This window comes from Nonomuraea harbinensis (assembly GCF_019396385.1).
GTDB lineage: Bacteria > Actinomycetota > Actinomycetes > Streptosporangiales > Streptosporangiaceae > Nonomuraea > Nonomuraea ferruginea.
On sequence record NZ_JAHKRN010000048.1, the window covers coordinates 1 to 57,671 of the forward strand.

Here is a 57,671-nt window from a genome sequence, read left to right on the forward strand (position 1 = left end):
CCGCAGCGTGGACCGCCCGGCCTACGACACGCTGATGACCAGCCAGCTGGAAGAGGCCGTGGCGCAGAAGGGCCAGGGTGATCTGGCCGATCTGCTGATGGGCGGCGACACCTGGCGCATCGGCTGAGTCCGCCTGGGATGTAGGGCGAGCCCCACGGTCCACGCGGAGTCAGCCGGGCCGCTGCCCCGGCTTGTCGACGACAGCCGCCGCGATGAGGGCGTCCCAGTCATGGATCTCGCCCTTCTTCATGGTCCCGAAAGGCCTGTCCTCGTGGTCCTCGACCACGAGGGTGCGGTAGCCCAGATACTCGCAGGTCTTCGGATCGATGAAGATCTCGTCGCGCAGGTAGCCGTCCAGGACGTGGTACAGGGTGACGCCTCGGCGCTTGAGCAGGTCGGAGGCCTCGGCTTCGTAGCGGACGCCCGGGATCTTCGCCAGCGCGCCGTACATGGCGGCGCGGAGCCTGGGCGGCAGCGCGGTCTCCCTCATGCCCATCGCGATCAGCTGGAACGCCCACCGGTCGCGGTCCTGGGAGGTGAACGCGGGCAGTGACTCCTCGGCCAGCCGCTTCGCCTCCTCGGGGGTCTTGCCCCTGTTCTCCGCACGTTCCCGGGCCGAGCGCAGGAAGGAGGCGCGATTCCTGGCGTTCTCGGTGTCGACGGTCTGGTAGACGCGGGCCAGCAGGGGGCCGGCGTCGGCCGGCAGGGAGAGCAGATAGGGGTAGGTCACCTCGAACTGCGACCCCCTGGAGACCTTGAGCCTGCCCTTCTCGACGGTGGCGAACGCCTTGTCGTCGAGCCGCCGCCACTGCTCGTGGGTGCTCGTCACCTCCGGCCTGCCGATCAGCCGGCGCCCGCCGTCCAGCCGTGTCCGGGCCCGCAGGCTCTTCACGTAGCCCCACTGCTCGGGGCCGGCACTCCATCCGGGCTCGCCGGAGGCCAGCACCGCCGCGTTGTCGGCCAGATCCTGGGCGTTCGCCACCGGTCGCAGCCGGAGCTCGGTGACGGCGGGGGAGTGCCGCGCCCCGGCGACCTCGCCGCCCTTCTCCTGGGTGACGCCAGGAACCATGGTCGTGGCCACGGCGAGCAGCGCGGCCGCCCCGGCCAGGCCCAGCCCCCACACCGGCCGGAGGCGGCGGGCCCGCGGACGCCTTCGCGCGTGATCCGCCAGGCGGGACCGGGCCGCGCCGATGGTCTCCGCGGAGGTCTCCGGCAGCGCGTCGTGATAGCGGCGCAGTTCCTGCAGCTCGTCCATGATTCAGACCTCCTTCGCCACGTGACCCAGTGCCTCGCGCAGCTTGGCCCTGGCCCGGTTCACCCGGGAGCTGACGGTGCCGATCGGGATGTCCAGGGCCGAGGCGGTCTCCGCGTAGCTGAGGCCGGCGCAGGCCACGAGCATCAGCGCGTCGCGGTCGCCCCGGGACAGGCCCTGCAGGCCGCGCGCCAGCCGAGGGCTGAGCTGCTCGGCGGTCACCCGGTCGGTGACGCGGTCGGCGTGGCCTTCCACGTCGTCGCGGGCGGCCGAGCGGCTGAGTGCGCGGTAGAGGCGGAGCTCGCCGCGGCGATGGCGGCCGATGAGGTTGGTGGCGATGCCGTACAGCCAGGCCCTGGCCTCCGGGCGGGTCAGGTCGTAGCGGTCGCGCTGGTCGAACGCGGCCAGGAACGTCTCCGCTGCCACGTCGTCGGCGGCGCCGGACCCGAGCCGGGCGGCGGCGTAGCGGTGGATCGCGGTGAAGTACCGGTCGAAGATCACCGAGAACCACTCCGGCTCGTGCCGGGAGTTCGCGATGACCGACGCGTCGTCCGGCTCCGCGGCCAGCCGTGTGGCGGGGTACGAAGGGTCATGCATCCGGCGCCTTTCTCGAGAAGAGGGTCGGCGCTGATTGCCCGATGCGGGCGTTCTTGTTCGCGGTGCCCTCCGGACGGTGACGACGATCGGCGTCCCGTCGCGCCCCCGGCCACGGCAGGTCACTGTATCCGCGGGGCGGGCGGAGTACCGGCCGCCCCGGCCGTCCGGGTGCCGAAGATCACACTTCCGGGGCACCCTCCGCGATACTGGGAAGCCGGACGATCGCGGAGGTCAGGTTGGTTCAGGAGGAGATCCGCCGGAACAACGTCGGCACCCTGCTCCGACACGTGCACCTGGGCGGTTCGGTCTCCCGTACGGCGCTGAGCGAGCGGATGCGGCTCAACCGCAGCACCATCATGGCGCTGATAGCGGAGCTCACCAGGGCCGGCCTGGTGCGCGAGGAGCTTCCCCAGGGCACCGGGCGGGCGGGGCGGCCGTCGCTCGTGGTCCGGCCCGAGTCGGGCCGGGCGTACGTGCTGGCCTTCGACGTGGCGGTGGACAGGCTGGTCGCCGCCAGGGTCGCGCTGGGCGGGATCGTGCTCGACCGCAGGGAGGCGGTCCGCCCGCGCGCCGGGGCGGACCTCGACCGCGTGGTCGAGGTGCTCGCCGAGTTCGGTCGCCGGCTGCACGGGGAGGCTCCTCCCGACGCGCTGTGCGTCGGGGCCGGCGCGTCCTACTGCGGGATGATCCGGCCCGGCGACGGCATGGTGCGCTTCGGGCCCGACCTGGGCTGGGTCGACCAGGCGTTCGGCGCCGAGCTCGGGCGCCGCCTCGGGCTCGGCCTGCCGGTGTCGGTGGGGAACGAGGCGCACCTCGGCGCGCTCGCCGAACAGCAGCGCGGAGCCGGCGCGAACTTGCAGAACCTGATCTACCTCCACGGTGACGTCGGCGTGGGCGGCGGCATCATCGTCGGCGGCAAGCTGCTCGACGGCGACAGCGGATACGGCTGCGAGCTGGGGCACATGGTGGTCAACCCGTACGACGGGCGCCCGTGCGGCTGCGGCTCGCACGGCTGCCTGGAGGCGGAGGTCGGCGAGCGGGCCCTGCTCGACGCCGCCGGGCGACCGGCCGAGCTGTTCGGCCGCGACGCCGTGCGGGCGGTGGCGGACGATGCCGACCGCGGCGATCCGGCGGCCCAGGAGGCGCTGCACCGGATCGGCGACTGGCTCGGCATCGGGGTGGCGAACCTGTGCAACCTCTTCAACCCCGGCATGGTCATCTTCGGCGGCACGTTGCGCGAGATCTATCCGGGCATGGCGGCTCAGGTGCGCGCCCGCATCGCCGCCAACGCGCTGCCCGTCGCCCGGGAGAGGGTACGGCTGCGCACGTCGGCCCTGGGCTACGACGCCACGCTGGCCGGCGCCGCCGAACTCGGCTTCTCCGGCCTGCTGGCCGACCCGCTGGGCGTGCTCGCCCGTACCGCGCCGTGTTCAGCCCGCCGGTGAGGTGCTGGCCCGCACCATGAGCCGGGTGGGCAGGACCTCCACCGCGCCCGGCGCGACGGCGCCGGTGAGGAGGTCGGCGAGCATCCGCGCCGCCCGGCGGCCCATCTCGCGCGGCGCGATGTCGATCGCGGTGATGGGGGTGGCCAGGCCGCGCAGGGAGGGGCTGTCGACGTACGAGGCCACCCGCAGGTCACCGGGCACGTGGCGGCCCTGCTGGAAGGCGGCCTGCACGGCGCTGTTCGCGCCGCCGTCGGGGACGGAGACGATCGCTTCGACGCCGCCGGGCGCCCGCAGGGCCTCGGCCACGGCGCGGCTGACGTCCTGCGGCTCGCAGACCAGCGGCACGTCGTAGACCAGCGGCGTCCGGCCGGTCTCGGCGCACCACCCCTGGTAGGCGGTGCGGATGTCCAGGCCGAACGCGGTCTCCTCGCCGGGGCAGAGCATCGCGATCTGGCCGCCGTGACGGGACAGGTGGCCGAGCAGCGTGCGGGTCGCCGCGGCGTGGTCGGACTCGACCCGGCCCGCGTGCCGGGCGCCCGGCGTCAGGTCGCGCTCGCAGGTGACGATCGGCACGCGCAGGCCGGTCAGCGTCTCCAGCATCGGGTCGCCGAGCACGGGGTCGGAGACCACCACGCCGTCGAGGTGGAGGGACGGCGCGCGCCCCGGATCCTTCGTCGCCGGGATGAGCGTGAGCGCCAGATCGTGGGCCAGGGCCTCCTCGGCGGCGCCGATGGCGAGGTGCATGTAGTACTCGAGACCGATCGTGCGGCCGGGGAAGTAGAGGCCGATGGCCCCGGTGCGGCCCCTGCGCAGGTTGCGGGCGCTCCGGTTGGCGACGTAGCCCAGGTCGCGGGCGACCGCGGCCACCCGCTCGCGCGTCGCGGCGGGCAGCCGGCCCCGGCCGCTCAGGGCGTCGGACACGGTCGTCGTCGACACCCCCGCCGCGCGGGCCACGTCCTGCAGGGTGATCGGTCGAGGCGCGTTCATCAAGGGCAACCGTACTCCCGCGCGACGGCGGTCGCGGCCGTGGTTCCCGCGCCTGTGCAGGAACGTTTCTCCGGACCATTGCAGGAACGTTCCTGTACGTGTTCTAATCATGCCCACCTCGGCGGATTCCCTACAGGTCATGGAGGCGGTCGTCGTGCATCTCACTCCTGCGGAACGCGACCGGCTGCTGCTGTTCACCGCGGCGGAGCTGGCACGGGCGCGGCGGGCCAGGGGCCTGCGGCTGAACGTGCCCGAGGCCACCGCGCTGATCGCGGACACGGTCTGCGAGGCGGCGCGTGACGGCCGGCGGCTCAGCGAGGCGATCGCCGCCGGGCGCTCCGTGCTGACCCACGAGGACGTGCTGCCCGGCGTCACCAACGTGGTCACCGAGGTGAAGGTCGAGGCGGTCTTCGACGACGGGACCCGGCTGGCCGTGGTCACCGCCCCGTTCGGCCCTGCGGTTCCCGACCCGGCCGGGCCGGGCGCCCTGCTGCCCGGGGCGGACCGTCCCGAGCCGTACGGCGACGAGGTTGTGACGGTCCTGGTCACCAACACGGCGGCGGTGCCGATCAGCGTCACCTCGCACTTCCACTTCTTCGAGGTGAACCCGCGGCTGCGGTTCGACCGGGCCGCCGCCTACGGGCGCCACCTGGCCGTGCCGGCGGGCACGGCGACGCGGTTCGACCCCGGCCAGACCACCGGGGTGCGGCTGGCGCCGATCGGCGGCGCGCGCGTGGTGGTCGGCTTCGCCGGCCTCGTGGACGGGCCGCTGGACGCCCCGGGCGCCCGGGAGGCGGCGCTGGAACGCGCTCGGGCCTGCGGCTACCTGGGATCGGAGTGACCGTGAACGGCGGCGACTACGCGGCGGTGTACGGGCCGACCACCGGGGACAGGGTGGTGCTCGGCGACACCGGGCTGGTGGTGGAGGTCGAGGCGGACGCGCAGCGGCGCGGGGACGAGTTCCTGGCCGGCTTCGGCAAGACCGCCCGCGACGGCCTGCACCTGAAGGCCACCTCGACCCACGACACGTGCGACCTCATCGTGTCCAACGTGCTGATCCTCGACCCGCTGCTCGGGGTGCGCAAGGCCTCCATCGGTATCCGGGAGGGCCGCATCTCCGCGATCGGGCGGGCGGGGAACCCCGACACCCTCGACGGCGTCGAGGTGGTGGCCGGCACCGGCACCACGATCATCAGCGGCGAAGGCCTGATCGCCACCGCGGGAGTGATCGACACGCACGTGCACCTGCTGTCGCCGCGGGTGATGGAGGCCTCGCTCGCCTCCGGGGTGACCACCATCCTCGGCCAGGAGTTCGGCCCGGTGTGGGGCGTCGGGGTGAACTCGCCGTGGGCGCTGCGCACCGCCTTCGCCGCGTTCGACGCCTGGCCGGTCAACGTCGGGTTCCTCGCCCGCGGCTCCTCGTCGCGGCCCGAGCCGCTGGTCGAGGCGCTGGCCGAGGGCGGCGCCTGCGGGTTCAAGGTGCACGAGGACATGGGCGCGCACGCCCGCGCGCTGGACACCGCGCTCCGGGTGGCCGAGGAGCACGACGTGCAGGTCGCGCTGCACACCGACGGGCTGAACGAGAGCCTGTCTGTACGCGACACGCTGGCGGTGCTGGACGGGCGCACCATCCACGCCTTCCACATCGAGGGCTGCGGCGGCGGTCACGTGCCCGACGTGCTCAGCCTGGCCGGGCAGCCGCACGTCATCGGCTCCTCCACCAACCCGACGCTGCCGTTCGGCCGGGACGCCGTCGCCGAGCACTACGACATGATCGTCTCCTGCCACGGGCTCTCTCCGGACCTGCCCTGCGACGAGGCGATGGCCCGCGACCGGATCCGCGAGCAGACCATGGGGGCCGAGGACGTGCTGCACGACCTCGGCGTCATACCCATCACCTCCTCCGACGCCCAGGGCATGGGCCGGGCCGGCGAGACGGTCCGGCGGACCTTCGCCCTGGCCGCGAAGATGAAGGCCGAGCGGGGGGCCGAGCACGACCGCCACGACAACGCCCGGGTCCTGCGCTACCTGGCCAAGCTCACCGTCAACCCGGCGCTCGCGCACGGGCTCGGCCACGAGATCGGCTCGCTGCGGCCCGGCCTGCTCGCCGACCTCGTGCTCTGGGAGCCGGCCAGGTTCGCCGCCACCCCGCGACTGGTGCTCAAGGCCGGGTTCCCCGCCTGGGGCGTGACCGGCGACCCGAACGCGGCGGTGGACGAGGCGCAGCCGCTCGTCCTCGGCCCGCAGTTCGGCGGGTACGGGGCCGCCCCCGCCGAGCTGGCCGTCGCCTTCGTCAGCCGGGCCGCCGCCGAGGCGGGGTCGGATCTGCTGCCCACCCGCCGCCGCCGCGTCCCCGTACGCGGCACGCGCGGCATCGGCCTGCCCGACATGGTGCGCAACGCCCGCACCGGCCACGTCCACGTCGACCCGCGCACCGGCGCCGTCCGGCTGGACGGCGAGCCCATCAGTTCCGCACCGGCCGAACAGGTGTCCCTGTCCCGCCTGTACTTCCTCTGACCCCGAAGAAGGTGCACCGAGTGACCCCACACGCCGATCTCGTGATCGTCGGAGCCGACGTCTACACCGTCGACGCCGCACGGAGCTGGTCCGACGCGGTGGCCGTGCGCGGGGACCGGATCGTCGCGCTGGGCGAGCCCGCCGTCCGCGAGCTCGTCGGCCCGCGCACCCGGGTGATCGAGGCGCGCGGCGGGATGGTGCTGCCCGGCTTCCAGGACGCGCACGTCCACGCGCCGTTCGCCGGCCGCAACCGGCTGAACGTGGACCTCAACGGGCTGGTGGGCCGGCAGGCCTACCTCGACCGCGTCGCCGCCTACGCGGCGGGGGAGCCGGACCGGCCCTGGATCGTCGGCGGCGGCTGGGCGATGGAGTACTTCCCCGGCGGCACCCCGCGCAAGGAGGACCTCGACGCGATCGTGCCGGACCGCCCGGTGTTCCTGTTCAACCGGGACGTGCACGGCGCGTGGGTGAACTCCGCCGCGCTCGCGCTGGCCGGGATCACCGCAGCCACCCCCGACCCGCCCGACGGCCGGATCGAACGCGACCCGCGCACCGGCGAGCCCACCGGCACCCTGCACGAGGGCGCGGCCTACTCCTTCAACGACCGGTACGTCCCGCTGCCCTCCCGCGAGGAGTGGGAGGACGCCATCCTCGACGCGCAGGCGCACCTGCACTCCCTCGGCATCACCGGCTGGCAGGACGCCTGGGTCACCCCGGCCACCCTGGACGCCTACCGCTCCCTGGACTCCGCCGGCCGGCTCACCGCGCGCGTCGTGGGCGCGCTGTGGTGGGACCGGCATCGCGGGCTGGACCAGATCCCGGAGTTCCTCGGCCAGAGGGAGTCGGGCACCGCCCGGTTCCGCCCCACCACCGTGAAGATCATGACCGACGGGGTGATGGAGAACTACACGGGCGCGCTGCTGGAGCCCTACTGCGACGGCTGCGGCGGGCACACCGCCAACCACGGCCTGACCTACGTCGAACCCGACCTGCTGGCCGCCGCGGTCACCGAGCTCGACCGGCTCGGCTTCCAGACGCACCTGCACGCGATCGGCGACCGCGCCGTGCGCAACGCGCTCGACGCCGTGCAGGCCGCCAGGACCGCCAACGGCCCCGGCGACCGCCGGCACCACATCGCGCACCTGCAGCTCGTGCACCCCGACGACGTCCCCCGCTTCCGCGCCCTCGGCGTCACGGCCAACTGCCAGGCGTACTGGGCGCAGATGGAGCCGCAGATGGAGGAGCTGACGCTGCCGTTCCTCGGCCGCGACCGCGCCGACCTGCAGTATCCCTTCGGCGACCTGCTGCGCTCCGGCGTGACCCTGGCGATGGGCAGCGACTGGTCGGTGACCACCGCCAACCCGCTGGAGGAGATCGAGGTCGCCGTCACCCGCGTCGACCCGGAGAACCGGGACAACGCGCCGTTCCTGCCCGAACAGGCGCTGCCGTTGCCCGTCGCGCTGGCCGCGTTCACCGCCGGCTCCGCGTACGTCAACCACGACGCCGACGCCGGCACCATCGCCGTCGGCAACCGCGCCGACCTCGCCGTCCTCGACCGCAACCTGTTCGCCCGCGCCGCCGGCCCGGCCGCCGACGCCCGCGTCGACTACACCATCACCGAGGGGTCCGTCGTCTACGAACGCCCCTGAGGAGGAACCCTTGTCCAGCCAACCCCCCACCCCACACCTGCGGCGGGTGCTCGGTCTGCCCTCGCTTGTCCTGTTCGGCCTGGCGTACATGGTGCCGCTCACGGTGTTCACCACGTACGGGATCGTCACCGAGATGACCGAGGGGCACCTGCCCGGCGCGTACGTCGTCACCCTCGTCGCGATGCTGTTCACCGCCTACAGCTACGGGCGGATGGTCCGGGCGCATCCGTATGCCGGCTCGGCCTACACCTACACCCAGAAGTCGTTCGGCCCGCACCTGGGCTTCATGGCGGGCTGGGCCCTGCTGCTGGACTACGTGTTCCTGCCGATGATCAACTACCTGGTGATCGGCATCTACCTGAACGCGGCCTTCGAGGCGATCCCGGCCTGGGTCTGGGTCGTCGGCGCGATCGCCCTGGTCACCGGGCTGAACGTGCTGGGCATCCGGATGGTCAGCCGGATGAACGTCGTGCTCATCGGGATCCAGGTCGTGTTCGTCGTGGTGTTCCTGGCCGGAGCCCTGCGCGCCATCGCCGGTGAACCGATGCCGTCGATCACCGAGCCGTTCTTCGGCGACGGCACCGACCTGTCCATGATCCTCGGCGGCGCCGCGATCCTGTGCCTGTCCTTCCTGGGCTTCGACGCGGTCTCCACGCTGTCGGAGGAGACGCACGACCCCCGGCGGCGGGTGCCCCGGGCGATCATGCTGACGACCCTGGCCGGCGGCGTCTTCTTCATCGTCATCTCCTACGTCGGCCACCTGGCCTTCCCTGACTGGCAGTCGTTCACCGACCCGGACTCGGCGGCCCTGGACGTCATGCGGCACGTCGGCGGGACGCTGCTGGCCGCCTTCTTCACCGCCTCCTACATCTCCGGCGCGTTCGCCTCGGCGATGACCTCGCAGGCGAGCGTCTCGCGCATCCTGTACGCGATGGGCCGCGACGGCGTGCTGCCGCGGCGGTTCTTCGGCTATGTGCACCCCAGGTTCCGCAACCCCGTGCTCGCCACGCTCGCGGTCGGCGCGCTGTCGCTGGTGGCGCTGGTCATCGACCTGGAGCTGGCGTCCGCCATGGTCAGCTTCGGCGCGCTCGTGGCCTTCTCCTTCGTCAACCTCTCGGTGATCAAGCACTACGTCGTGAACGAGGGCAGGCGGACTCCGGCGGACCTGGTCAAGTACGGCGTGGCGCCCGCCGTCGGCGTGCTGCTCTGCCTCTGGCTGTGGACCAGCCTGTCCGGCCTCACGTTCGTCGTCGGGCTGTCCTGGGTCGGCGCCGGATTCGTCTACCTGCTCGGCCTGACCCGGATGTTCACCCGCCGCCCGCCGGAGCTGCGCCTCGGCGAGGTCGAACGGGACGACGTCACCGTGCCGACCCCGTAGGTCACCCCCGCCGACGCGTTTCCACCGGGGAAAACATCCTTTACGTACGAATGTACATATAATGTGTACACTCGTCCTTATGGCGCATGATTCGGACGGCCGCTCGATGCGTGAGCGGATGCTCGCCGGCGACCTGTACATCGCCGACGACCCGGAGCTGGCCGAGCACATGCGGCGGGCCGCGGACCTGATGGACGCGTACAACGCCACGTCGGCCCGCGACCCGCAGGTGCGGCGGCGGCTGCTCGCCCAGCTGCTCGGCGAGGTCGGCGAGGGCACGGAGATCCGGCCGCCGCTGCGGGTCGACTACGGCAGCCACATCCGCGTCGGCGCCCGGTCGTTCGCCAACTTCGGCCTCGTCGCCCTGGACGTCGCGCCGATCACCATCGGCGACGACGTGCAGATCGGGACGAACGTGCAGCTGATGACCCCGACCCACCCGGTGGACCCGGACCTCCGCCGGGCGAAGTGGGAGTCCGCCGCGCCGATCACCATCGGCGACAACGTCTGGCTGGGCAGCGGCGTGATCGTCCTGGCCGGGGTCACGATCGGGGAGAACACGGTCGTCGGCGCCGGCACGGTGGTCACCCGCGACCTCCCGCCCAACGTGGTCGCGGCCGGCAACCCGGCCCGGGTGATCCGCACCATCGAGCACACCGGCCCGGCCGCGGGACCGAGCGCAGGGACGGACGCTGGTCCGGTCGCTGGTCCGGGCTCCGGACCGGGCGCGGGGTGAGTCGTGTGTCCGCCGGGGACGGCGGGGCCGTGCCCCGGCGCGCCCGCCGCCACGACCCCGGCCGGCGGGACCGGCTGATCGACGCCGCGCTCACCGTCATCGCCGAGCGCGGCCTCGCCGGGACGACCCACCGGGAGATCGCCAGGGTGGCGGACGTGCCGCTGGGCTCGACGACCTACCACTTCACCTCTCTTGAGGAACTGCTCGCCGAGGCGTTCAACCGGTACGCCGCCACGGTGGCCCGGGTGTTCGACGAGCGGATGGCGGCCGCCCGTGACCGGGACGCGGCGGTCGAGGCCGTCATCACGCTGGTCTCGGACGACCTGCTCGGCTCCCAGCGCGACCTCGTGCTCACGGTGGAGCTGTACGTGGCCGCGGCCCGCAACCCGGTCCTGAGAGCCGTCACCCAGGAATGGATGGCCCGCAGCCGCCAGGCGCTGGAACGCCACTTCGACGCCGACACCGCCCGGGGCCTCGACGCGCTCATCGAGGGCCTCACGCTGCACAACGCGCTGTCGACCGAGCCGATGACGCCCGCGCAGATCCGCGACGCCATCCGGCGCTACCTGCGCTGACCCCCACCCCCTCTACCCCGATCGGAAAGCCGATGTCCGTCACCGCGCCCGCCCGCCGGGCCCGCGTCGCCGTCGCGGCGCTGTTCCTCACCAACGGCGCCGTGTTCTTCAACATCGTCCCCCGCTACCCGCAGATCAAGGCCGACCTCGGAGTGACCAACGCCGTCTTCGGCACCGCGCTGGCGGGATACCCGCTGGGCGCGCTGCTGGCCGGGCTGCTCGCCGGCGCCGCCATCCGCCGCTTCCGCTCCGCGCGGGTGGCGGCGTTCGGGATCGTCCTGACGACGATCGCGACGCTGGTCCTGCCCTTCGTGCCGAACTGGGTCGCGTTCGGCGGCGTGCTGTTCGTCGTGGGCGCTCTCGACGCGATCGTCGACGTCGCCCAGAACGCCCACGGCCTGCGCGTCCAGCGGCTCTACCGGCGCTCCATCGTCAACTCGCTGCACGGCCTGTGGAGCGTCGGCGCGGTGCTGGGCGGCCTGATGGGCGCGGCCGCCGCCGGTCTCCGGCTGCCCCTGGCGATCCATCTGGCCATCTCCGCCGCGCTGTTCAGCGTCGCCGCCGTGGTCGCCTACCGCTTCCTGCTGTCCGGCCCGGAGGACGCCGAGCGCGCCGCCGAGGCCCAGGACCCGGCCGCCGCAGACGGCCATCCAGCCGCCCCGGCCGCCGCAGACGGCCATCCGGCCGCCCCGCCCGTCCGCGGCGGGCGGCGCTCGTTCGCCGGCCCCGCCGTGCGGATGCTGGCCGCGCTCGGCGTGCTGGCCGCCTGCGGCGCGCTCGTCGAGGACGCCGGCGCGTCCTGGGGCGCCCTCTACCTCAGCGGCCTGCACGCCGACGCCGCCACCGCCGGCCTGGCCGTGGTGGCCTTCCAGGCCGCCATGACCGTCGGCCGCCTCACCGGCGACCGCGTGGTGGACCGCTTCGGCCGGCGCGCCGTCGCGCGGGCGGGAGGGGTGCTGGCCGCCGCCGGCATGGGCGGCGCGCTCGCCGTGCCGTCGATCGCGACCGCGCTGATCGGCTTCGCCCTGGCGGGGCTCGGCTTCGCGACGCTCGTCCCCGCCGCCATGCACACCGCCGACGAGCTGCCGGGGCTGCCCCCCGGCACCGGCCTGACCGTCGTCAGCTGGCTGCTGCGCGGGGGACTCCTGCTGTCCCCGCTCCTCGTCGGGCTCGTCGCCGACCTCGTCAGCCTCCGCGCCGGGCTGCTCTCCGTCGTGCTGGCGGGCCTCGTCACGGTCGTCTTCGCCCGTGCCCTGGTCGACCGGGAACACGTCCGGTCGCGCTGACCTACCTCGGCGGCATGTCCTTGACGTACACGATGCCGTCGCTCTGAGCCAGGTGGGCCGGATCGAGGGGGAAGTAGCCGAACCAGGAGGACTCGCGGGGCACCGGCGGCGCATCGGCGAGGACGGCGGCCAGCCGGCGGGCGTCGACGACGCAGCGGTCCTCCGGGAGCGCGTACAGGAGCCCTTCGACGGTGTCCGGGGGCGGGGTGTCCACCCCCTGGTGCCGGATCGTGCCGAGAGCCCCGGCCACGAAGGCGTACTCCTCGCCCAGGTGGGCGCTCACCAGCGCGCCGGCGCCCCACCAGTCCAGCGGCAGGTCGCCCATCCGCATCGCGGCCTCGTGCCGCTGCAGGTGGAGGTTGTGGGCGTGGACCAGCACCGGACCCCGCCGTGCGGCCGCGAGGAGGTTGTCGGCCATGATCGAATCCCGTACGCCCAGCAGCCGCGCCATGCGGCCCGGCGAGTCGTCGGCCATCCAGAAGTGGTAGCGCATCAGGCCGGTGGCGGCCCGCGCGTACTGGCGCGCGCGTTCCCAGGCGTCCCGTGAGGTCGCCGCGATCAGGTGCGGCGTCCGCTCGTCGAGCAGCGCCGCCAGGTCGTCGGCGAGCAGCCGCAGCTCGCGGGCCTCGGCCGACCGTCCCACGGACCGGGACGGATCCATCATCGCGGCCTGGTCGGTCCACCGCTCGTCGGCGCCCAGCAGGCGGTCGAGCGTCTCCGCGGTGCAGGGGAGCAGGCTCTCGTGCACCAGGGCCGCGAGGTAGCCGTGGAGCGCGGTGAGCGACTCCCGGGGGCTCGCCGGGCCGGTGATCTCCATGGGGCCGTCGACACCGGCGAAGCGCAGCCGCTCCGGCGCGGGCCGCCCCTCGTTGCAGGCGCGCATCCAGCGCACGAGCTCGCGGTTGCCCGCGAACGCGCCCCAGCCGTGGCTGATGCCGTGCTCCATGACCTCGTCGAGGGTGCCCTCGCCCGTGGTGACGTAGTCGTCCACGACCAGGCCCATCACGCAGTCGCTCTCGATGGCGATCGTCGTGTAGCCCTCCTGCTCGACGAGCTGCCGGAAGAGCTCGTTGCGGACGTCGAGCAGGAGCTCCTCGCCGTGGGTCGGCTCGCCCAGCGCGAGCACCCGCGGCCGAGCCGGGAGCAGCCGCATGACGGCGGCGGCCTCGACGGCATGGGCGGTGTCCTTGATGCCACTAGTCATGCCCTCAACGGTATCGTTGGACATATGGTTGAGACTTTGCTCGCCTCCATGCCTGGTTGAGGAGCACAACCCTCAAAAAGGGGTCAGCTGTCCGACCTAGCGGCCACGGGCGCGGCGGCACGGACGCGCGACGGTCGCGAGCGGTGAAACTTTCAGCGCGCCGTGCCGGGCGACCGGAGCCGCGCGGGGCGATCTTCCGTGGGGATCACGGGCAGGTGGCGGGCGGCGGCGGGCACCGCGGGCGGCGGCGGGCGCCGTTCCCGCGGTACGGCGGGGCTGCGCGCGGTTCCTTGACCAGCCGGGTGTTCGCGCTAACACTGGGCGCACAACCAGGATGACCAGCACCGCGGACGTCGGCCCTCGGTGGTGTAGTTCTCGATCGACCTTCCTTTCTCGACAGCCCCGCCATCTGTTAGCGCTAACATCGAGAGGCGCTCCATGAACAGACCCGCCCCCTCACGACCGAGACCCCGCCGCGCCGTCGCGGCAGCCGTCGTGGCGCTGCTGGCCATGTGCCAGACCCTCGTGGCCGCCGGGCAGGCGGCCGCCGCGACGATCGACACCAGCGCCTGGTACGTGCTGGTCAACCGGCACAGCGGCAAGGTCATGGACGTCTACGAGCGCGCCACGGCCGACGGCGCGCCCATCGTCCAGTGGGCCCGCAACGACGGCGCCTGGCAGCAGTGGCAGTTCGTCGACTCCGGAGGCGGCCACTACCGCCTGCGCTCCCGCCACAGCGACAAGGTCCTCGACGTCCGCGACAACTCCACCGCCGACGGCGCGAACATCGTCCAGTGGAGCGACCGCAACGGCGCCAACCAGCAGTTCCGCGTCGCCGACACCGACAACGGCTTCGTCAAGCTGATCAACCGCAACAGCGGCAAGGCCCTGGAGGTCTGGGAGTGGTCGACCGCCGACGGCGGACGGCTGTCGCAGTACGCCGACCTGAACGGCGCCAACCAGCAGTGGCAGCTCGTCAAGCTGGGCGACTCGTCCACGCCGCCGCCCTCCTACCCCGACCCCGGCACCGTCACCGGCTCCGTCAACGTGCACGATCCCGAGGTGGCCAAGACTCCCGCCGGCGGCTACCTGCTGGCCCACACCGGCGAGGGCATCCAGCTGAAGACCTCGGCCGACCGGACGGCCTGGCGCAACGCCGGGTCCGCCTTCCCCGGCGGCGTGCCGTGGGCGCATCCGTACACGAACGGCGGCAACACGCTCTGGGCGCCGGACATCACCTACACCGGCGGCCGCTACGTCATGTACTACTCGGCCTCCACCTTCGGCTCCAACCGCTCGGCGATCTTCCTCGCCACCAGCACGAGCGGGGCGTCGGGGTCGTGGACCAACCAGGGCCTGGTCATCGAGTCGCGGACCTCGGACGACTTCAACGCCATCGACCCCAACCTCGTCGTCGACGACCAGGGCCGCTGGTGGCTGAGCTTCGGCTCGTTCTGGTCCGGCATCAAGATGATCCAGCTCGACCCGGCCACCGGCAGGCGGCTCGGCTCGGCCTTCCACTCGATCGCCGGCCGCAACGGCGGCGCGATCGAGGCGCCGACCGTCTACCGGCACGGCGCCTACTACTACCTGCTGGTCTCCTTCGACGCGTGCTGCCGGGGCGCCGCCAGCACCTACCGCGTCATGGCCGGCCGCTCCACCTCGGTGACCGGCCCGTACGTGGACCGCAACGGGGTGGCGCTGACCGCCGGCGGCGGCACGCAGATCCTGGCCGGCCACGGCGACATCCACGGCCCCGGCCATCAGGCGGTCCTCGCCGACACCGACGGCGACGTCCTCTTCTACCACTGGTACGCGGCGGACAACTCGTCCCGGCTGGGCATCAACAAGATCGGCTATGACGCGGCCGGCTGGCCGTACGTCTACTGACGCGGCAGGGCGGCCGGCACGCGCCGCGCCCGGCCGCCCTCTACCCGCCCCCGGCGTTCCCGTGCACCCCGGTCGCCCGCAGCAGGTGCGGGCGCAGGAGTTCGGCCCGCTGCAGGGGCAGCCCGCCGGCCCGGGCGGCGCCGGTGAGCGCGTCGGCGATCCAGCCGGGCTCCACCTGACCGCCGTCCGGCCGCCTGATCAGCGGCTCGTCGGCGCCCCGTCCGGCGGACTCGGCCTCCAGCAGGCGGCGGATCTGCGGTGAGATCGGGTACGCGACCGGGTCCCGCTCGTCGCGCACGACGAGCACGACGGGCGGGCCGTCGCCGGGCAGCGCGTGCAGGTCGCGGGCCGACAGCGAGGCGAGCGCGTCCGCGGACGTGCCGGTGGCCTCCAGCAGGGCGACGGCGAGCGCCTCGGCGCGCCGGCCGTCACCGGCCAGCCGCGCGATCCCCCGGCGCAGCAGGCGTCGTTCGTCCCGGGTGAGGCGGGACGTGCCGTTCAGGATGCGCTGCGCCCGTACGGCGCCGGTCCGCTCGGCGTGCGCGTAGAAGGAGGCCACGACGGCGCGCCTGCCGGCCACCGTCGCCTGGGCCAGCGGCCTGGCGGTGACGCCGTCGCCGGTGGTGAGGGCGGCGTAGCAGTAGGCGTCGAGATGGGTGGCGGAGGCGGCCAGCGGTTCGAGGCCCTGTTCGGCCGCGTACAGCCAGCGCAGCCATGAGGCCAGGACCCGCAGGCAGGTCCGCCGCCGGGCCGTGGAGGGCCTGCCCGCGAGCCAGGTCATGGCCGCGCGCCAGGTCAGCGGGTCCAGCGCGTCGACCAGGGCCACGTCGGCGTCGCCCCGGCCGCGGTGGGGCGGGCCAAGCCCTCCGAGCTGACCGACGCTGGTCAGGCCGGAATCGTCCAGGCGGCTCATGCGGTGACCATGACCCCCGAAGTGGTGCCGTATGTCGCGGAGGCGGCGACGTGCCGAATATAGCGGACCATGCATGACAGACCGATCACGAATAGATCATTCCACGATCTGCCATGCCGTCAGCAGCGTCCGGCCGAGGACGGGCGTTCAATGACAGATGATCTCGCTGATCCTCAGCTCACCGTGCGCGGGGACCACGCGGGCGCCGCCGGCGTCCCGGACCAGGGTTCCCCAGCCCGTCGGGAGCAGCAGCGGCCATCGGCCGTGCCCGCGCGGCGCCAGGGTGAGGCGCCCGCTGGTGGCGTCATAGGAGGCTCCCGCCAGGGCGTCGAGCACCGACCAGCCGGCCATGGCGCGCACGTAGTGGTCGCCGCACTCGATCTCGTTGTAGGGGTTGCGCCGGCCGCCGTCGTAGCGGCGCCAGAGCCCGGCGAGGATCGCCTGCGCCTCCTCCTCCAGCCCTTCCCACAGGCAGTGCGCCGCGACCTGGTACTCGCTGCCGGTCCACACCTCGTCGCAGTAGCGGGTGGGCACCGCCGGGCGGCCGCCGAGCGGCCAGGTGCACATGAGCAGCCCGGTGTCGTCCTCGTCGGCGAAGACCCGGTAGGGGTGGTCGAAGTCGCGGAAACCGGTGCGCAGGTTGTGCCCGACTATCGCGCGGAGGGCGGAGACGACGTGCTCGCGAGGCAGCAGGTGGCCGAGGCCGAGCTGGTGCGCCCACCACTGCCCGATGAGCTGGTCGGCCAGGCAGCCTTCGAGCCACTGGAACTCGGCCGAGTCGCCCTCCTCCAGGACCTGCACGTAGTACGAGCCGTTGAACAGCGCCTCGTCGTAGCGGGCGCTGCCGCGGTCGAACAGCTCGCGCAGCTCCGCGGCCAGGCCCGGCTCCCCGGCCGGCACCGCCATCTCCTCGGCGGCCCGCAACGCCGCCAGCCAGAGCGTGCCCATGAACGGGTTGAGCCCGCACAGGTCGATGTCGTGGGTGGACGGCTGCACGCCGTGCAGCACCCCGCTGCCCTCGGGGTCCCAGGTCGCCCGGACGTGCCCCAGCAGCCGCTTCACCCCGGGCCACCAGGGCTCCAGCGGGGCGCCGTGCCGTACCTCGCGGTAGGTCTTCAGCACGGCCCCGAGCATGCCGTCGAGCGCGGGCTCGACCGGCCCCCCGATGGGCACGTCCCAGAGCTGGCGCAGGTAGGTCGGCGCGATCACCCGGTGCGGCAGGTAACCCTCCGGCGCCTGCATGACCTCGTACTCGGTGGCGCGCATGCTCCGCTCCAGCGACGGGAAGAGCCTGGCCACCGCCTGCGCGTAGTTCCAGACATGGGTGCAGTTGAGCGGGCAGGAGCCCCCCACGTCGCCCGACCACATCACGGTCGAGGCGCCCAGCACCCCCTCGAAGCCGAAGAACGCCCCGTCGGCCGTCCGGAAGCACGACGGGCTGCGCGGGATCGACGCCTGCGCGGCCAGGTGTTCGGCCGCCTGGGCGGGCAGGCTGCTGTCCGCCAGGACGTCCACCCACCGCAGCGAGGTCTCGCGGAGCGGCGTCCACCGCTCGCGCACATGGGCCGCCACGTCGAGGGCGTCGGCGAAGCGGGTGGCGTAGGCGTTGCCGAGCCAGAACCTGGTCGGCCCCCACCGCGGGTTCGGCGGACCGAACTGTACGAAGTTCGCGTAGCGGTTCGGGAAGTACCACGCCAGGCACAACCGGACGGCACGGGTCTCACCGGGAGCCAGCACCATCGGAGCGACCACGCCGCCGTTCCACGTCAGGCCCGCCGGGCTCGGCCCGAACCCCTGCCGCGGCCCGCTCGCCTGGTAGTCGGCCTGCCAGGACGCGTGCCGCGCCCGTTCCGCGTCACCGTAGACCGCGCGCCCGGCCACGAAGGCGAGGAACTCGTCGGGATGCGTCCACTGCGGGAGCACCGCCGCGTCGGGCGCGTCCACGGTCAGCACCATCTGCCCGGCGCCGGGCGACGCCGGGTCGATCCCCGGGTTCTCCATGACCAGCGAGGTCCAGCCGCCCGCGCGGCGCACGCTGTTGACGTTGCCGCCGTAGCCGAGCCCGCGCACGCCGTCGATCGGCGTGGTCCCGTCGTGCCCGACCGGGTCCTGCGCGGCCGCCGCCAGCCACACCTGCGCCGGCAGCGGCCCCGGATTGGCGATCGTGAAGGTGAACAGCGCGACCGGCAGCGAGCTGTCGTCCACGTCGAGCGGGACCAGCGGGTTGAACGCCTCCAGCCCGACCTCGACGGGCAGCCCGTGGTACTCCAGATGGGCGAAGGGATAGAGGCCGCGGAAGGTCGTCCCGCTCACCCCCCGGCGCGTGCGCAGCAGATCGCGCTGCCAGGCGGGCACGTGGTCGTCGTTCACCAGCGGCGTGGCCGGAGCGTCCGGTGACCGCGCCTGCAGGACGAACAGCTCGTTCGCGGGCGGCTCCCACGTGCTGACGCGCAGCGCGAAGAACGTGTACGGCAGGACGCCGCGATGGTTGCCGCAGTTCTGCAGCTGCCACTGGCGCAGCCCGCCGTCCGCGCCGATCGCGAGGTTGCCGGTGCCGATCCCGCCGAGCGGCATGGCCACGTGCCTGCCCTGCCCGTGCGGGATGGGCCGGGCCGCGCCGTTCACTTGAGCCCCGAGAGGCGCACGCCGCGGATGATGTGCCGCTGGAAGATCAGGAACAGCACGATGACAGGCAGGGCGGCCAGCGTCGAACCGGCCATCAGCAGGCCGTGCTCGCTCGTCCGCTCGGAGCGGAAGGTCGCCAGGTACTGCTGGATCGGGAAGAGCTCAGGATCGGTGATGGTCAGCACCGGCCAGATGTAGGAGTTCCAGAACATCAGGAACGACGTCGCCCCGACCACCACGAACGCGCCCTTCGAGAGCGGGACGAAGATGTGGCGGAAGATCCGCCACGGCCCCGCCCCGTCGAGCTGGGCGGCCTCCTCCAGCACCGCCGGCACCGACAGGAAGAACTGGCGCAGGAAGAAGACCTGCACGCCCGCCGCCGCGCCGGGGATCACCAGCACCGCCAGGCTGTCGAGCATGCCCAGCTCGGTCACCACGATGAAGGAGGTCAGCATGATCGCGATCCCGGGGATGAACATCGTGGTGAGCACGATGACCCAGATCGTCCGTTTGAAGGCGAACTCCAGCCGGGCGAAGGCATAGGCGCCCAGCGCGTTGACCACCAGGCTGAGCGCCGCGAACAGGGCGGCGCCGGCGAACGTCACGCCCAGCGAGCGCAGGAACGCCTCGTCGGCCAGGAGCCGCGCGTAGTTGTCCCAGCGCCACATCTCGGGGAAGAACTGGAACGGGGTCGCCACGACCTCGGTCTTGGCCTTGAACCCCGCCATCGCCAGCCACGCCAGCGGGAACAACGCGGCGACGACGAAGACCGCGGCCAGGCCGTACCGCAGGATCGCGCCGGGTGCGCCTCTCATGCGTCCATCGCCTTCTCTGATCTGACCAGCCGGAAGATGATCGCCGACACCGTGCCGAGCACGGCGAACAGCAGCAGCGCGGCGGCGATCGAGTAACCGACGTACAGGTCGGTGGTGAAATGCTGAAGGATGAACAGGTTCGGCAGGTTGGTGGAGTTCACCGGGCCGCCCTGGGTCATCAGCAACGGCAGGATGAGGAACTGCAGCGACGCCGCGAAGCCGGTGATCAGCAGGAACAGGATGACGTTCTTCATGAGCGGCAGCGTGATCCTGAACATCTTCGTCCACGGGCCGGCGCCGTCGAGCGAGGCGCACTCGTAGTAGGTCTCCGGGATGTCGAGCAGCCCGGCCAGCATGATCAGGGAGGCCACGCCCATGCCGATCCAGATCGCCGGGACCGCGATGGCCGGCAGCGCGGTGACGGTGTCGCCGAGCCAGGGGATCGCCTCGATGCCGAAGAAGTCGAGGAACCAGTTGAGCAGCCCGCCGCGGTGGGTGTAGATGAGCGCGAAGACGATGGCCGCGATCACCTCGGAGATCACCGCGGGCACGTAGATCGTCACCTTCATGACGGTCGCCATCCGCCGGCTGACCGACTTGACCAGGTTGGCGAAGACGAACGCGATCGTGACCTGCGCGGGCACCACGATGGCGGAGAAGAGCAGGCCGCGCGTCACCGAGTTGACGAACTCCACGTCGGTGAGCACGTTGAGGTAGTTGCGCAGCCCGACGAAGACGGCCGGGTCGTAGAAGCTCCAGGTGAAGAAGCTGATGTAGACCGCGTGCAGCAGCGGCCAGACGACGAAGACGCCGAGCAGGGCCAGCAGCGGGGCCAGCATGACGAAGGCGACCCGGTTCTCCCGCCTCGGCCGGGGGCGGGCGCCGGCGCGCGGCCGGGCGCGCGTGGCCCGCAGTGACGTGACAGCCACCGGCACTCCTTTCTCCGCCGCCGGTCCGGCGCGGACCGGCGACGGGCTGTGCGGGATCAGGATCCCTGTCCGGCCAGGTCGTTCTTGGCGATCAGCTCTTTGATCTCCGCGTCGGCCGCTCGCAGGGCCTCGTCGATGTCCTTGCCCTGCAGCGCCTTCTCGACGGCCTTGCCGAAGGCCAGGCTGACGGCCCAGTCATAGGCCGGCTCCGCCTTGGCGTACCGGACGACCCGCTCCTCGATCGTCTTGGCCCACGGGTTCTCGGCCGCCGCCGGGTCCTTGGCGATCGCCTCGGCGACGGCGGCGCGCGGCGAGTACTTGGAGAACTTGGTGTTCTTGAAGAACTCGACCAGCAGCGTGGTGTCCTCGGCCAGCAGCCAGGAGACGAAGCCGGCGGAGGCGCGGGCGTCGCGGGACTTGGCGTCGACGACCAGCGTCCAGCCGCCGAGCGTCGCGGTCGGCTTGGTGGCGTCGCCGTCGAAGGAGGGCAGGGCCGCCGCGCCGATCTGGCCGACCAGCTTCGGATAGTCCTGCAGCAGCACGCTGGCCGCCCACGAGCCGCACACCATCATCGCGGTCTTGCCCTGGCCCAGCGGGTTGGCGTCGGCGTACGGCGCGAGCGGCTGCTTGGGCATGATCCCCTGCTGGTAGAGCGTCTGGTAGACCTGCAGCAGCTGCTTGTAGGCGGGGTCGGCGGCGCGCGGCGCGGACCAGTCGTCGCTGATCGGCAGGTGCCCGGCGGCGTTCCACTGCAGGCCCCACGTCGACCAGGCCAGGTCGATCTGGTTGGCGGCGGTGACGACGCCCGCGACGTCCTTGGTGGTCAGCTTCCTGCCGTAGTCGATGAGCTCCTGCCAGGTGGCCGGCGGCCGCTCGGGGTCGAGCCCGGCCTGGGCGAACAGGTCCTTGCGGTAGAAGAGCACGGCCGACGGCTCCACCAGCATCGGGTACCCGTACTTCTTGCCGTCGTGCTCCACCGAGGCGAGCACCGGCTCCTGCAGCCCGGCCCACTTGTCGGCCGGGATGAGCGGGTCGAGCGCCTGGATCACGCCGGTGCGGGCGAAGCCGGGCACCTTGCTGTAGTTGACCGTGTAGACGTCGGGCGCCTTGCCCGCGGCCTGGGCGGACCTCATCTTCTGGTCCCAGGTGTCCGCCGGGACGATCACGTGCTTGAGCACGACCTTGTCCTGGGACCTGTTGAAGGCCGCGACGGCCTTCTTGTACCAGGCGTCCTCCTGGTCGGTGAACTTCTGCTGCCAGAGCGTGATCTCTGACTTGCCGGGCGCCGACGGGCCGGCGCCCGATCCGCAGCCGGCGGCCAGCACGGTCGCGCCGGCCACGGCCGCGACCAGCCGGATGAGTGGTGTGCGCACGTCGTCTCCTTTCGCGTCACAGGATGGGCAGCCGGGCGCTGACGGGCGGGAGCGTGAACGGCCGGTGCGGGAGCTCTTGGTACCAGTACGCGACCGAGGACAGGTCGTCCTGGCGGCGGTTGGCGTGACCGTGCTCGATGGTCACCTTGATGGAGGTGGTGAAGGGCACCGGGTCCTCGACGTGGAAGCGGTACATCGAGATCTGCCCCGACCAGTTCTCCCCGCCGGGCAGCGTCAGGCCGTGGTACGGGGCGTGGTAGGACTGGCTCGGGCACCAGGCGGTGTTGAAGTAGTCCTCGGTCCCGGTGCCGTGCAGGCTGGGCGGGAAGGCCTCGCCGTCGATGAAGATCATGTCGTCGCCCTCGCCGTACCAGTTCCAGTCGGAGGTGCGGCGCAGGTTGGTGACGTTCAGGACGCAGCCCACGTAGTGGCCGCGGCCCTCGGCCTCCAGGATGAGGTAGTTGCCCGCCCCGTCCTGATTGGTGCCGCCGAACAGGTACTCGGCGTTCGTCATGGACCCCTGGTCGACGCCGTCGGCGGGGTTCTCCCGCCGCCACTGTGCGTGGAAGCGGCCCAGTCCGTCACCCAGCTCGTCGAACTCGTCGTAGTCGATGTAGTAGTAGAACCAGAGCACCTCCTCCTCGCACTCGCTGGTCAGCTCGAACCTCGCCCGGCTGCCGAACGGCATGTGGAACCAGCAGTTGAAGGCCTTGCCGTCCTGCGGGCTCATCTGCAGCGGCGCCGAGACGAAGTTCGCGGTGCGGGCGTGGCCCATGCCGAAGAAGTCGCCCAGCGGCACGAGCACGCTGGGGTGCTCGTTGTCGTCCCAGAAGACGCGCAGCACGAGCTTGCGGAGGAAGTCGCGGTCGTGCGTCTCCGGCGTGCCGGGGTCGCGCGGCGCCACGGTCATCCAGATGTGGTTGACCGAGCCGGCGCCGCGGATGTCGGCGAGGGTCACGGTCTCGCCCGGCGCCACCGTGACGCGGTCGTCGTTGCCACCCGAACGGTCCCAGCTCGACACCCTCCTGCGGCGGTGCGAGCGCAGCCGCGGCAGGTCGCGCAGGCTGCTGCCGTAATGGCCATACGTCACGGTTCCTCCTGGATATGAGAAATCGATTGCCGCTTCCTATCGCCCCGCGGGTGACAGGTCAATGAGCGTTACGCGATCGATGTACGGGTCCCGCACATCGATCAGGACTTCACCAGGGCGAAGTCGTCCATCTGCAGCCACATGTCGCCGTTGTCCGTCCAGATCCCCGCGAAGACCTCGATCGAGCCGCGGTTCCCGCTGTTGAAGGTGACGGTGCGCTTGGTCCAGCCGCCGAGCGCGCGGAAGTTGAGCTCCGCGAACGGGGCGCCACCGGGGGCGCGGACGCCGAAGAAGCCGTTGTCGTTGTCGGGCGAGGTGCGCAGCCAGCCGGTCAGCGTGTAGTTCGTGTGGGGCGTGACCTGGACGGTCTGGTAGATGTCATGCCAGCCGCGGTTGTAGCGGACGAAGGCGTTGCGGTCGGCGGTGAAGGCCCAGGTGCCCTGGTCGACGCCGCCGTTGCCGCGCACCTTCCAGGGCGCCGCGACCGCGTTCGTGGTCTGGCGTTCGAAGCTCGGGTCGCGGACGAGGTTCGGGTTGGCGATGGTCCCGTCCGGGTTCAGCTGTACGCGGATCAGGTAGACGTTGTAGGGCGTCCACTGCGACAGCGCCAGATAGAGGTCCGGCCCCGACGACCAGGGATGCATGTAGCCGCCGTAGAGCCCGGGGAAGTCGGCGAAGCTCGCCACCACCGCCGGGCCGCTCCACGGGCCGGTGGGCGTGCTCGCGCTCCTCAGCACGACGTCGCTGCCCTTCAGATACGTCATCAGCCACTTGCCGGTGTGGGCGTTGAACTGGACCGACAGCTCCGACACCGGCGCCGCGACGATCGGGGCGGCGAGCGTGTCGGCGCCGGACTGCCAGGAGCTGCCCGTCCAGTACTGGTAGGCGGACTTGGTCAGGACCGCGGTCTCGGGCACCCGGGCCAGGTAGGCGGCGCCCTGGCGGCCGTTCGGCGTGCCGAACATGTAGACGTGGCCGTCGCGGCGGACGAAGGCCGCCATCTGGAAGTGGTCGGTGCCACCGGGGTTGTCCCAGCGGGGGCCGCCGCTGGTCACCCAGGTCTGGCCGTTGTCGTCGGAGTAGGCGATGGCGGAGTAGTTGGTGTCCCAGTAGCCGGGTTCGCCCCAGTGCCGCACCGACATGTAGGCGAGGTACTGCCGCGTCCCCACCGACACCCCGGCCGTGGGGATCACGGTGATCTCGTCGCCGTCGGCCTTCCTGCTCGGGATGAGCTCCTTGGCGTGGCCGGGCCGGTCGGTGGCCGCGCTGCTGAAGGACATGCCGTCGGCCAGGTTCCGGTCGGTGCTGCGCAGCAGCACCTGGCTGCGCCAGTCGTCGCCGTTGGCGCCCGGCGGCTGCCAGGAAGCGCCGAACGTGTCGCCGAACGCGGCCAGGATCTCCCCGCGGCCGTTGTCCCACATGACGCCGAGGTCGGTCGCCTTGACCTGCCAGGCGGTGTCGGTGGCGCTGACCGAGCCGGGACCGGTCATCTTGCTCACCACGACGGCGGGGGAGTGGGTCGTCGAGGCCTGGGCCGGCCCGGTCAGCGCCAGGCCCAGGAGCGGGATCAGTGCGATGCGTAAGGGCTTCACAGGGCCCCTCCTTCTAAGGAGATTCCGCACAGGTGCACGTGCACGCCGAGTTCGGCGAAGGCCGCTGCCTTGGCGGCGAGGGCGCGGTCCGCGCCGTCGGCGTCGCCCGCGTAGGCCACGTTGAGGTGGTTGGCCCGGTGGCGGGCCATGAACTGGTCGCGGGTGACGCCGTGCAGCACGGCGTGCATGATCGGCCACTGCGGGGTCGTGGCGTCGAGCCTGCGCCTGGTCTCCTCCTCGGGCAGCTCGACGACGGTCGCCCGGCCGAGGTCGGCGTGCAGCTCGCCGTCCATGATGAACACGCGCGACCAGACGATCTCGCCCGGCTTGGAGACGCCGCTGAGCGTGCCGCCGCCGAGCGGGAAGTACATCGGGGGCTGGCGCATGCTCCACGAGGCGCGGTAGCCGCCGTTGTGCGAGGCGGGGACGGAGCCCGAGATCTCGAAGACCCAGACGAACCGGCCGTCGTACTCCTCGCCCCAGCGGATGTCGTGCAGCGTGGTGGCCGGGTCGAGGCCCATCGCGGTCCAGACGCGGTTGGTGATCAGCGAGTCCACGGCGACGCCCTCGTCGACCTCGTTGAAGTGCGGCAGCGGCCGTCCCGCGTACAGCTCACGGGAACCGTCGCGGCTGAGCACCGGCGGGCGGGAGACGTTGTTGAGCAGGCCCTCCGCCAGGTCGCTGGCCGGGACCACGTCCTTCAGGCCCTGCTGGTACTGGATGCCGACCGCGTCGAGGCCGAAGTCGTCGGCGATCCGCAGCGCGGCGACGTACATCTTGAACTGGCTGGTCAGCTGGGCCTCGGTCAGCTCGGTGGCCTCGTCCGTGCCGAGGTGGAAGGTCAGGCCCTCCCGGTCGAGCCAGGCGCGGACCCGCCCGGCCTCCTCGTCGCTCACCCTCTGCATCTCGGCGACGAGCGCGCTCTGCGACAGGCGCTCCTTGTAGATCCCGAGGGGGTTGAGCAGCTCGTCGTCGATGATGGCGTTGTACATGCCCATGCAGCCCTCGTCGAAGACGCCGATGATGGCCTTCTCGGTGGCGAGCTGCCGGGCGACGGCCTTGCCGAGGGCGATCTCCAGACTGTCCCCTTCCGGCTGATATTTCGTGACGTGGCTGGTGTCGTGGGTGATCTCTCCGGTCTCCAGCCAGGTCTTGAGCCCGTGCCGCGACCACTCGTCGGTGAACTCCTCGCTCCACAGCACCGAGTACGGGCGACCCGCCTTGGTCAGGCTCCCGGCCAGGTTCAGCAGGCCGACCAGGCCGGGCCACTGCCCGCTCCAGTTGGCCACGATCAGAACCGGGCCGCGATGGCCGCGCAGCCCCGCCAGCACGTGGTGGCTGTACTGCCAGACCGCCTCGACGACGATGAGCGGCGCGTCCGGCGGCAGGGTCCTGAAGACGTCGATGCCGGCGCGCTGGCTGTCGATGAAACCGTGACCCTTGACGGGGTCGGCCTCGTGTCCGCGCCGCACCGACCAGCCGAGCTCGCCGAGCGCCCGGGCGAGATCGGCTTCCAGCCTCTCCTGGACCGGCCAGCAGGTCTGGTTGGCGCTCTGGCGCAGGTCGCCGCTCGCGACGGTGTAGACCACGCCGGGCTCCGCCGCGGGCGGCTCGATGAGCTGGGGGAATGCGTACATGTCTGCCCTTCAACGATGCTGACGGTCGGCGAGCTCGTGCGCGAGGCTCGCCGTGCTGGGGTAGAGCCGCAGGTAGAGGCGGTAGAGCTCGTCGTACGCGGCCGACGCCTCCGGCCGCGGGGTGACCACGTGGCGCACGGGGTTCCAGGCGTCGGCGCCGCCCTCGCCGACGAGCCCGGCGGCGAGCAGCGCGCTGCCGTACGAGGCGCCGATGGAGGTGACCCGGACCTCCTGCGGCAGGCCGGTGATGTCGGAGACGATCTGCGTCCACAGGGCGCCCCGGGTGCCGCCGCCGACGGCGACGGCGCGGCGGACGTCGCCGCCGGCCGCCCGGATGGTCTCGATGTTGTGGCGTACGGCGAAGCCGGTCGCTTCAAGGGCGGCCCGGTAGAGGTCGCCGCGGGTGTGCGAGAGGGTCAGGCCGGCGATCACGCCCCTGGCGCGCGGGTCCATGACCGGGGTGCGCTCGCCGGCGAAGTAGGGCAGCATGAGCAGGCCGTTGGCGCCGGCGCCCGACTCTCCGGCCTCCGCCAGGAGCTCCTCGTAGCCGGCGCCGGACAGGTCGCGCAGCCACGTGGTGATCGCGCCCGAGGTCGCCATGCCGCCGGCCAGGTTGTAGGTGCCGGGCACCGCGCCGACCGTCCCCCAGAGGCCGGGCCAGGTCAGGTGCTCGGCGGTGGTGTGGACGAGGAACATGGTCGTGCCGTACATGAGCATGAGGTCGCCCGCGCCGTGGGCGCCGACGCTGAGCGCCTCGGCCCAGGCGTCGATCGTCCCGGTGGTCACCGGGATGCCCGCCGGCAGGCCGGTCTCCCGGGCGGCCTCGCGGGTGACCGTGCCCGCCTGCTCGCCCGGCCAGCGCAGCGGGGGCAGCTCGATGCCCGGCGCGACCGCGTCGGCCCAGGGCCGGTGCCAGCCGAGGCCGCCGACGTCGTAGAGCGGCGTGCACTGGCTGGCCGAGTGGTGGTCGAGCACGTACGCGCCGGTGAGCCTGCGCACCAGCCAGGAGCTCGGCATGTACAGCCGCCGCGCCCTCGCGTACCGTCCGGGCTCCTCGTCGGCGATCCACGCGATCTTCGCGCCGGCCGCCTGGCTCGACAGGTCCGAGCCGCCCCTCCGCCGGATCTCGTCCTTCCCCAGCTCGCGTTCGAGCCGGTCGATCTGCGCGGTGGCGCGGGTGTCGACGCCGTAGAGGATCGCGGGCCGCACCGGCTCGTCGCCGGCGTCGGCGAGCAGGACGCACGGCCCCATGCCGCTCACCCCGACCGCGCCGACCGTCACGTCCCGCGCCAGCTCACGGGCCAGCTCGGCGAACTCCCGCCACCAGTGGCGGCCGTCCATCTCGAACCGTCCCGGCCCCGGCCGGTCCACCGTGTGCTCGCGTGCCGCCGACCGCCGCACCGTGCCGTCGGGGCCGACCAGCACGCCCTTGCTGCTGGAGGTCCCGATGTCGACGCCGAGCACGTACACGAGCAACCCCTGGGAAATCGATTGCTGACTTCGCCGACGCTAATGAACCCCGCCGACGGAGTCAACAGCTCAGCGGCGCGAGCTCTCCCGTACGTGCAACTGGGTGTGCAGGGTGACGCTGCTCGCCGGGCGGGTCGGCTCGGTGATCCGCTCGGCGAGCAGCAGGGCGGCGGTACGGCCCAGCTCGTAGGTGGGCTGGTCCACGGTCGTCAGCGTGGGCCGGACCAGGTGGGCCCACGGGATGTTGTCGAACCCGGCCACGCCGACCTCCTGCGGGATGCGCACCCCCTGGTCGACCAGGCATTCGACGGCGCCGACCGTCATCAGGTTGTTGGCCGCGAAGACGGCGTCGGGCCGGGGATCCTGCCGCAGCAGGTCCGCCATCGCCGCGTAACCGCCCTCCTCGCGGAAGTCGGCGAACCTGATCAGCTCCGTCCTGACCTTGCGGCCGGCGGCGCGCAGCGCCCGCTGGTAGCCGCGCAGGCGCTGGGCCGCCGTCGACAACCGGCGCGGGCCGGTGACGCAGGCGATGCGCTCGTACCCCGCCTCGATGAGGTGCCCGGTGGCCAGCTGCGCGCCGTGCTCGTTGTCCACCATCACGGTGTCGACGGCGACGCCGCGGGGCAGCCGGTCGATGACGACCACCGGGACCCCGGCCTCCACCAGCCGGTTCACGTGCGTGCCCCGGCCCGAAGGAGAGATGATCACCCCGGCCATCTGGTCGTTGAGCGCCGCGGTGACGTACTTGCCCTCCTTGGCGGGATCCTCGTCGCTGTTGCACAGGACGACCGAGAAGCCGGCCTTCTGCGCGACGTCCTCCACGCCGCGGACCATCGCGGTGAAGAACGGGTTGCCGATGTCGGAGATGATGACGGCCCACAGCGTGGTCTGGCTCCTGCGCAGGTTGCGCGCCACGGCGTTGGGCCGGTACTTGAGCTCGCCCATGGCCTGCCGGACCCGCTCGGCCAGCGCCGGATCCACGCTCGACCGCCCGTTGACCACCCGCGAAACCGTCGCCGCGGACACCCCCGCGTGGCGCGCCACGTCGTAGATCGTCGTCATCCCGTCCTCGTTTCGGATCGTCTGGGGGAAGACTAACGGCAATCGATTCCCCCGTCGGGAGGCGCTGTCCCGATCCGGCCAGACTCCGGGTGGACGCCCGCCGGCGGGGTGGCCGGGACCACCCTGCCTGCGGGCCCGCCGCTACTGGGCGTCGACGATGAAGTAGCCGCCGGTGTTCTCCAGCGGAGCCAGCGGGGTCAGCTTCTTGGCGGCGGCGTCGTACGTCACGACACCGGCGCAGGCGGCGGCGAGCACCCGTCCGGCGGGCCAGGACTGCGAGCAGGTGACGCCCTGGATCGCCTCATAGCCGAACGAGCCGCCGTTGAGCACGTTGGCCAGCTTCTCCGCGGTGGGCTCACCCTCGATCTCGGCGAACGCCTGCAGGAACAGGTCGGCCGCCCAGTACGTCGTCACCGTGCCGATGCCGTCGGCCGGGGCGTCCGACCCGATCGCCTTGAGGTCCTCGCTGACCTGGGCGAAGCTGTCCCCGCCGAACGCCATGGCGCCCTGGGCCGTGGTGCCGATCATGCCGTCGACCGTCTGCGCCGTGCCGGGGTTGTCGAGCAGCGCCTGCGCGGCCTGCCCGTAGATCATGTCGCCGGTCCAGCCCAGCGACTTCAGCGCGCCGAGCACGCCCAGGAGCGCCGGCGCGGTGACGTTGGCCGCCACCACGTTCGCGCCCGACGCCATGATGCGCGAGGCGATCGGGGTGTAGTCGGACAGCGGCGGCTCGGTGGCGCTGGGCAGGTCCGCCTCGGCGTAGACGACGCTGAGGCCGAGGTTCTCGGCGGTCGCCCGGGACGAGATGACGCCCGCCTTGCCGTAGGGGTCGGAGGAGGCGAAGACGCCGAACTTGATGGAGGCGGCGTCCTTGCCGGTCGCCTTGAGATACTGCTCCAGCGAGGCGGAGGAGCCCACCGCCTTGCCGGGCAGCACCTCCGGACACGAGGTCTGCCCCTGGTTGCTGTACATCCACGGGTTCTCGTCCCAGGTGCAGAAGTCCTGCCCCAGCCAGCCGAACGTCGGGACCTTGTGCTTGGCGATGTAGTCGCCGTTCACCCCGGACGCCGGCACGTACGGCACCAGGGCGAAGACCTGCTTGGACTCGACGAGGTTCTGGGTGGCGTGCTGCGAGGCGGCCGGCTGGCCGTTGTCGTCCTGGAACCCGGCGTACTCGAAGGTGTAGCCGTTCACGCCGCCCTCGCGGTTGGCCCGCTCGAAGCGGGCCCGCGCGCCCACGTCGAGGCCGGGCAGGGTGTGCTGGCCCGCCTTCGTGTTGGTCCCGGTCCCGCCCACGGTGATGACCTTGCCGTTGACGCCGCGCACCGTCTCGCCGGTGAGCTCCGGCAGGTCGCCGAGGAGCTTGGCGATCTCCTCGCCGGCCTGCTGCGCGGTCAGCGGCTCGGTCGCGGCCGCCTTGGCCGGGCCCGTGCCCGACGAACCGGAGGAGGCGGTGCCGGAGCCCCCGCCGCATGCCGTGGTGAAGGAGAAGAGGGCGGTCACGGCCACCGCTGACGTGACCCGCCGGAACCGGCGGGGACGAGGAATGGTCATGGTGTTGCCTTTCTGGTTCGGTCACCCATGGGGGCGTCAGTGCACGACGGCCGACATGCCGAGATAGGCGGCGGCGACCTGCTGCTCGTCGACCTCCGACCGGTCGTTCACCCAGCGGAGGTGGCCGGTCTGGAGCGCGCCGACCTGGTCGGCGACGGTGAGGACGTCCCGCGCCTTCTCCTCGACGAGCACCACGGTGGTGCCCTCCCGCTGGAGGCGCTGGAAGGCGGCCATGATCTCCGCCGTGACGAGCTGCGCCAGCCCGAGCGACGGCTCGTCGCTGATGAGCAGGCGCGGCCGGCGCACGAGGAAGGGGGCCAGGCTGAGCATCTGCTGCTCGCCGCCGGACAGGTTGCCCGCCGGCTGCCCGGCCCGGCGGGCCAGCGATTCGAACTGCTCGTAGACCTGGGCCCGGTCGGCCTTGGACGGGAGCCAGATGCTCAGGTTCTCGTCGACGGTGATCGAGGGGAAGACGCCCCGGGACTCGGGCACGAGCACGAGACCGCGCTCCACGCGCTCCAGCGCGCCCAGCGCCGTGATGTCCTCGCCGTCGAAGACGATCCGCCCGCCGGTCGCCGGGACCAGCCCGGCGATGGCAGAGCACAGCGTGGTCTTTCCGGACCCGTTCGCGCCCAGCAGCGCCAGAATCGTGCCCTCCCGCACGGCCAGGTCGATCCCATGCAGAACCTCGACCTCCCCGTACGCCGCCCGCACCCCATCCAACTCCAGCAGTCCGGACCCGCCACCGTTCCCGGCCGCGGTCCCAGCGGCGGACCCAGCCGCAGCGGTCGCGGGGGCGGCGTCCGGCTCCCGCACCGTGAGGGGCGGCTCCTCCGCCGCCTCGGCCGCCACCGTCGTGCTGGCTGCGGTCGCGGTGAGTTCGGCTCGTTTGCGGTCGCGGCGGTGTCGGGCGGCCTTGGACTGTGCGGCGAGGAGGCCGTTGGGCTGGGCCGCGAGCTGGATGGCGCCGAGCCCGAAGAGCACCTGGGGGATGAGGTCGTTGCTGGTGCCGCCCCAGCTGATCGGTCCGAGGGTGAAGCCGTGGGCCATGATCCAGGGCAGCACGGCGCTGATGATGCCGGCCTCGATGGCACCCCCGGGCTGGCGGATCCCGATGATCACGACGATCGCCAGCCACAGGAACGTGGCCTGCGGAGGGTTGGCGGTGTTGAGGATCGTGCCGTACACCGTGACGGCCAGGATGCCGCCCAGCCCCGCGACCGCGGCGGAGATGACGAAGATGAGGAGCTTGGTGACCGGCGGGGAGACGGCCGACGCCGACGCGGCCGGCTCGGCCGTACGCACCGCGATCATCGCGCGTCCCGCCGCGGAGTCGGTGAGGTTGCCGGCGATCCAGACCATCAGCAGCACGGTGAGGAAGCAGACGACCAGCAGCACCCGGTCGTCGCCGAGGTCGATCGGCCCGAACCGCGGCCTCGGGATCGACCAGCCGGCCGTGCCGTTGGAGAACCACTCCATCTTGAACAGCACGTTGGTGGCGAGCAGCGCCAGAGCCAGCGTGGCGAAGGTCAGACTGAGCCCGGACAATCGCAGCGCCGGCAGCGCGGTCAGCGCGCCGAGCACGGCCGCCACCAGGACGCCGACCACGGCGGCCGGCACGTAGTGCCAGCCGTTGGCCAGCAGCAGGCCGACGGTGAGACCCGCCGCGGTGGCGAACGCCCCCTGGGCCAGGCTCACCATGCCGCCGAGCCCGGTGACGATGGTGAAGGACAGCAGGATGATGCCCAGCGCGAGCCCGTAGATGAGCAGCTGACGCCAGATGCCGTTGGCGAAGGTCAGGGCCGGCACCAGGATGATCGCCGACTTGATGATCCACGGCAGGGCCTTCTTGAACGGCGTGAGGTCGTCGCGGTAGTCCGGGGTCGGCTTGGCCGCCGACGCGCTGGTGCCCGCCTTGCGCCGCTTGCGGTCGTACCCGAGGAAGATCAGCGCGATGAACAGCACGGCGTACGGCACCGAGGCGGTCAGGCCGTAGACCTTGGCCGCCCAGGCGCCGACGGCGCCCAGGTAGTCCTCGTTGACGTACGCCACGACCACGTTCCGCAGGGCGCCGATGAGCAGGCCGGCGAGGAAGGCCAGCGGGACCGAGCGCAGTCCCGCCACCACGGCGGCCGTCGTGGCGACGAACAGGGCCAGCGTGTAGTTGTCGTTGACCAGCCCGAACGGGCCGGGGAACGGGGCGGCGAGCACGCCCGCGATGGCGGCCACGAAGAAGCTGATCACCCACGAGAGGGTCGAGACCCGGCCGGTGTCGATGCCGCGCAGCCGCGCCAGCACCGGGCTGTCAACCGCGGTCCGCATGTGCAGGCCGAGGGAGGTGAAGCGGAGGAAGGCCCACATCGCGAGGAAGAGCAGGATGCTGGCGGCCAGGGCGACGAGCTGGTCGTTGCTCAGGACCAGCCCCTCGGCCAGCACGTGCTGCGCGGGGGGCAGCACGCCGGGCACCTGGTACACCTCGGCCACGTCCTGGAACGGGATCCCGAACAGGTCACGCAGCGCACCGCAGACCAGCAGCACGAAGGCCGGCACGACGATGAGGACGCCGACGCCCGCGACGATCTTCGTCGACTCCTCGGCGTCGGTCAGCCGCGAGAACACCAGGCGGTCCCAGGCCCAGCCCATGAGCGGGGCGAACAGCAGCACCACGAACAGCAGCGTCAGCCACTTGTTCCAGCCCAGGGCGACGTGCAGCTGGTGGTAGAGGTAGGCGGAGGCGAAGGCGGTGGCCGCGTGGCCGAAGTTGAAGATGCGGGACGTCGAGTGCGACAGGACGAGCCCGATCGCGAGCAGGGCGTAGATCGCTCCCGACACCGCGCCGCTGATCGCGATGCTGAAGAACTGCACAGATACTCCTCACGTGCCTGAAGCGTCAGTTGCCGAGGTAGGCCGCGATGACCTCAGGGTTCCTGCGGATCTCGGCGGGCGTGCCGTCGGCCAGCACCGCCCCCTGGACCAGGCAGACGACGCGGTCGGCCAGGCCCATCACGAAGTCGACGTCGTGCTCCACGAGGATCACCGTCAGCTCGTGCCGCCGCACCAGCCCGAGGAGGACCTCGCGGAGCAGCTCGGTCTCCCGCTGCCCCAGCCCCGAGGTCGGCTCGTCGAGCAGCAGCAGCCTGGGCGAGTCCACGATGGCCCTGGCGAACTCCAGCAGCCGCAGCCGGCCGATCGGCAGCGTCGCCGCGCTCACGTCGCGCACGTCGGAGAGCCCGCACAGCTCGACGACCTCGTCCACCCGCTGGAGCAGGGCCTCGGTCTCGCGCCTGCGGTGCGGCAGGCCCAGCAGGTCGCCCAGCAGCCCGCGCCCTCGGGTGCGCCATTCCAGCGGTACGAGCACGTTCTGCCGGACGGTCAGCCAGCCGAACGCCTGGTGCCGCTGGAAGGTCCGGCGGATGCCGTGCCGGGAGAGCCAGGAGGCCGTCCTGGCGGTGACGTCCGCGCCGTCGAGGACGATGCGCCCTTCGGTGGGGGTGCGCAGTCCCGAGACCGAGTCCAGGAGTGTCGTCTTGCCGGCGCCGTTGGGGCCGATGAGGCCGACCACCTGGCCGCCGGGGACGTCCAGGGTGACCGCGTCGACCGCCGTGATCCCGCCGAATCGCACCGTCACGTCCGCCAGGCGGAGAACGTTCTCGCCGCCGGGATCGCCGGGCGGGCGGGCTTGGGCGGCTTGGGCAAGGTTCATGTGTGCTCACTTCCTCGGAGAGGCGCGTCTCCACCGCGAGCGCCGACCGGCGTCCTGGCAAAGAGAACCCGTTACCGTTGGAGGTAGCGTGACCAGCTGAGTACCGCTTGTCAATATCCCCGCTGCCACCAGAATCTCGGCGGCACTCTTGACAGATGCCGCCGGACGGGTGAGCCTTCGCTAAACAGAACGTGTTACCAAACGGTCGTGATGTGCCCGGCAGTCCGGCCGTCTCCATCTCCGAGAGGAACGCGGATGACGTCGATCGATGAGTTCCGTGCCAGGGCGCGAGCCTGGCTGGAGCAGCACGCCAAACCCTTCGACGAGGCGGCCGGATACGACCTGGAGGGGAGCGCCGTCCCGCTCCAGGAGTCGAAGCGGTTCCAGAAGGCCCTGTGGGAGGCCGGGTTCGCCGGCATCACCTGGCCGAAGGAGTACGGCGGGCAGGGCCTCGGCGCCGCGGAGCTGATCGCCTTCAACGAGGAGGCGGCCGACTTCGACCTGCCCACCGGGCCGTTCACCATCGGCCTCGGCATGCCCGGCCCGACGATCCTGGAGCTCGGCACGGAGGAGCAGAGGAAGCGCTACCTGCCCCCGCTGCTGCGCGGCGACGAGATCTGGTGCCAGCTCTTCTCGGAGCCCGGCGCGGGCTCGGACGTCGCCAGCCTGCAGACCACGGCCACGCGGACCGAGACCGGCTGGCTCATCAACGGCCAGAAGGTGTGGACCTCGGGCGCCCAGTACAGCGACTTCGGCACCATCATCGCCCGCACCGACCCGACGGTGGCCAAGCACCGCGGCATCACCATGTTCATCGTCGACATGCACCACCCGGGCGTCACCGTGCGGCCCCTCGTCGTGGCCACCGGGCACGCCCCGTTCAACGAGGTGTTCTTCGACGACGTCGAGGTGCCGGCGGACGCGGTCGTCGGCGAGGTCGGCGAGGGCTGGGGCGCCGCGGTGGTGATGCTCCGCAACGAGCGCGTCACCATCGGCGCCGGGGGCCGCGCCCGCTCCAACCCGCTGGGCTTCGACTCGCTCGTCGAGCTGGCCCGCGCTCGCGGCCTGGAGACCGACACCGCCGTCCGGCGCAGGCTCGCCGTCCTGTACGCCCGGGAGTCCGCGCTCGGCGCGTACGGGCGGGTGCTGCACGAGGAGACCACCGCCGGCGTCGAGATCGGCGCCCGCGGGTCCGCCGCGAAGCTCGCCGGCGCCGAGCTGGCCCTCTGGGCGGCCGACCTGGCGCAGGACATCATCGGCAGCGACATCGCGCTCGGCGGCGCCGACCTGGAGCGGGTGGTTGCGGCCATCGTGGCCGCCCCCGGCGGCGCCGTGGCGGGCGGCACCAACGAGATCCAGCGCAACATCGTCGGCGAGCGCGTGCTCGGGCTGGCGAAGGATCCCGGCGTCGACCGGAACACGCCCTTCAACCAGCTCAAGCTGTCCCGCTGACCGGGCCATCACCTCAGGAGCTCACGTGTCACTCATCTTCACCGACGACCAGAAGAGCCTCGCCGAGACGGTCAGGCGCTTCGTCGCGCAGCGCACGCCCCTGCCGAAGGTCCGCGAGGTCATCGGCGGCGACCAGGCCTACGACCAGGAGGTGTGGTCGCGGCTGGCCGGGGACCTCGGCCTGGCCGGCCTGACCATCCCGGAGGAGTACGGCGGCGCCGGCGCCACCCAGGCCGACCTGTCGGCGGCGCTGCGCGAGCTGGGCGCGGGGCTGGTGCCCTCGCCGCTGCTGGCCTGTGTGCTGACGGCCGGCGCCCTGCTCGCCCTGGACGACGAGGAGGCCAAACGGGAGGTGCTGCCGCGGATCGCCGAGGGCGCCCTCGTCGGCGCGCTCGCCGTCAGCGAGCCGGGGAACCGCCGGTGGATCCCCGCGGAGCCGGAGACCACGGCGACCGGCTCCGGCGACGCGGTCACCCTGTCCGGCGCCAAGGTGGCGGTGCTGAACGGCGCGGAGGCGGGCGTCCTGCTCGTGCAGGCCCGCGGCCCGCAGGGCGTGGGCCTGTACCTCGTCGAGCGCTCGGCCGGCGGCCTCACGGTGACCAAAGACGAGGTCGTGGACCCGACCCGCAGCTCGGCCACCGTGACGCTCGACGGCGCCCCGGCCCGGCTCGTCGCGGGCGACGCCGTCGCCGCGCTCGACCGCGTGGCCGACCTCGCGAACCTGGCGATCGCCTCGGAGCAGTGCGGAGCCATGCTCGCGTGCCTCACCATGACCACCGAGTACGCCAAGGTCCGCTACGCGTTCGGCCAGCCCATCGGCGCCTACCAGGGTGTCAAGCACAAGCTGGCCGACATGTACAACCTGTGGGCGCTCGCCGACGCGGCGCTGCGGGAGGCGACACGGGCGGCCGACGAGGAGCCGGCGAAGCTCGGCACGGCGGCCGCCGCCGCGCGGACGCTCTCCTCGCCCGGATACCTCACCTCGGCCAAGGAGACCATGCTCCTGCACGGCGGCATCGGCTTCACCTGGGAACACGACGCCCACTTCTTCTACAAGAACGCGATCGCCGGCAACGTGCTCGCCGGCGACGCCGACTACCAGCAGGACCGGCTCGCCGACAAGCTCGGCGTCTGACACGCGGCCACGGGCGGGCGCCCGCACGGCGCCCGCCTTCCATGCCTTCCACCTGGGATGAACCATGACCGCTGGCCCGCAGGTCCCCGCCGACACGGACCCACGGGCGGTACTCCGCCGCGCGCGGCTGCCGCTCGTCGCCGCCCCGACGCTGCTCGTCTCCGGTCCCGAACTGGTGATCGCCGCCTGCCGGGCGGGCGTCTTCGGGAGCTTCCCGACGGCGAACTGCCGTGAGGAGGGCCGGCTCGACGAGTGGCTGCGCCGCATCGGGGAAGAGTGCGCCGAGGCGCCGGACGCCGCCCCCTGCGTCCCCGACCTCATCGCACCGCTCGAACCCCAGGCTGCGGCAGGACCTGGAGGTCATCATCCGCCACCGCCCCGCCGCGGTGATCACCTCCGTCGGCTCCCCCGCCGCCGTCACCCCCGCGCTGCGCGACGCCGGAATCCAGGTCTGGTGCGACGTGGCCACGGTCCACCACGCCCAGCGGGCCGCCGACGCGGGCGCCGACGGGCTGATCCTGCTCACGGCGGGAGCGGGCGGCCAGACCGGCAACGCCAACCCGTTCGCCTTCGTACGTGCCGTACGGGAGAGGTTCGACGGGATCATCGCGCTGTCCCTGACCAACGCCCTGTCCGGGCTGGAGACCAACCTGCTGCGCCGGTCCCTGCTGGCCCAGGGGCTCGACCCCGCCGAGTTCGGCATCGGGCCGAAGCGCTTCTCCATGGCGGCGCTGGAAGGCCGCGAAGGCGGAGCCCCGAAACGGTGGCGCGACATCTGGAGCGCCGGTCACTCCGTCTCGGGCGTCCGCGACGTGCCGTCCGTCGCAGAGCTGGTGGACCGGCTCGCCCGCGAGTACGGGGAAGCGGCCGAGGCGATGCTGGCCCTGGCCTCCGGGGTGCGGCGATGACCGGTCACGGCGGCAGTGAAGGCCCGCCCGGCCGCCGCCACGGCGCGAACCCGCCCGGCGCGCTCGCGGGGCTGCGGGTGCTCGACCTGACCACTGAGCGCGCCTGGCTGAGCGGGCGCGTCCTGGCCGACCTCGGAGCACTCGTCACCCTGGTGGAGCCGCCCGGCGGGCATCCCGCCCGGTCCGGTCCCGCGTGGCTCGCCTTCAACCGGGGGAAGCGCTCGGTGACCCTGGACCTGCGCCGTGGCCGCGACCTGGTCCTGCGGCTGGTGGCCGCCGCCGACGTCGTGGTCGAGTCGTACGCGCCGGGAACGCTCCAGGAGCTGGGCCTCGGCCACGACGCGCTGGCGGCGGTGAACCCGCGCGTCGTGCTGGCCGGCGTCACCCCCTTCGGCCAGACCGGCCCGTACGCCCGCCACGCGGCCGGCGACCTCGTCGTCGCGGCCACCGGCGGCGCGGTGTGGCTCAGCGGCGACCCTGACCGCCCGCCGGTCCGCATCAGCTCCGACCAGTACTTCCTGCACGCCGCGGCCGAGGCCGTGGTGCACACGCTCGTGGCGGTCCGGCACGCCAGGCTCACCGGGCGGGGCCAGCACGTCGACGTGTCGGCGCAGCTGGCGACGATCCGTTCGCTCATGAACGCGGTGCCCGGTCCGTACACGGACGGCTCGGTCGTGGACCGGGCCTCCTTCGGGGAGCCGGTCCCCGGCCTGCCCTACCGCCAGCTGTACGCCTGCCGCGACGGGCACGTCCTGGCGACCGTCCCCTTACGGCCAGGACCGGAGGGGTATCTCGCCTGGCTGCGCGACGAGGGGCACCTCACCCCCGGGCTGGAGGCTCCGGCCGAGGGCCCCGCGTTCCCCGAGCTGCTGGCCGGCGCGCTGGCGGCGTACTTCCGCACCGAGACCAAGGCGACGCTGACCCGCAAGGCGCTGGAGCGCCGGCTCATGGTGGCCCCCGTCAACACGGTGGCCGACCTGATGGACGACGAGCAGCTGGCCGGGCGCGACTACTTCCGCACGGTCCGCGCGGGCGGCGAGACCCTGCGCGTGCCCGGCACGTGGGCCCGCCTGTCCGCGACCCCGCTGGCGGGCGGCGGGCACGTCGCCGAGGCCGGGGCCGACAACGAGACGGTGTGGCGGGACGAGGCCGGGCTCTCCGCCCTGGAGCTGCGCCGTCACCGCGACGAAGGGGTGATCTGATGACCGGGCCGCTCGACGGCGTCAAGGTGTGGGATGCGTCGTGGGTGGGCGTCGGCCCGCTGACGGCGCGATACCTGGCCGAGTACGGTGCCACGGTGGTGCGCACGGAAAGCCTCCGGTCGGTGGACGTGCTGCGGATGGCGCCGCCGTTCACGGCCAGACCGGCCCGCGCCGCCACTTCGCCGGCTTCGGCACCGTGCTCGCCGCCATGAGCGGCTTCTGCGAGCTCACCGGGTGGCCCGACCGCGGCCCGGGCTCCCCGTACGGCGCGTACACCGACTTCATCGCCCAGCGGTTCGCGGCCGCGGCCGTGATCACCGCGCTGGAGCGCCGCGACCGGACCGGCGAGGGACAGTACATCGACCTGTCGCAGATGGAGACGGCCCTGATGTTCCTGGCGCCGGAGCTGGTCGACCACCAGCGGACCGGGCGCGTCGCCACGCGCGACGGCAACCGGAGCCGCGGCGCCGCCCCGCACGGCGTCTTCCCGTGCCTGCCCGAGGACGGCCGCGAGCGGTGGGTCGCCATCGCGGCGACGTCCGACGCCGAGTGGGCGGCCCCCTGCGCCGGGCGCTGGGCGACCCCGGATGGGCGGCGGATGCCCGCCTCGGCACCCTGGCCGGGCGCAAGGAGCAGGAGGACCGGCTCGAAGCGGAGCTCGCCGCCTGGACGCGCGCCCGCACCGCCGCCGAGGTGGTCGGCGCGCTCCAGCCGGGCGTGCCGGCCGGGCCGGTGCACGACGCCCGGGGGCTCCAGGCCGACCCGCAGGTGGCGCACCGGCGCTACTTCCGGCGGCACCCGCACCCCGTCATGGGCGAGATGCCCCTACGAGGGCGCCCAGGCGGAGATGTCGCTGACGCCGCACCGCGTCACCAAGGCGGCCCCGCTGCTCGGCGAGGACAACGAGAAGGTCCTCACCGCGCTGCTGGGCTTCAGCCGGGCCGAGGTGGCGGAACTCGCCGCGTCGGGCACTCTGGAGCAGGTCCTCGACTGACCCACCCGCAACGGAAGGTGACCGCCATGTCCCCTCAGATCGTCGACCTCACGGGCCAGACCGCCGTCGTGACCGGCTGCTCCTCGGGCCTCGGGCGGCGGTTCGCCGTCACCCTGGCGGAGCACGGGGCCCACGTGGTCGCGGTGGCGCGGCGGGCCGACCGGCTCAAGGACCTCGCCGACGAGATCGAGGCGGCCGGCGGCTCCTGCCTGCCGCTCGGCGCCGACCTCACCGACGACGCCCAGCTCGGCGGCGTGCTCGACGCGGCCGAGGAGCGGTTCGGCACCGCCACCATCCTGGTCAACAACGCCGGCGTCCCCGACGCCCAGTACGCCACGAAGATGCCCGTGGAGCTCGTCGACCGCGTGCTGGGCACGAACCTGCGCGCGCCCTGGCTCCTGTCCTGCGACTTCGCGCGCCGGCTGATCAAGGCGGGCACCGGCGGCCGGGTGGTGAACATCTCCTCCATGGGCGCCTACGAGTACAGAGGCGGGGGAGCGGCGCTGTACTCGGTGACCAAGGCCGCCCTGTCCAGGATGACGGAGGTGCTCGCCGTCGAGTGGGCCAGGTTCCACATCAACGTCAACGCCATCGCGCCGGGGGCCTTCGCCTCGGAGATGATGGACGGCATGATGGAGCGGACCGGCGCCGACCCGACGGGCTACTTCCCCCGGGCCCGCATGGGCGACCCGCGGCAGCTCGACAGCACGCTGCTCTACCTGGTCTCGCCGCACTCCGAGTTCGTCACCGGGACGGTGGTCAAGGTCGACGACGGCCAGGGCGCGCGCTGACGCGGATCACCTGCCCGCCTCGGGCTCCGGGGCGAGCAGGCGCTTGGCGGCGAACTTCAGCCGTTCCTCGACGTACTCGGGGGTCATCTGGTCGTTGAGCCAGCCGATGACGCTGCTGTTCCAGAGCGACTCCAGCATGTGCAGCACGCGGTACTCGGCCGTCGTGGTGCGGTGTGACGGGCCCCAGGCCGCGAGCGCGAGCAGGTCGGTGAGCGCGGTCGGGTCGGACTTCTCCATCAGCGGCGAGGCGTCCTCCGGCTGCTGCCCCAGCGGCTTGGGGATGTGGTAGGCGCTGAGCGCGGCGTGTGCCCAGCCCCGGTTGTACTGCATCGCCCGGAAGGCGCGGTTGAGCACCTCAGCGGCCCGTCCCTCGGGGGTGCGCTGCCGTGGCGGGCGCCGGATGATGTCCTGCCGCAGCTCTTCGAGCTGCACCATGATGGCGGCGCTGATCAGCGCGTCCTTCGACGGGTAGTAGCGGTAGAGGGTCGACAGGGCGACGTCCGCGATGCGGGCGACCTCGCGCATCTGGACCGCTTCGTAGCCGCCTCTTGTGGCCAGGGCCATCCCGGCATCCAAAACGCGTTCCGCTCTGAAGGCCCGGGCCTCGGGCGTCCGGCCCTTCCTGCTGACACGGCCCACGAAGAGCCCCCTTTCCGGCCGGTGGAGAACGCGACGGCCACCCCGCGTGGTACGGCGTCGACGGCTGAAAGCCGGAAACAAAGAGTACAGGTTATCGAGTGGGGCGGCGCCTTCCCCGGCGCCGCCCCGCCGGGCTCAGCCGCGGTGGCGGGAGAGCACGAGGCTGCCGGCCGCCGCGAAGAACATCCCGACGCCCTGCACGAAGCTGACGTCGACGTCCTGGACCTGCTCCACGGCCTCGCCCCGGAGCTGGCGCACCGCCTCCTGGATGGCGAACATGCCGTACATGCCGGTGTGGGTGTAGGACAGGCCGCCGCCGTTGGTGTTCATCGGCAGCGAGCCGCCCTTGACCGTGTTGCCCTCCGCGACGAAGTCGCCCGACTCGCCCCGGCCGACGAACCCGAGGTCCTCCAGCATGTAGAGCGGGACGTGCGCGAAGGCGTCGTAGGCCATGAGATGGTCCACGTCGGCGTGCGTGATGCCCGCGGTCCTGAACGCCTCCGCGCCCGCCTTGCGGAAGGCCGCGAACGATCCGGGGTCGGCCATCTGCGACACCAGGGGGCCCTCGGCCGCCTCTCCCGAGCCGAGGAGGTACACCGCCCGGTCGCCGCTCGGCAGGTCCTTCGCCCGCTCGGCCGAGGTGAGCACGAGCGCGCCGCCGCCGTCGGTCACCACGCAGCACATGTCCCTGGTGAACGGGTACGCGATCGGCGGACCCGCCAGGACCTCCTCGACGGTGACGGGCTTGCGCCGGAAGGCGCGCGGGTTGTTCAGCGCCCACGACCTCTGCGCCACCACGACCTGGGCCAGGTGCTCGCGGGTCATGCCGCGCTCGTGCAGGAAGCGCAGCGCGGGGAGGGTGAAGGTGGAGTACGGGGCCTGGGCTCCGTACACGGTCTCGAACTGCCCGCTCGCGGAGGCCGGGTTGGGCGCCCAGGGCGCGACGCCGACGCGCGAGCGGCCGGACTCGCCGTGCGTGACGAGCACGACGTCGGCGGCGCCCGCCGCGATGGCGGCCGCGGCGTGGCGGACGTGCAGCATGAAGCTGCAGCCGCCGACCAGGGTCCCGTCGAGCCAGCGCGGCTCGATGCCGAGGTGGTGGGAGACCTCCATGGCCAGCGGCCCGGCGGTGGCCACGCCGTCCACGTCGGCGGTGGTGAGCCCCGCGTCGGCGAGGGCGTTCCTGGCCGCCTCCGCGTGCAGGCCGAGGACGGACATCTCGGGGCGGACGCCGATGCCGGTGGTCTCCGCGGCGCCGACGACGGCGATGCCGCCGCGGTGCATCGACGTCATCGGGCCACCGCCGGGGCGAACACCGGGAGCGTGTAGTCCTCGTACTCGATGAATTCGGCCTTCAGCGGCATGTCCAGCTCCAGGTTCTCGGGCTCGGGCGCGACGCCGACGATGTTCGTCATCATGCGCGGCCCCTCGGCCAGCTCCACCAGCGCCACGACGACCGGCGTCGCGGGGTCGAAGGGCGGGAACGGCCGGTAGTTGATGATGTACGACACCAGCCGCGCGTCGCCGCTGACCGTCGTCCACTCCACCTCCTCCGAGCCGCACCGGGGACAGAACGGGCGGGGGTAGAAGTAGTGCCGCGAGCAGGGGGTGCAGCGCTGGATGCGCAGCTCCTTGTCCGCGGCGCCCTCCCAGAACGGGAGCGTCTCCGGGATGGGCGCGGGGGCCGGGCCGGGCATGGCGGTTCCTTTCGACGGCGCGGGACGACGGTCGGCGGGCCGAGCCCGGCCGAGTTAAAGACAACATGTTCTGCTTATAGCAGGGTTGAAGCCAGAGCGGCCCTTGTCAAGGGGGTACGGACTCTTGTCCTGTTTGCCGTAACGTGTTCTACTTGTCGTCAGTTGTGGGACCTGGACGGATCCCGTGGTCATGTCCGCCGAGCGTTCGCGGGGAATGAGGATCATGCCAATCGACGCATCTCTGGTCGGCCGCAAGAGCGAGCCCCTCACGAGGTCCTGGACGTCCGCCGACGCGCTGCTCTACGCGATCGCCGTCGGCGCCGGCCAGGAGGACCCGCTGACCGAGCTGGAGTTCACCACCGAGAACACCGAGGGCAAGCCGCAGCGGGTCCTGCCGACCTTCTGCAACGTGGCGATGGGCGGCGGCATGTCCCTGCCTGACGACCTCGACCTCACCAGGATGCTCCACGCCGAGCAGGCCTTCGAACTGCTGGGCACGGTCCCGGCCGCGGGCGAGGTCGAGGCGACGGGCGAGATCGTCGGCGTCTACGACAAGGGCTCGGGCGCCATCGTCGCCAGTGAGACGCTCGCCCGCGACTCCGCCGGCCAACCGCTCGCCAGGATCCGTACCTCGCTCTTCTTCCGCGGGTACGGCGGCTTCGGCGGCGAGCGGGGGCCGGGTACGTCGTGGGAGCTGCCGACCGGCGCCCCCGACCACGTCGTGACCTACGCGACCCGGCCCGATCAGGCGCTCCTCTACCGGCTGACCGGCGACCGGAACCCGCTGCACACCGACCCGTCCTTCAGCGGCAGGGGCGGCTTCCCGAGGCCGATCCTGCACGGCATGTGCACCTACGGCTTCACCGGCCGCGCGCTGCTGCACGCCGCCGCCGGATCCGACCCCGGGCGCTTCCGCGCCATGTCCGGCCGTTTCACCAAGCCGATACTCCCCGGGCAGACGATCACGGTGTCGATCTGGGCCGACGGCGCCGACGTCCGGTTCCGGACGACCGACGAGACCGGGGCCGTGGTGATCGACCACGGAACCGCGGTGATCCGCTGACCGGCTTCTGACAGGCGCGGCCCCGCCGCGCCCGTCAGAAGGCGCGGCCCCGCCGCGCGAACACCTCCAACTCCTCCAATCGGAAGGGCGTCCCATGGGATCTCTTGACGGCAGAGTCGCCATCATCACCGGTGCCGGCCGCGGCATCGGAGCCTCCATCAGCCGCGCGTTCGCCCAGCAGGGCGCGCGGCTCGTGCTCAACGACCTCGGCGCCGGCCCGGACGGCAGCGGCGGCGACGCCGGGCCCGCGCAGGACATCGCCAAGGAGGTCACCGACCTCGGCGGCGAGGCGGTCTCCGACGGCGGCGACATCGGCGACACCGCGACCGGCCGGCGTCTCGTCGAGATGGCCGTCGAGTCCTACGGGCGCCTCGACGTCGTCGTCAACGTCGCCGGCATCCTCCGCGACAAGATGATCTTCAACCTGCCCGAGGAGGACTGGGACGAGGTCATCCGGGTGCACCTGCGCGGCCACTTCAGCACGATCAAGCCCGCCGCCGCCTACTGGCGCCAGCAGCGCAACCCGGACGGGCACTACCGCATCATCAACTTCACCTCCGACTCCGCCCTCCAGGGCTCCCCGGGCCAGCCCAACTACGCCGCCGCGAAGATGGGCATCATCGGCCTGACCGCTTCCCTCGCCAACGGCCTGGCCCGGTACGGCGTGACGGCGAACGCGATCGCCCCCGGCGCGGCCACCCGCCTGACCGCCACCGTCCCCGACGACAAGAAGCTCGGCGAGGACCCCGGCGAGGAGCAGCTCATGTCGCCGGACAACATCGCGCCGATCGTCACCTACCTCGCCGGCACCGAGTCCGACTGGCTGTCGGGCCGCACCATCGGCGCGGCCGGCCACGAGGTCCGGCTGTGGAACAACCCCGAGGTCGTCGAGACCATCAGCTCCGACGGGCCGTGGGACCTGCAGGACCTCGCCGCCAAGCTCACCACGTCGTTCCGGCCCAAGGCGGACGGCCTGCACCCGTCGATCTTCATGGGGCAGCTTCCCAAGTGAGGGCCGCGTCCAGGTGGGGCGGCCGGGCGGCCGCTCACCGGGACGCACCGGCCGGGCGGGCCGCGATCCCGCCCGGCCGCCACGACACGGGGCACGGGGGGCCACGGGGGGCCACGGGGGGCCACGGGGGGATCGTCTAGCTACGTCACGCCGACAGGAGAGAGACGCACCATGTCCTCTGCCACTCACTCGACCACGGCACCCACCGGCTTCTACGAGATCGCCGCCGCCGACCCCGGCCGGCCCGCCATCATCGACCCCGATGGATCGACCATCACCTGTGGCGACCTGCTGGCGCGGGTCAACCGCGTCTCGCGCGCGCTGCGCTCCCACGGCCTGTCGGCCGGTGACAGCGTGGCGGTGGCGGTGCACAACGGCCACGAGTATCTGGAGCTGATGCTGGCCACCGGGCAGGTCGGCATGTTCCTCGTCCCGGTCAACTGGCGGCTGACCCCGGCGGAGATGCTCTACATCATCGAGGACTCCGGAGCCCGGGTCGTCGTCGCCGACGTCGAGCAGGCCCGTACGCTGCCGGAGGAGTCGCTGCCCGAGCACCGGTTCGTGATCGGCGGGCAGGCGGCCGGCTGGCGCCCGTACCCCGAGCTGGGCGAGGGCGAGCCGTCCGACGCGCCGCCGGACCGCCGGTTCGGCGGCACCATGGGCTACACCTCCGGCACCACCGGCAACCCCAAGGGCGTGCGTTCCCTCCTCTACCCCGACTCCGAGCCGGAGCCGGTCATCAGCGCCCTGTACGGGGGACTCGCCGCCCGCTACGAGGTCACCCTGGACAAGGGCGTGCACCTGGTGTGCTCGCCGATCTACCACGCCGCCCCGACCGGGCACGCGTACGCGTTCCTCCAGCTCGGGCACACCGTGGTGATCCAGGGCAAGTTCGACGCCGAGGGCGTGCTGGAGGCGATCGAGCGGCACCGGGTGACCAGCGTGCACATGGTCCCCACCCACTTCAACCGGATGCTGCGCCTGCCGGAGGAGGTCCGGGCCAGGTACGACCTGTCCAGCCTGGAAGCGGTGATCCACGCGGGCGCGCCGTGCCCGGTGCCGATCAAGCAGCGGATGCTCGACTGGCTGGGGCCGGTGGTGTGGGAGTACCTCGCCTCGACCGAGGGCGGCGTCTCCCTCGTGAGCCCGCGGGAGTGGCTGCGCAAGCCCGGCACCGTGGGACGCCCGACGCCGAACACCATCGTCAAGATCCTCGGCGAGGACGGCGAGGAGGTGCCGGCCGGGACGGCGGGCACCATCTACTTCGGCATCCCCGGGCGCGAGGCGCTCTTCGAGTACAACAACGACCCGGCCAAGACCGCCGCAAGCCGGAAGGGAGGGCTCGCCACCGTCGGCGACTACGGCTACTTCGACGAGGACGGCTACGTGTTCCTGCTCGACCGGCGCACCGACCTCATCATCTCCGGCGGCGTCAACATCTACCCGGCGGAGATCGAGCAGGCCCTGATCACGCATTCCGCCGTCGCCGACGTCGCCGTCATCGGGGTCCCCGACCCGGACTGGGGCCAGAACGTGCTGGCCGTCGTCCAGCCGGCCGAGGACGCGGTCCCCGGCGACGAGCTCGCCGCCGCGCTGCGCGCCCACTGCGCCGAGCGCCTGGCCTCGTTCAAGATCCCCCGGCGTTTCGAGTTCCGGGCCGACTTCCCCCGGACGGAGACCGGCAAGCTGCAGCGCCGCAAGCTCCGCGACCACTACGCGGGTGAGGGGGAGAAGCCGTGAAGACCGGCGTGCACGCCTTCGAGGCCGGCATCGCCGACGTCGCCGCCTGCGCCGCGTGGGCCGAGGAGGCCGGCTACGACGTCGTGGCCAGCGCCGAGGTCGACCACGACCCGTTCCTGCCGCTGGCGCTGGCCGCCCGTGACACCAGCCGGGTGCGGCTGGCGACCACGATCGCGGTCGCCTTCGCCCGCACGCCGATGACGATGGCGTACGTCGCCAACGACCTGCAGGCGCTGTCCGGAGGCAGGTTCGTCCTCGGCCTCGGCACCCAGACCAAGCCGCACATCACCCGCCGGTTCGGCATGCCGTGGGGCCGGCCGGCGGCGCGGATGCGCGAGTACATCACCGCCCTGCGCGCGATCTGGGACGACTGGAACACCGGCCGCCCGGTCCGGCACGAAGGGGAGCACTACCGGCACACGCTGATGACGGCGACCTTCCGCCCGGCGCCGCACGGTCACGGCAACCCGCCGATCCACCTCGCCGCGGTCGGGCCGCTCATGACCCGGCTGGCCGGAGAGGTGGCCGACGGGCTGATCCCGCACGGCTTCAGCACCGAGCGCTACTTCCGCGAGGTGACCCTCCCGGCCCTGGAGGAAGGACTGGAGCGGGCCGGCCGCGACCGCTCCGAGGTGACCGTCCACTGCCCGGGGTTCGTGCACGTCCACGCCCCCGGCGACGACGTCGACGCGCAACGGCGGATGCTGCGCGGGCGGGTCGCCTTCTACGGCTCCACACCGGCCTACCGCGGCGTGCTGGACCTGCACGGCTGGCAGGAGCTGCACGAGCGGCTGCACGCCCTGTCGGTCACCCCCGACGAGGACCGCTGGGACCGGATGGCCGACCTCGTCGACGACGAGGTGCTCGACACCTTCTGCGTCAGCGGCTCCCTCGCGGAGGTGACGGCGGAGGTCTCCCGCCGCTTCGGCGGGCTGGTCGACCAGGTCCACATCCAGCCGCCGGCCGGCACGCCCGAGCCGGAGATCCGCGCGGCGCTGGCGTCGCTGAAGAACCAGGCGTCCGGCGTCCGCTGACCAGCGGGAGAGAGGAACGGCATCCGTGTCCGACAACCCTGTCGTCCTGGTGGAACGTGACGGGAGCGGCATCGTCACCGTCACGCTCGACCGGCCCGACACCAAGAACAGCGTGCCGCACGCCGGCTGGATCGAGCTCGCCGAGGTGTTCGGCGACATCGCAGGCCGGGCGGACGACCGCGTGGTGGTGCTCACCGGCGCGGGCGGCGACTTCTGCTCCGGTTCCGACCTGCGCGGCGGCGACTCCGCGGACTCGCCGCGCCGCGCGATGCGGATCGTCAACGCGGCGCTGCTCGCCGTCCGCGACCTGCCGCAGCCCACGATCGCCGCGGTCTCCGGGGTCGCGGCGGGCGGCGGCTTCAACCTGGCGCTCGCCTGCGACCTGGCGATCGCCGAGGAGACGGCGAGGTTCTCGCAGATCTTCGCCAGGCGCGGGCTCTCCGTCGACTTCGGCGGGACCTGGTTCCTGACGCACATGCTGGGGCTCCACCGTGCCAAGGAACTCGCCTTCTTCGGCCGGATGCTCCCCGCCGCCGACGTCCACGCCCTCGGGCTGCTCAACAAGGTCGTGCCCGAGGGGGAGGCCCTGACGCAGGCGTACGAGTGGGCCCGTGAGCTGCTGGCCCTCGCGCCCCTCGCCCTGTCGCAGACCAAGGAGATGCTCAACCTCGCCGCCTCGGGAAGCTTCCACGACAGCGTCCTGCGTGAGGCGGCCGCCCAGAACATCAACGGGACCACCGAGGACACCCGCGAGGCGATCCGAGCCTTTCTGGAGAAGCGGGATCCCGTGTTCCGCAACCGGTAGCGCCGTGGTCGCCTGGGTGGGAGGTGTTGGTTACCTCCTGACGTCGGGGGTAGGCGGGCGTAACCGACGTCACCTTCGGGGGAGGGGACCATGACAACGGGTGATTTCTGGAACTACGGCTACGGCCCCATGGACGATCTGCTGGCCAGGTTCTTCGGGTACGGCCAGCCGGCGATGCCCCGCCGCGTCGACATCGGGAGGCTGCTCAGCGAGGACGCGATCGACCTCCTGCGCGTGGCGACGGAGAAGGCGGCCGAGTGGGGCGCCGACTACGTGGACACCGAGCACATGTTGTGGGCGGCCGCCCAGGTGGACACGGCCCGGCAGTTCCTGGAGCGGGCCGGGGCCGACCCGGCCGCGCTGGCCCGTGAGGTCGAGCAGGCCGTCGAGAAGCGTGAGCCCCGGCAGGACCCGATGTCGCTCGCACCGGCGGCCAAACGGGCCCTGCTGGACGCCAGGCAGGTGGCGCACGCCACCGGCGCCTCCTACATCGACCCGCATCACCTGCTGCTCGCCATGTCGGCGAACCCCCGGTCGATGGCGGGGCGGCTGCTCCGGGAGGCGCACGTCACCCCGCAGTCGTTCGTCCAGGAAGGCGCGGGCAACGGGGAGACGCTGACCGGCCAGCAGGCGCCGCCCAGCAGCACCCCGACGCTCGACCAGTACGGCCGGGACCTGACCGGCGAGGCCCGCGAGGGCGGCATCGACCCGGTGGTGGGCCGGGACCAGGAGATCCTCCGGGCGGTGGAGGTGCTGTCGAGGCGGACCAAGAACAACCCCGCGCTGATCGGCGAGCCGGGCGTCGGCAAGACGGCGGTCGTCGAAGGGCTGGCGCAGCGCATCGCGGACGGCGAGGTGCCCGAGACGCTCAAGCGCAAGCGCGTGGTCCAGCTGGATCTGGCCGGCCTGGTCGCGGGGACGAAGTTCCGCGGCGAGTTCGAGGAACGCCTGAGCAAGGTCATGGAGGAGATCCGCGCGCACAGCGAGGAGCTCATCATCTTCATCGACGAGCTGCACACCGTCGTCGGCGCGGGCGGCGCCGAGGGCGCCATCGACGCCTCCAACATGCTCAAACCCGCCCTGGCCCGCGGCGAGCTGCACGTGATCGGCGCCACCACGCTGGACGAGTACCGCAGGCACGTGGAGAAGGACGCCGCGCTCGAACGGCGCTTCCAGCCCATCCTGATCCCCGAGCCGGACGTCGCGGACACCATCGAGATCCTGCGCGGCCTGCGTGACCGGTACGAGGCCCACCACCAGGTCAAGTTCACCGACGAGGCGCTGGTGGCGGCGGCCGACCTGTCCGACCGCTACATCTCCAGCCGTTTCCTGCCCGACAAGGCGATCGACCTGATGGACGAGGCGGGCGCCCGGGTGGCCCTGCGCACCGGCACCGCCCCGACCGGCACCCGCGAGCTGGAGGAGGAGCTCGGCCACCGGCAGCGGGAGAAGGAGCAGGCGGTGACGCGCGAGGACTACGAACGCGCCCGCGAGCTCCGCGACGAGATCTCCGATCTCCAGTCCAGGATCGAGCAGACCCGCGACGGCCGCGGGAGAGTCGCCGAGGTGACCCCGGACGACATCGCCGCCGTCGTCTCCCGCGCCACCGGCATCCCGGTCGCCCAGCTCACCGAGGAGGAGCGGGACCGGCTCCTGGCCCTGGAGGAACACCTGCACCAGCGCGTCATCGGCCAGGACCAGGCGGTGGAGGCGGTCGCCGAGGCCGTGCGCCGCTCCCGCGCCGGCCTGAGCGACCCGGCCCGGCCGATCGGCTCCTTCCTGTTCCTCGGGCCCACCGGCGTGGGCAAGACCGAGCTGGCCAGAGCCCTGGCCGAGGCGCTGTTCGGCGAGCAGGACCGGATGATCCGGCTGGACATGAGCGAGTTCCAGGAACGGCACACCGTCTCACGGCTCGTGGGGGCGCCCCCCGGTTACGTGGGCTACGAGGAGGCGGGCCAGCTCACCGAGCAGGTGCGGCGCAAGCCGTACGCGGTGGTCCTGCTGGACGAGATCGAGAAGGCCCACGCGGACGTGTTCAACCTGCTGCTGCAGGTGCTGGAGGACGGGCGGCTGACCGACGGGCAGGGCCGGACGGTGGACTTCAGGAACACCGTGCTGATCATGACGTCGAACCTCGGCGCCGACCTCATCATGGCGCACGCCGGCGAGGACCCGCAGGCGCTGCGCGGCCAGCTCTCGCGGCTGCTGCAGATGCAGTTCAGGCCGGAGTTCCTCAACCGCGTCGACGAGATCATCATCTTCCGCGGCCTGGACGCCGAGCAGCTCCGCCAGATCACCGTCCTGCTGCTGGAGGAGACCCGGCGGCGGCTGCACGCGCAGAAGGTCGTCATGGAGATCGAGCCGGCGGCCGTCGACTGGCTCGCCAAGGAGGGCTACCAGCCGCAGTACGGAGCCCGGCCGCTGCGCCGCACCATCCAGCGCAAGCTCGACAACACGCTGTCGCGGCTGCTGCTGGACGGCACGCTCAAGCCGGAACAGCACGCCCACATCGGCGTCAGGAACGGCGACCTGGCCATCACCGTCCTCGACGCGGGGGCCGAGGTGGGCCCGGACACCGAGCCGCAGGTCCTGGCCAAGCCCGAGCCGCGTTCCCCCGAGGAACGCCGCGACCGGAGCGACCCCGGGCTCTACCTGTAATCGGATCGTGACGATGTGTCGCGTTAGTCCCTTCACTCCACCGATCATCACATGAGGGGGGAGTGAAGGGGGGTTCTCGGTGGGGTCGTCGGAATCGTCCACACATCTGGTCTATCTGGTGACGTACTGGCGGGAGTGGCGGGCGTGGGGGCCCGGGGGCGGCGAGGCGGACGACCGCATCATCAGGGAGCTGCTCGAGTCGAACGGGGGCGCCGAACCCGGGGTGTGGCTGACGACGTCGCCCGACGGCCTGCTCGACCAGGTCACCTGGCGCACCGGCGACGCCGCGCTGCGGGAGCTCGACCGGGGCAACGCGAAGGTCGACCAGGCGTACCGGGAGATCGAGGCCGGCTACCTGGACGCGGCCGACAGCCTCCACTGGTACCACGTCCTGATCCACCCCGACCACGAAGTGGGGCCGTTCAAGCGGGAGGGCGGGGGCGGGAAGCCGTGGATCCTGTTCGACATCCAGTTCCGCAACCGCTGGAGCTCGCGGATGATGTTCATCGGCGTCAGCTTCTGGGTCGGCGATCCGAACTGGATCCCCGGCGAGGCCCTGGGCCGCGCACCGCGGGAGACGAGCGCCCACCGGCGGCACGAATGGTTCATGCGCTGCGAGCGGCAGGCCCGCACCCACGTGAGAGCCCACTTCCGCAAGGCGAAGCAGGACATCAGGGAGTACGAGGCCCCGGAGTTCTGGATCGCGCTGGAGGACAACGGCACGGGGGACCGGCCGAGCCTGAAGAGCGCGCGTGACCTGTACGAGGTGGTGCACGGAGGTGCCACGTCCGGTGGGGCGCGCAGGCGCTTCCCGCTGCGCCGGCTGCTCGGTGGCGCCGGCGCCACGGAGCTGAGCAGCGCGGACGTGTGTGTGGAGCCCGCCCGGCGCGACGACCGCACGGTACGCGAATGCTACGTGGTGCTGCCCGACACGCCGCATCTCAACGGCACGGTCGTGGGGGAGCGATTACGTCCCGCGGTGGCGGGGCTTCTGACCCTGGAGGCGCTGGCCGCCTCCGGCAACGACATCCGCGAGCAGCTCCAGGTCTGGCGCGAGCACGCGATGATCTACCAGCACGCCGCCCGCACGGCCGGGGCCCTGTGGGACGGGGTGGCCACCCACCTGCCGATCCGGCGCTGGTGGCGGCTGAACCGCGCGCACCGGGCGGTGGAGCTGATCCACCTGATGCTGCTGCAGGGCATGGCGGACCTCGCCGACGTGGCCAGCCACGTCGACGAACGGGTGAGCCGGATCGAACGGCTGGAGCACCTCGCCGACGAGCGGTTCGCCGAGACGCTCGGCTGGGCGGGCCGCGGGCTGCGGGAGGCGCTGGCCGACGCCAGCCACTTCACCGAACTCAAACGGTTCGGCTCGCGGGCGCGGGACGTCGCCGACCGCGCCACCGAGCAGTACAAGAACCTGCTCGAGTCGATGGCGCACGCCTTCGACGAGCGCCGGGTCAGGGAGCTGGAGGTGCTGCAACGGGCGGGCTTCTGGCTGAGCATGACGATAGGCGCCTTCGCGGTCCTCACCTTTATGGACTTCTTCATGGAGATCGAACACAAGCAGGTCGTGGACGACCTGTTCATGGCGGACCGCCGGCTGCACGTGATGGTGTGGGGCGTCCTCGGCCTGCTGACCGCGATCGTGCTGGGCGTGACGGCGAAGTCGCTGTGGTCGCAGCGGATGGGGTCGAGCTGGTTCCACCGGACGTTCCGGCGGCTGGAGCGCTATCTGCGCCTGTCGTCCACCCGCGAACTGGAGCTGCTGCGCGGCCGTATCACCCGCACGCGCGAGGACACGTGGAAGGGCCGCGACCAGGACCTGGCCGACCGCTTCGCGGACCTGTGGGACGAGTCGGCGCGCGCCGTCGCGGCCAACTCGTCGGCCAGGCCGCAGCCGCCGCGCCGGGCCGGGCGGTCCGGGGGACCGTCCGGCTGGCTGGACGCGCGATGGGTGGCCCTGCGCGGTGTGCGCTGGTCCGGCCGCGATCTGGCCACGCAGCGCCGCGACATCGAGGCGCTGATCGTGCGCACTCTCCTGCTGGCGGAGCGGACGCCGACGCTGCGCCGGTACGGGCTGGTCCGGCTGGCGCTGCTGCACCGGCACTGCGGGCGGCTGCCCGGCAACTGGTTCGGCGAGTTCGACGGGGTGTCGAGGTCGGAGCTGCGGATGGTGTTCACGACCGCCGGAGGCAGCGCGGAGATCGCGGACAAGGTCGACAAGCGGATGGCGGAACGGATCGCCCACACCAAGGCGGTCGAGGCGGGCCGGGTCGACGACCGGGCCGCGCCCGCCGGCAAGATCAGGACCGCTCGGGAGCTGCTGGAGGCGATCGAGCAGGAACTGGTCCGGCCCGACCTGCCGGGGCTGGCCGCGTGAGCGAGCCGGGCGCTCAGGGGACGCGCCAGGTGTCGCCGGAGTCGAACAGGTGCCTGAGGTCGCCTTGGCCCTTCTGCGCCACCGCTTCGTCGAGCTGGCTGGTCATCAGGGTGTCGTAGGCCGGGCGGCGGGCGCGGCGGGCTCAAGAGGGTCTGGGCCACTGGCACAGAAGAGGCCGGTCGGTCGCCGGGCCCACTGGACACTTGGCTAGTCGTTAACCCATTAACGGCTAAAAGTCAGCGGATACGGCTTCCTGGAGCGGTGTAGTCGTCGTTAGCATCCCGTCCAAAGACAATGAGGTCGGGAGGCTTCCGTGGGGCGTTCGCTCGAAGGGATGCCGGTGCTCGTCACCGGGGGCGGCTCTGGGATCGGCGAGGCGGTGGTCCACCGGCTGGTCAAGGCCGGTGCGAAGGTGACACTCGCGGGCCGGCGCGCGGACCGGGTCGAGGCGGTCGCCAGGCAGGCGGGCTCCGGCGCGTGCGGCGTCGTCGCCGACGTCACCGTGGCCGCGGACCGCGAGCGCATGGTCGCACGGGCGGTCGAGCACGGCGGCGGGCTGGAAGCCGTGGTGCACGCCGCGGGCAACATGTACCGAGGCGCGCTCGAAGACCTCGACGAGCAGGCGCTGCACGACGTGTTCGCCTCCAACACGATCGGCCCCATGATGCTGACCGCGCTCGCCCTGCCGCACCTGCGGGAGCGCTCCGGCGCCGTGGTCTTCTTCGGTTCCGTGCACACCCAGCGCGCCTTTCCCGGCGCGTCCCCGTACGCCGCCACGAAGGGCGCGCTGGAGACGCTGACCGGCGTCCTGGCCGCGGAGCTGGGACCTCAGGGCGTGCGGGTCGGCTGCGTGCGGCCCGGCGGCGTGCTGACCGAGATCAACCAGCGGGCCGGGCTCATGGACGACGCCACCGCCGCCGAGCGCATGCGCTCGCTCGGCCCCGCCCACGCGCTCGGCCGGGCGGGCACCGCGGCCGAGGTCGCCGAGGCCGTCGGATACCTGATCACGGCCGAGTGGGCGACCGGCGGCGTGCTCACCATCGACGGCGGCCTCGGCCTCGGCGTCACCAACGCCTGACGCGCGCACGGGCCGGTGCGCGGCGCGGTCCTCGCCTTCACCGGCGGTGGGCGCGTGGTGGGGACACCACGCGCCCTTCCGGTCGTGTCAGGACGCGGACTTGCCGGGCTCCAGCCAGTCCTCGCTGACGAGCTTCCACGCGGAGCCGTCCCACTCCGCGACCTTCGCGCCGGTCGTCCCGACGTGCCCGCCGCCGGCGGCCGGGCCGAAGGTGATCGGCGGGTAGATGCCGGACGCGTGCTCCTTGAGCGACTCGGCGGTCTTCTGGAAGCTCGCCCAGCTCAGGTCGTCGCCCATCCGGTTCACGATCTCGAAGAAGATCTTCGTGTTGGCGTACGCCTGCAGGGCGTAGGCGCTGCCGGCCTGGTCCGGCGCGACGGCCTGCTGGGCGGTCCGCCACGCCGCCGCCTCCGGGGCGTCCGACGTCGGCAGCTCGGAGATGAACGTGCCGTAGATGCCCTTCGCCGCGGGCCCCGCCGGCCCGACCGTGCCCGCGCTGCCCGTGGTCACGGTCGAGGAGGTGCCCATGATCGTGGGCTTCCAGCCCAGCTCGCCGACCGCCTTCATGATCAGCGCCGACTGCGTGTTGTCCGTGCCGAGCACGATGGCGTCCGGCTTCGCCTCCCGCACCTTCAGTACGGCGGAGCTCACCTCGGTCGAGTTGGGCTCGGTCGTCTCGTTCGCGACGACCTCGACCCCCGTGGCCGCGGCCTCCTCCTTGACCCCGTCCCGGATCGCGTGGCCGAGCTCGTTGTCCTGCCCGATGACGGCGACCTTCTTGACGTCCTTGCCCGCCAGGAAGTCCACGATCACCCTGGCCTGGTCACGCTGGCTGGTGCCGAGCAGGAACACCGAGTCCTGCTCCGGGTCGGGCGGCAGCACCGGCGCGAACAGCGGCATCCCCTTCTGCGCCAGGTAGGGGTAGCTGCCCGGGATGTTGGCCGACCCGGCGGGGGAGACGACCGCGTACACCTTCTCCTGGTCGCCCAGGCGGCGGATGTTGGCGACGCTGCGCGCCGCCTCGAACCCGTCGTCGAGCACGACGAGCTTCACCTGGCGCCCCAGGACGCCGCCCTTGTCGTTGATCTCCTTGACCGCCGCGTTCAGCCCGGCTTCGAAGCCCTTCCCCGAGGTGGCGGCGCCGCCGGAGAGCGGCAGGGTGGTGCCGATGGTGATGGTGTCGTCCGTGACACCCTGCACCGTCCCGCCCGCGTCCGACGGCGCGGCCGCCTGGGACGAGCAGCCCGCGACGGCGAGCGCGGTCAGCAGGGCGGGCAGGGCGGTGAGCGGGAACCGTCGTGGCCTCATGGGACCCTCCAGTCAGAATGGTGCTAGTGGTTCAGCCGAGGTAGGCGCGGACGAGGTTCTCCGAGTCCGCGAGCTCGTGGGCGGGGCCCGAGGTGTGCACGGCTCCGCCGGCGAGCACGTACGCGCGGTCCGCGATGTCGAGCACGGCCGAGTTCTGCTCGACGAGCAGGAACGCGGTGCCCGACTCCGCCCGCAACCGGGCGACCAGCCCGAGCAGCTGGGTGACCAGGATGGGCGCGAGGCCGAAGGACATCTCGTCCACCATCACCAGGCGCGGCCGGCCGAGCAGCGCCCTGGCGACGGCCAGCATCTGCTGCTGGCCGCCGGACAGCGAACCGGCGGGCGCGGCCAGCTTGTCGCGGAGCGCGTCGAACACCTCCAGCAGCCGCTCCTCGTCCTGGGCGACGTCCCGGGCGCCGCGCCCGCGGGCGGTGGCGCCCAGGCGCAGGTTCTGCCGCACGGTGAGGGACGAGAGGATGCCGCGGCCCTCGGGGACGTGGCCGAGGCCGAGCCTGGCCCTGGCCTCCGGCGGCCGCCCGCCGAGCGTGGCGCCGTCGAAGCTCACCGAGCCCGACCAGGTGGGCAGCACGCCGGAGACGGCGCGCAGCGTCGTGGTCTTGCCCGCGCCGTTGACCCCGAGCAGCGCGACGATCTCGCCCTCCGCCACGTCGAGGTCGACCCCGCGCAGCACCGGGACCCGGCCGTAGCCGGAGGTCAGCTCACGAATCGACAGTAGCAACGCCGGCTCCCAGGTAGGCCTTGACGACATCGGGATGGGCGAGGACCTCGGCCGGAGTGCCGTCCGCCAGGATGCGCCCGAAGTGCAGCGCCGCGACCCGCGGGCACAGCCGCGAGACGAGCTCCAGGTCGTGCTCGATGATCAGGATGGACAGCTCGTCCCGCTCGCCGATCTCGGCCAGCGGCGCCACCATCCGGTCGACGTCGGCCGCCGACAGTCCGGCGGCGGGTTCGTCCAGCAGCACGATGCGCGGCCGCGGAGCCAGCGCGCGGACGACTTCGACGATCTTCTGGCTGCCCAGCGGCAGGTTGCCGGCGGGCTCGGCGGCGCGTGCGGCCAGCCCGAAGGCGTCGAGCAGCTCCCGGGCCCGCTCCCTGGCGGTGCGCGCCCCGCGCGAGACCCCGAGGAAGTCGGCCAGCCCACCGCCCGGGGGCAGCCCGGCGTCCAGCCCGGCCAGCACGTTCGCCTCGACCGACAGCTCGGCCACCAGCCGGGGAGTCTGGAAGGTCCGGCGCACGCCTCTGCGGGCCACGACGGCCGGGCGGCCGGCGCGTACGGGCTCGCCCGCGATCCGCACCGACCCCGCGACCGGCCGCACATAGCCGGTCACCACGTTGAACACCGTCGTCTTGCCCGCGCCGTTCGGGCCGATCAGCCCGGTGAACCCCGTGCCGACGGCGAGGTCGACGCCCTTCAGCACCTCGTTGCCGCCGAAGCGCACGGCGATCCCGGACAGTTCGAGCGCGTTCATCGG

General features: G+C 72.4%; 48 protein-coding genes (1 of these 48 running past the window's edge). 24 read left to right on the plus strand and 24 right to left on the minus strand.

All coding sequences use genetic code 11. From position 1 onward, the window contains the following. Window positions 1-169 precede the first annotated feature (169 nt). A complete protein-coding gene (locus KME79_RS34985) occupies window positions 170-1,255 on the minus strand; it encodes a hypothetical protein (protein ID WP_219549499.1) in 1,086 nt (361 codons plus the stop codon). 3 nt (window positions 1,256-1,258) lie between these two features. Beyond that, window positions 1,259-1,849 carry an RNA polymerase sigma factor gene (locus KME79_RS34990; protein ID WP_219549501.1) on the minus strand — a complete coding sequence of 197 codons (591 nt, stop codon included), beginning with the start codon at window positions 1,847-1,849 and terminating at the stop codon, window positions 1,259-1,261. A 236-nt stretch (window positions 1,850-2,085) separates the two neighbouring features. Here KME79_RS34990 and KME79_RS34995 point away from each other — a divergent pair, with 236 nt between their 5' ends. Continuing rightward, window positions 2,086-3,294, plus strand: coding sequence for an ROK family transcriptional regulator (locus KME79_RS34995; protein ID WP_246640940.1), 1,209 nt, complete (start codon window positions 2,086-2,088; stop codon window positions 3,292-3,294). Here the strand turns inward: KME79_RS34995 and KME79_RS35000 are convergent. After that, window positions 3,280-4,281, minus strand: coding sequence for a LacI family DNA-binding transcriptional regulator (locus tag KME79_RS35000; RefSeq protein WP_219549502.1), 1,002 nt, complete (start codon window positions 4,279-4,281; stop codon window positions 3,280-3,282). The genes KME79_RS34995 and KME79_RS35000 overlap by 15 nt on opposite strands. A 139-nt stretch (window positions 4,282-4,420) precedes the next feature. On the opposite strand from KME79_RS35000, the gene ureA reads away from it, so the two are divergent. The 7 genes from ureA (at window position 4,421) to KME79_RS35035 (ending at window position 12,422) form a co-directional block, all read left to right on the plus strand. Then, window positions 4,421-5,122 carry an urease subunit gamma gene (ureA, locus tag KME79_RS35005; protein ID WP_246640941.1) on the plus strand — a complete coding sequence of 234 codons (702 nt, stop codon included), beginning with the start codon at window positions 4,421-4,423 and terminating at the stop codon, window positions 5,120-5,122. After that, window positions 5,119-6,798 carry an urease subunit alpha gene (locus KME79_RS35010; protein WP_308249173.1) on the plus strand — a complete coding sequence of 560 codons (1,680 nt, stop codon included), beginning with the start codon at window positions 5,119-5,121 and terminating at the stop codon, window positions 6,796-6,798. Before ureA ends, KME79_RS35010 begins: the two co-directional genes overlap by 4 nt. Before the next feature lie 20 nt (window positions 6,799-6,818). Continuing rightward, window positions 6,819-8,447 carry an amidohydrolase gene (locus tag KME79_RS35015; protein WP_219549504.1) on the plus strand — a complete coding sequence of 543 codons (1,629 nt, stop codon included), beginning with the start codon at window positions 6,819-6,821 and terminating at the stop codon, window positions 8,445-8,447. Window positions 8,448-8,457: 10 nt separating this feature from the next. After that, a complete protein-coding gene (locus KME79_RS35020; protein ID WP_219549506.1) occupies window positions 8,458-9,825 on the plus strand; it encodes an APC family permease in 1,368 nt (455 codons plus the stop codon). 79 nt (window positions 9,826-9,904) lie between these two features. After that, on the plus strand, window positions 9,905-10,561 hold the full coding sequence (locus KME79_RS35025; protein WP_246640942.1) for a sugar O-acetyltransferase: 657 nt from the start codon (window positions 9,905-9,907) through the stop codon (window positions 10,559-10,561). A gap of 5 nt (window positions 10,562-10,566) precedes the next feature. Beyond that, window positions 10,567-11,136 (plus strand): TetR/AcrR family transcriptional regulator, encoded by a 570-nt coding sequence (locus tag KME79_RS35030; protein WP_219549508.1) that lies wholly within the window; start codon window positions 10,567-10,569, stop codon window positions 11,134-11,136. 32 nt (window positions 11,137-11,168) lie between these two features. Then, window positions 11,169-12,422, plus strand: a complete 1,254-nt coding sequence (locus KME79_RS35035; RefSeq protein WP_219549510.1) for an MFS transporter — start codon at window positions 11,169-11,171, stop codon at window positions 12,420-12,422. Between the two features lies 1 nt (window position 12,423). Here the strand turns inward: KME79_RS35035 and KME79_RS35040 are convergent, their stop codons facing one another. After that, window positions 12,424-13,626, minus strand: a complete 1,203-nt coding sequence (locus KME79_RS35040; protein WP_219549512.1) for an erythromycin esterase family protein — start codon at window positions 13,624-13,626, stop codon at window positions 12,424-12,426. Window positions 13,627-14,064: 438 nt separating this feature from the next. On the opposite strand from KME79_RS35040, the gene KME79_RS35045 reads away from it, so the two are divergent. Further along, window positions 14,065-15,516, plus strand: coding sequence for a family 43 glycosylhydrolase (locus KME79_RS35045; protein WP_308249174.1), 1,452 nt, complete (start codon window positions 14,065-14,067; stop codon window positions 15,514-15,516). A gap of 40 nt (window positions 15,517-15,556) precedes the next feature. Here KME79_RS35045 and KME79_RS35050 read toward each other — a convergent pair whose 3' ends face one another. The 13 genes from KME79_RS35050 to KME79_RS35110 form a co-directional block, all read right to left on the minus strand. Continuing rightward, a complete protein-coding gene (locus tag KME79_RS35050; protein ID WP_219549514.1) occupies window positions 15,557-16,429 on the minus strand; it encodes a site-specific integrase in 873 nt (290 codons plus the stop codon). A 147-nt stretch (window positions 16,430-16,576) separates the two neighbouring features. Then, entirely contained in the window at window positions 16,577-19,054 is a 2,478-nt protein-coding gene (locus KME79_RS35055; protein WP_219549516.1) for a GH116 family glycosyl-hydrolase, read from the minus strand. After that, the gene (locus tag KME79_RS35060; protein ID WP_219549518.1) at window positions 19,051-19,869 is read right to left on the minus strand and encodes a carbohydrate ABC transporter permease; all 819 of its coding nucleotides are present in this window, start codon (window positions 19,867-19,869) and stop codon (window positions 19,051-19,053) included. The genes KME79_RS35055 and KME79_RS35060 overlap by 4 nt, the downstream gene beginning before the upstream one ends. Further along, on the minus strand, window positions 19,866-20,798 hold the full coding sequence (locus KME79_RS45665) for a carbohydrate ABC transporter permease (protein WP_219549520.1): 933 nt from the start codon (window positions 20,796-20,798) through the stop codon (window positions 19,866-19,868). Before KME79_RS45665 ends, KME79_RS35060 begins: the two co-directional genes overlap by 4 nt. A gap of 56 nt (window positions 20,799-20,854) precedes the next feature. Beyond that, window positions 20,855-22,171 (minus strand): ABC transporter substrate-binding protein, encoded by a 1,317-nt coding sequence (locus KME79_RS35070; RefSeq protein WP_219549522.1) that lies wholly within the window; start codon window positions 22,169-22,171, stop codon window positions 20,855-20,857. Window positions 22,172-22,187: 16 nt separating this feature from the next. Beyond that, entirely contained in the window at window positions 22,188-23,261 is a 1,074-nt protein-coding gene (locus tag KME79_RS35075) for a glycoside hydrolase family 172 protein (protein ID WP_219549524.1), read from the minus strand. A 101-nt stretch (window positions 23,262-23,362) separates the two neighbouring features. Then, window positions 23,363-24,853: a glycoside hydrolase family 183 protein gene (locus KME79_RS35080; RefSeq protein WP_219549526.1), complete on the minus strand. Its 1,491-nt coding sequence runs from the start codon at window positions 24,851-24,853 to the stop codon at window positions 23,363-23,365. Continuing rightward, window positions 24,850-26,490, minus strand: a complete 1,641-nt coding sequence (locus tag KME79_RS35085; RefSeq protein WP_219549528.1) for a hypothetical protein — start codon at window positions 26,488-26,490, stop codon at window positions 24,850-24,852. The genes KME79_RS35080 and KME79_RS35085 overlap by 4 nt, the downstream gene beginning before the upstream one ends. Before the next feature lie 9 nt (window positions 26,491-26,499). Then, window positions 26,500-27,960: an FGGY-family carbohydrate kinase gene (locus KME79_RS35090; RefSeq protein ID WP_219549530.1), complete on the minus strand. Its 1,461-nt coding sequence runs from the start codon at window positions 27,958-27,960 to the stop codon at window positions 26,500-26,502. Window positions 27,961-28,029: 69 nt separating this feature from the next. After that, complete coding sequence (locus KME79_RS35095) at window positions 28,030-29,022, minus strand: LacI family DNA-binding transcriptional regulator (RefSeq protein WP_219549532.1); 993 nt, start codon at window positions 29,020-29,022, stop codon at window positions 28,030-28,032. A 141-nt stretch (window positions 29,023-29,163) separates the two neighbouring features. Next, the gene (locus KME79_RS35100) at window positions 29,164-30,576 is read right to left on the minus strand and encodes an ABC transporter substrate-binding protein (protein ID WP_219549534.1); all 1,413 of its coding nucleotides are present in this window, start codon (window positions 30,574-30,576) and stop codon (window positions 29,164-29,166) included. A gap of 36 nt (window positions 30,577-30,612) precedes the next feature. Further along, window positions 30,613-33,441: an ABC transporter permease subunit gene (locus KME79_RS47240; protein WP_219549536.1), complete on the minus strand. Its 2,829-nt coding sequence runs from the start codon at window positions 33,439-33,441 to the stop codon at window positions 30,613-30,615. A 25-nt stretch (window positions 33,442-33,466) separates the two neighbouring features. Further along, window positions 33,467-34,279, minus strand: coding sequence for an ABC transporter ATP-binding protein (locus KME79_RS35110; RefSeq protein ID WP_246640944.1), 813 nt, complete (start codon window positions 34,277-34,279; stop codon window positions 33,467-33,469). Window positions 34,280-34,534: 255 nt separating this feature from the next. Here KME79_RS35110 and KME79_RS35115 point away from each other — a divergent pair, with 255 nt between their 5' ends. From KME79_RS35115 to KME79_RS35145, 7 genes are all read left to right on the plus strand, one after another. After that, a complete protein-coding gene (locus tag KME79_RS35115) occupies window positions 34,535-35,731 on the plus strand; it encodes an acyl-CoA dehydrogenase family protein (protein WP_219549538.1) in 1,197 nt (398 codons plus the stop codon). A gap of 25 nt (window positions 35,732-35,756) precedes the next feature. Then, entirely contained in the window at window positions 35,757-36,866 is a 1,110-nt protein-coding gene (locus tag KME79_RS47245) for an acyl-CoA dehydrogenase family protein (RefSeq protein WP_219549539.1), read from the plus strand. A gap of 386 nt (window positions 36,867-37,252) precedes the next feature. Continuing rightward, window positions 37,253-37,774 carry an NAD(P)H-dependent flavin oxidoreductase gene (locus tag KME79_RS35125; RefSeq protein WP_219549541.1) on the plus strand — a complete coding sequence of 174 codons (522 nt, stop codon included), beginning with the start codon at window positions 37,253-37,255 and terminating at the stop codon, window positions 37,772-37,774. Beyond that, a complete protein-coding gene (locus KME79_RS35130; protein ID WP_219549543.1) occupies window positions 37,771-38,976 on the plus strand; it encodes a CaiB/BaiF CoA transferase family protein in 1,206 nt (401 codons plus the stop codon). The genes KME79_RS35125 and KME79_RS35130 overlap by 4 nt, the downstream gene beginning before the upstream one ends. Beyond that, window positions 38,976-39,188 (plus strand): CoA transferase, encoded by a 213-nt coding sequence (locus tag KME79_RS35135; protein WP_219549545.1) that lies wholly within the window; start codon window positions 38,976-38,978, stop codon window positions 39,186-39,188. Before KME79_RS35130 ends, KME79_RS35135 begins: the two co-directional genes overlap by 1 nt. Further along, on the plus strand, window positions 39,185-39,970 hold the full coding sequence (locus tag KME79_RS35140) for a CoA transferase (RefSeq protein ID WP_219549607.1): 786 nt from the start codon (window positions 39,185-39,187) through the stop codon (window positions 39,968-39,970). The genes KME79_RS35135 and KME79_RS35140 overlap by 4 nt, the downstream gene beginning before the upstream one ends. Further along, the gene (locus KME79_RS35145) at window positions 39,967-40,761 is read left to right on the plus strand and encodes an SDR family NAD(P)-dependent oxidoreductase (protein WP_504739486.1); all 795 of its coding nucleotides are present in this window, start codon (window positions 39,967-39,969) and stop codon (window positions 40,759-40,761) included. Before KME79_RS35140 ends, KME79_RS35145 begins: the two co-directional genes overlap by 4 nt. A 6-nt stretch (window positions 40,762-40,767) precedes the next feature. On the opposite strand, the gene KME79_RS35150 is transcribed toward KME79_RS35145, so the two are convergent. The 3 genes from KME79_RS35150 to KME79_RS35160 all read right to left on the minus strand — a co-directional run bounded on the left by KME79_RS35150 (window position 40,768) and on the right by KME79_RS35160 (window position 43,097). After that, window positions 40,768-41,325: a TetR family transcriptional regulator gene (locus tag KME79_RS35150; protein WP_219549549.1), complete on the minus strand. Its 558-nt coding sequence runs from the start codon at window positions 41,323-41,325 to the stop codon at window positions 40,768-40,770. A 210-nt stretch (window positions 41,326-41,535) separates the two neighbouring features. Further along, window positions 41,536-42,693, minus strand: coding sequence for a thiolase C-terminal domain-containing protein (locus KME79_RS35155; protein WP_219549551.1), 1,158 nt, complete (start codon window positions 42,691-42,693; stop codon window positions 41,536-41,538). Further along, window positions 42,690-43,097 carry a Zn-ribbon domain-containing OB-fold protein gene (locus tag KME79_RS35160; protein WP_219549553.1) on the minus strand — a complete coding sequence of 136 codons (408 nt, stop codon included), beginning with the start codon at window positions 43,095-43,097 and terminating at the stop codon, window positions 42,690-42,692. The genes KME79_RS35155 and KME79_RS35160 overlap by 4 nt, the downstream gene beginning before the upstream one ends. Window positions 43,098-43,320: 223 nt before the next feature. Here KME79_RS35160 and KME79_RS35165 point away from each other — a divergent pair, with 223 nt between their 5' ends. The 8 genes from KME79_RS35165 to KME79_RS35200 all read left to right on the plus strand — a co-directional run bounded on the left by KME79_RS35165 (window position 43,321) and on the right by KME79_RS35200 (window position 54,870). Further along, window positions 43,321-44,160, plus strand: a complete 840-nt coding sequence (locus KME79_RS35165; protein ID WP_219549555.1) for a MaoC family dehydratase — start codon at window positions 43,321-43,323, stop codon at window positions 44,158-44,160. Window positions 44,161-44,254: 94 nt separating this feature from the next. After that, window positions 44,255-45,172, plus strand: coding sequence for an SDR family NAD(P)-dependent oxidoreductase (locus KME79_RS35170; protein ID WP_219549557.1), 918 nt, complete (start codon window positions 44,255-44,257; stop codon window positions 45,170-45,172). A 171-nt stretch (window positions 45,173-45,343) separates the two neighbouring features. Beyond that, window positions 45,344-46,912, plus strand: coding sequence for an AMP-binding protein (locus KME79_RS35175; RefSeq protein WP_219549559.1), 1,569 nt, complete (start codon window positions 45,344-45,346; stop codon window positions 46,910-46,912). Further along, a complete protein-coding gene (locus KME79_RS35180; protein ID WP_308249175.1) occupies window positions 46,909-47,946 on the plus strand; it encodes a TIGR03617 family F420-dependent LLM class oxidoreductase in 1,038 nt (345 codons plus the stop codon). The genes KME79_RS35175 and KME79_RS35180 overlap by 4 nt, the downstream gene beginning before the upstream one ends. 25 nt (window positions 47,947-47,971) lie before the next feature. Further along, window positions 47,972-48,751: an enoyl-CoA hydratase/isomerase family protein gene (locus tag KME79_RS35185; RefSeq protein WP_219549561.1), complete on the plus strand. Its 780-nt coding sequence runs from the start codon at window positions 47,972-47,974 to the stop codon at window positions 48,749-48,751. A gap of 90 nt (window positions 48,752-48,841) precedes the next feature. Then, a complete protein-coding gene (locus tag KME79_RS35190) occupies window positions 48,842-51,409 on the plus strand; it encodes an ATP-dependent Clp protease ATP-binding subunit (protein WP_219549563.1) in 2,568 nt (855 codons plus the stop codon). Window positions 51,410-51,527: 118 nt separating this feature from the next. Continuing rightward, window positions 51,528-53,792 (plus strand): hypothetical protein, encoded by a 2,265-nt coding sequence (locus KME79_RS35195; RefSeq protein WP_219549565.1) that lies wholly within the window; start codon window positions 51,528-51,530, stop codon window positions 53,790-53,792. 313 nt (window positions 53,793-54,105) lie between these two features. Continuing rightward, the gene (locus tag KME79_RS35200; protein WP_308249176.1) at window positions 54,106-54,870 is read left to right on the plus strand and encodes an SDR family NAD(P)-dependent oxidoreductase; all 765 of its coding nucleotides are present in this window, start codon (window positions 54,106-54,108) and stop codon (window positions 54,868-54,870) included. A gap of 87 nt (window positions 54,871-54,957) precedes the next feature. On the opposite strand, the gene KME79_RS35205 is transcribed toward KME79_RS35200, so the two are convergent. The 4 genes in view from KME79_RS35205 to KME79_RS35220 are tightly spaced (at most 31 nt apart) and all read right to left on the minus strand, a layout consistent with a single transcriptional unit that may run on beyond the window. Beyond that, a complete protein-coding gene (locus tag KME79_RS35205; RefSeq protein WP_219549567.1) occupies window positions 54,958-56,178 on the minus strand; it encodes an ABC transporter substrate-binding protein in 1,221 nt (406 codons plus the stop codon). Window positions 56,179-56,209: 31 nt separating this feature from the next. Then, window positions 56,210-56,917, minus strand: a complete 708-nt coding sequence (locus KME79_RS35210; RefSeq protein WP_219549569.1) for an ABC transporter ATP-binding protein — start codon at window positions 56,915-56,917, stop codon at window positions 56,210-56,212. After that, window positions 56,898-57,668 carry an ABC transporter ATP-binding protein gene (locus KME79_RS35215; RefSeq protein WP_219549571.1) on the minus strand — a complete coding sequence of 257 codons (771 nt, stop codon included), beginning with the start codon at window positions 57,666-57,668 and terminating at the stop codon, window positions 56,898-56,900. The genes KME79_RS35210 and KME79_RS35215 overlap by 20 nt, the downstream gene beginning before the upstream one ends. Continuing rightward, window positions 57,665-57,671 carry the 3' portion of a branched-chain amino acid ABC transporter permease gene (locus KME79_RS35220; RefSeq protein ID WP_219549573.1) on the minus strand. It continues 1,010 nt past the right edge of the window, so the window shows 7 of its 1,017 coding nt (coding positions 1,011-1,017); its start codon lies beyond the right edge, outside the window; it ends in the stop codon at window positions 57,665-57,667. The genes KME79_RS35215 and KME79_RS35220 overlap by 4 nt, the downstream gene beginning before the upstream one ends.

What these genes read in the sequence shown, in the direction of transcription:
- KME79_RS35140 (WP_219549607.1), top strand. Translation starts at nt 39,185, where the DNA reads ATGAGCGGCTTCTGCGAGCTCACCGGGTGGCCCGACCGCGGCCCGGGC.
- KME79_RS35130 (WP_219549543.1), top strand. Translation starts at nt 37,771, where the DNA reads ATGACCGGTCACGGCGGCAGTGAAGGCCCGCCCGGCCGCCGCCACGGC.
- KME79_RS34990 (WP_219549501.1), bottom strand. Translation starts at nt 1,849, where the DNA reads ATGCATGACCCTTCGTACCCCGCCACACGGCTGGCCGCGGAGCCGGAC.
- KME79_RS35175 (WP_219549559.1), top strand. Translation starts at nt 45,344, where the DNA reads ATGTCCTCTGCCACTCACTCGACCACGGCACCCACCGGCTTCTACGAG.
- KME79_RS35060 (WP_219549518.1), bottom strand. Translation starts at nt 19,869, where the DNA reads ATGAGAGGCGCACCCGGCGCGATCCTGCGGTACGGCCTGGCCGCGGTC.
- KME79_RS35170 (WP_219549557.1), top strand. Translation starts at nt 44,255, where the DNA reads ATGGGATCTCTTGACGGCAGAGTCGCCATCATCACCGGTGCCGGCCGC.
- KME79_RS35115 (WP_219549538.1), top strand. Translation starts at nt 34,535, where the DNA reads ATGACGTCGATCGATGAGTTCCGTGCCAGGGCGCGAGCCTGGCTGGAG.
- KME79_RS35025 (WP_246640942.1), top strand. Translation starts at nt 9,905, where the DNA reads ATGGCGCATGATTCGGACGGCCGCTCGATGCGTGAGCGGATGCTCGCC.
- KME79_RS35150 (WP_219549549.1), bottom strand. Translation starts at nt 41,325, where the DNA reads ATGGCCCTGGCCACAAGAGGCGGCTACGAAGCGGTCCAGATGCGCGAG.
- KME79_RS35165 (WP_219549555.1), top strand. Translation starts at nt 43,321, where the DNA reads ATGCCAATCGACGCATCTCTGGTCGGCCGCAAGAGCGAGCCCCTCACG.
- KME79_RS35050 (WP_219549514.1), bottom strand. Translation starts at nt 16,429, where the DNA reads ATGAGCCGCCTGGACGATTCCGGCCTGACCAGCGTCGGTCAGCTCGGA.
- KME79_RS34985 (WP_219549499.1), bottom strand. Translation starts at nt 1,255, where the DNA reads ATGGACGAGCTGCAGGAACTGCGCCGCTATCACGACGCGCTGCCGGAG.
- KME79_RS35215 (WP_219549571.1), bottom strand. Translation starts at nt 57,668, where the DNA reads ATGAACGCGCTCGAACTGTCCGGGATCGCCGTGCGCTTCGGCGGCAAC.
- KME79_RS35205 (WP_219549567.1), bottom strand. Translation starts at nt 56,178, where the DNA reads ATGAGGCCACGACGGTTCCCGCTCACCGCCCTGCCCGCCCTGCTGACC.
- KME79_RS35110 (WP_246640944.1), bottom strand. Translation starts at nt 34,279, where the DNA reads ATGAACCTTGCCCAAGCCGCCCAAGCCCGCCCGCCCGGCGATCCCGGC.
- KME79_RS35035 (WP_219549510.1), top strand. Translation starts at nt 11,169, where the DNA reads ATGTCCGTCACCGCGCCCGCCCGCCGGGCCCGCGTCGCCGTCGCGGCG.
- KME79_RS35095 (WP_219549532.1), bottom strand. Translation starts at nt 29,022, where the DNA reads ATGACGACGATCTACGACGTGGCGCGCCACGCGGGGGTGTCCGCGGCG.
- KME79_RS35000 (WP_219549502.1), bottom strand. Translation starts at nt 4,281, where the DNA reads ATGAACGCGCCTCGACCGATCACCCTGCAGGACGTGGCCCGCGCGGCG.
- ureA (WP_246640941.1), top strand. Translation starts at nt 4,421, where the DNA reads ATGGAGGCGGTCGTCGTGCATCTCACTCCTGCGGAACGCGACCGGCTG.
- KME79_RS35155 (WP_219549551.1), bottom strand. Translation starts at nt 42,693, where the DNA reads ATGACGTCGATGCACCGCGGCGGCATCGCCGTCGTCGGCGCCGCGGAG.
- KME79_RS35045 (WP_308249174.1), top strand. Translation starts at nt 14,065, where the DNA reads ATGAACAGACCCGCCCCCTCACGACCGAGACCCCGCCGCGCCGTCGCG.
- KME79_RS35190 (WP_219549563.1), top strand. Translation starts at nt 48,842, where the DNA reads ATGACAACGGGTGATTTCTGGAACTACGGCTACGGCCCCATGGACGAT.
- KME79_RS35160 (WP_219549553.1), bottom strand. Translation starts at nt 43,097, where the DNA reads ATGCCCGGCCCGGCCCCCGCGCCCATCCCGGAGACGCTCCCGTTCTGG.
- KME79_RS35100 (WP_219549534.1), bottom strand. Translation starts at nt 30,576, where the DNA reads ATGACCATTCCTCGTCCCCGCCGGTTCCGGCGGGTCACGTCAGCGGTG.
- KME79_RS35040 (WP_219549512.1), bottom strand. Translation starts at nt 13,626, where the DNA reads ATGACTAGTGGCATCAAGGACACCGCCCATGCCGTCGAGGCCGCCGCC.
- KME79_RS35085 (WP_219549528.1), bottom strand. Translation starts at nt 26,490, where the DNA reads ATGTACGCATTCCCCCAGCTCATCGAGCCGCCCGCGGCGGAGCCCGGC.
- KME79_RS35135 (WP_219549545.1), top strand. Translation starts at nt 38,976, where the DNA reads ATGACCGGGCCGCTCGACGGCGTCAAGGTGTGGGATGCGTCGTGGGTG.